This window comes from Rhodococcus sp. 05-2255-1e (assembly GCF_002259025.1).
Taxonomy (GTDB): Bacteria; Actinomycetota; Actinomycetes; order Mycobacteriales; family Mycobacteriaceae; genus Rhodococcoides; species Rhodococcoides fascians.
Genome location: NZ_NOZE01000009.1, coordinates 857,300 through 914,970, shown reverse-complemented (window position 1 = coordinate 914,970; position 57,671 = coordinate 857,300). Strand labels below are relative to the sequence as shown.

Genomic DNA, 57,671 nt, shown 5'->3' with positions numbered 1-57,671 from the left:
CCGTCGACGACCTTGCGGTACGGGGTCTCGATGAAGCCGAACGGGTTGACGCGTGCGTACACCGAGAGCGAACCGATCAGGCCGATGTTCGGGCCTTCCGGGGTCTCGATGGGGCACATGCGGCCATAGTGCGAGGGGTGCACGTCGCGGACCTCGAGGCCGGCGCGCTCACGAGAGAGACCGCCGGGTCCCAGTGCCGACAGGCGACGCTTGTGCGTCAGACCCGACAGCGGGTTGTTCTGGTCCATGAACTGCGAGAGCTGGGAGGTTCCGAAGAACTCCTTGATCGCAGCGACGACGGGACGGATGTTGATCAGGGTCTGCGGCGTGATCGCCTCGACGTCCTGAGTCGTCATACGTTCGCGCACGACGCGCTCCATGCGGGACAGGCCCACGCGGATCTGGTTCTGGATGAGCTCGCCCACGGTGCGCAGACGACGGTTGCCGAAGTGGTCGATGTCGTCGACCTCGACCGGAACCTCGACGCCGTCGGGTGCGGTCATCGAGGTCTCACCTGCGTGCAGACGCACCAGGTACTCGATGGTCGCGACGATGTCTTCCTCGGTGAGGGTCGACGCCACGATGGGCTGACCCGAGTTGAGGCCGAGCTTCTTGTTGATCTTGTAGCGACCCACGCGAGCGAGGTCGTAGCGCTTGTCCTTGAAGAACAGGTTCTCCAGCAGGGTCTGCGCCGACTCCTTGGTCGGCGGCTCGCCCGGACGCAGCTTGCGGTAGATGTCGAGGAGAGCCTCGTCGGTACCGGCGGTGTTGTCCTTCTCCAGCGTGGCCATGAGGATCTCGGAGAAGCCGAAGCGCTCCGTGATCTGCTCGGTGGACCAGCCGAGAGCCTTCAGCAGCACCGTGACGGGCTGACGACGCTTGCGGTCGATGCGGACACCGACGGTGTCGCGCTTGTCGACGTCGAACTCGAGCCAAGCACCGCGGCCGGGGATGACCTTGACGCTGTGCAGGTCCTTCTCGGTGGTCTTGTCGATCGAGTGATCGAAGTAGACGCCCGGAGAACGCACCAGCTGCGAGACGACGACGCGCTCGGTGCCGTTGATGATGAAGGTGCCCTTGTCGGTCATCATCGGGAAATCACCCATGAAGACCGTCTGGCTCTTGATCTCGCCGGTGTTGTTGTTGATGAACTCGGCGGTGACGAACAGCGGAGCCGCGTACGTCATGTCCTTGTCCTTGCACTCATCGGTCGAGGCCTTGACCTCGTCGAATCGTGGGTCGGAGAAGGAGAGCGACATCGAGCCCGAGAAGTCCTCGATCGGAGAGAGCTCGGTCAGGATGTCCTCGAGTCCGCCGGAGACACCACTGTCTCCGCGGGCGGCGGCACGGTCGCGCCAACTCTGCGCACCTACCAGCCACTCGAACGAGTCCGTCTGTACATCGAGGAGACCGGGTACCTCCAACGGCTCGCGAATGTTCGCGAACGAAACCCTCCTCGGGGCTCCCGGTGTTCCGACAACTGCCTTGGTCTGGCTAGAGACTGCCAAGATGCGTCCTTCCAGCACCTCACGCGGGTCGCGCCGTTCTGTCAACCGAAACGACATGGCGACCGCCGCTGTATCTGTTTGCTATATGTGGGGCGAATTTCGGCTGGTCGCAACCAGACCGAATCCCCATCACAGCGGCCCGAAAACGTGCTTTCGGGTAACAGCGATCGAGAGGTGGACAGGAGGCAGCCAGCGCAACGTCCAAAGATACCCCAAATGTGCGCAAGGCGCAACGGGGGCATCAAAAGTAACACCCGAGGTCCGTTCTCGCACCGAGTCGAGGAAAGCGTGTCGCCACGCCGCCTCGAACAGGTTTGCGCCCGATACCGCAAGGGGGTGCTCCTGACGACAAGAGTGAACCTTGCGCCTCCCTTCGTCAAGAGGTCCGCGAGAAACCGACGCATCGACCCGGCCCGAGGCGACCGTTGTGACGACTGGCACAGACGCGAGTCTGCCGGTCCTCCCGACCGACACGGAAGCTGATCACCCCTGCAGTTCACTCCAGCCGTTCGCTTCAGCCGTTCATCCCGCCGATCGCGGCGACCCGGACGAATCGCTACCGAGGGATCTGCCGATCGACATTCGTCGGATCGGGGCTCCGGCGACTGCGACCCGAGCCCAGTTGCGGACCGCGATTCCCGCGTGAGCTGTCAGATCCTTCGCGACAATCACGAAAGATATTGGTGGAACACGCATTTCATTTGCAACGACAACGGTCGAGTCGTGATCGACCATGCAGACCGACCCGATCGACGCAACCCCTCGGTTGCTATGGAAATCCGGCCCCCGGTCTGATTGTATTCACTTTGTCGCAACGGGGGTCGTCGACGAGGGGGTTCGATTCGTCGACGCGCGTCTTTTCTTTTGCGCAACAAACGCATTCGCACAACACAACTCTTTGTCTCTCGGGGGGACAGCATGGTCGCGGTGGCAGTGGTCGGAATCGGATGCAGATTCCCAGGCGGGGTACACGATGGCCCCAGCTTCTGGAAGTTCATGCTCGACAAGGGCGACGGCATCGTCGACATACCCGCGGATCGGTGGAACGCCGATCGCTTCTACGACCCGAATCCCGACGCGCCGGGACGCGCCTACACCCGACGCGGCGGATTCCTGACCCAGTCGCTGTGGGACTTCGACCCCGAATTCTTCGGAATGTCGCCTCGCGAGGCCTCGGTGACCGACCCTCAGCAACGTCTCCTACTCGAAGTCGCCTGGGAAGCGCTCGACGACGCCGGGCACGCAGGCCGGGTCAGCGGGCAACCGATCGGAGTGTTCGTCGGCGGATTCACCAACGATTCGGCCGGGCTGCGCGCATCCAGTTCCGCACGTGCCCAAATCAATTCGCACAGCGCCACCAGTTCCTCGCATACGTTGCTCTCCAATCGCATCTCGTTCGCGCTCGATCTCGTCGGACCGTCCATGACGATCGACACCGCATGCTCGTCGTCCCTCGTCGCCGTTCACCAGGCCGTCCGCGCACTCGAGCGCGGCGAATGCACCATGGCCCTGGTCGGCGGAGCCAATGCGATGTTCCGCCCCGAGACGTTCGTCTCGATGTGCAAGGGCAGGTTTCTCTCGTTCGACGGCCGATCGAAGTCCTTCGACGCCGCCGCCGACGGATACGGCCGCGGCGAAGGCGCGGGCATGGTGCTGCTCCGCCCCCTGGCGGATGCGATCGCGGACGGGGACCGGATCTATTCGGTGATTCGAGGTTCCGGCGTGAACCAGGACGGGCGCACCATCGCCATTCCCGTCCCCAATCCCGTCTCGCAACACGCACTCGCCACCCGAGTGTGCGCCGAAGCAGGTATCGAACCCGGACGGGTCGGCTACGTCGAAGCGCACGGCACGGGAACCGCGGTGGGAGACCCACTCGAACTCGAGGCGCTCGGCGGAGCCTACGGCGTGGTCGACGGACGCGAAAGCCCGCTGGTGGTCGGGTCCATCAAAGCCGCGATCGGGCATACGGAAGCGGCCGCGGGCATCGCCGGCCTCATCAAATCGGCATTGACGCTGCACCATCGGACCATCGTGCCGCAGGCGTGGCTGCACACGCTCAATCCGGCAATCCCGTTCGACGAGCTGAACATTCGCATTCCGGTGGCCGTGGAACCCTTCGCCGATGCAGACCCGTACGTGGCCATCAACGGCTTCGGATACGGCGGTACGAACGCGCACGTCGTGATGTCTGCGGCACCGGCCCAGCCCGACGCGCCGGCCACCGGACCTGCGAACGACACCGTCGAACTTCGGCTGTTCCCCGTCTCCGGACGGACCGACGCGGCCGCACGTGCGTCCGCCGCGGCATTCGGAACTACGGTGCAGGATCTGATCGATTCCGGCCGCGCGGACGAACTACCTGCGCTCACCTCGGCCGCGTGGTCGCGTCGAGCCCACCACCCTGTCCGGGCCGCACTCCCCTACACCGATGCAGATGACTTGCTCGGCGCCCTGGTCTCGTTCGCGGGCGGCAGTGGGTCGACCGCCCACACCGTCGTCGGCCACAGCGCGGTGCCGGTGTTCGTCTTCAGCGGCATGGGCCCGCAGTGGTGGGCCATGGCCCGCGAACTGCTGCTCGCGGACGGCGAATTCGCCCGTGTCGCACGGCTCGTCGATGCTGCGTTCGTCGACATCGCCGGTTGGTCGATCATCGAGGAACTGACCCGGGACGAGGACGTATCCCGGGTCACCGATACCTCGATCGCGCAACCGGCGAACTTCCTCGTCCAGGTCGCTCTCGTCGCCGAGCTCGGCTCCCTCGGGATAGCACCGACCACGGTCGTCGGACACAGCGTCGGCGAGGTCAGCGCCGCTTACATCAGCGGAGCACTGAGCCTGCACGACGCCCTGCTCGTCAGCTACCACCGCGCCCGATTGCAGGCCACCACCGCAGGCTCCGGCGGCATGCTGGCCGTCGGATTGTCCGAGAACGATGCCATGGCCCGGATCCAGGAGCACGGCGTGTCCGCGGAGATCTCGGTGGCCGCGATCAACAGCCCGACCGCGGTCACGTTGGCAGGCGACACAACCACATTGGCAGCATTCGCCGAGATACTCACCGGCAGCGGAGTTTTTGCCAAGATGCTGCACGTCGAGGTGCCGTACCACAGCCACCTCATGGATCCCATTCTGGCGCAGATCGATTCGGCCCTGCACACCATCGATGCACAGGTCCCTGGCCTCGCGCTGTACTCGACGGTCACGGCAGAGCGCGTCACCGGCGCAGAATGGAACTCGAGCTACTGGTGCGACAACGTTCGACGCCCGGTGCGTTTCGCCGACACGATGGCCGCTCTCATCGCCGACGGCCACCGCGTCTTCCTCGAAGTCGGCCCCCATCCGGTGCTCTCGGGCAATATCAGGGAAATCCTGATCCGAGCCGGCGAGACCGGAACGTCGATCGGAACGTTGGTACGTGGGGCGGACGACCGATCGAGCCTGACGGCCGCAATCCAGGGTCTGTACGCGAGCGGCTCCTTCGACGGCTCTGCAGCCGTATCGCCGCACAGGGAGCTGCCCACATACCCGTGGCAACGCACACGCTGCTGGTCCGAGCCCGAATCCTCGATTCTCGACAGGTTCGGCGCCCCCGACACCTACCCCCTGCTCGGCGAACGTTCCGACGCGGCCGGTTCCCACTGGAGCGTCGAACTGGCCGTTGCCCAACTTCCGTGGTTGCGCGATCACGTCGTCGACGGTCTCGTGCTGCTACCCGGTACCGCATACCTCGACGCCGCACTGAGCGCCGCGGCCGCGCGGACCGGACATCCCGAGGCCGCAGCCGAGAACGTGGAGTTCGTCGCCCCGCTGGTGATCGACGCCGACGACGTTCCCGTTCTGCAGATCTCGGTGGAGGACTCGACGAGAAGATTCGTGCTGCGCTCGCGGTCGGCGGCCGACACCCAATGGACCGTCAACGCCACGGGCCGCCTCGTGGAGGGGCGATTCGACGCCCCGTTCGTCGCCGCTGAGATCTCCGACGCCGCCGTCGAGATCACCGGAGACGCGCTGTATCCGCTGCTCGCCGCGGCCGGGTTGCACTACGGACCGGCCTTCCAGGGCATCGTCTCCGCCCGAATCGACACCGACACAGTCGTCGCCGTCATCGACGCCGGCCGTCACTCCGGCTCCCGTCACCTGGTGCATCCCGCGGTACTGGACACCGCGCTGCAATGCGTCGCTGCACTGGCCGGAACCGCTGCACTGGCTGGAACAGCGCTGGGTTCGTCGGCTGCCGCCGGGGACCGCAGCGGCGCAGTGGTTCCGGCCACCATCGCGTCCGTCCGCAGGTACGGACCGATTCCCGACCATGCCGTCGTCGTGGTGCGGCGGACGGGATCCGACCCGATGCGAGCCGACATCACCGTGACCGACGACGAGGGCCGGGCCGCGGTCGCGTTGGGCGGCGTCGAGTTCAAACCGATTGCGCCGCCGCAGTCGCTGCACACCGAACTGGACCGGTTGTTCTACGAACCGGTGTGGGAATTGCGGGACAACCGCGATGCTCCGATGCCCGCAGCAGACACCGATCGCGACTTCGCTCTGGTCGTAGTGCTGGGCGACGCCGCAGCCGACAGCCGAGCACACACGCGCGCCGAGGCCATCGCCCGCGCCCGCCGAACGTCGGTAGTGTTGGCGCAGAACACCTTCGACGCCACCGACCTGACCAGAATTCTACGTACCGGTCTCGAGGCCGACGGTGTCGACCGCGCCACCGTCGTCGCCGTCGCCGGCGAGTTCGCAGACCCGGCGTCGGCCGTGCACGCCCTGACCACCATCGCACGCACCGTGCAGAACGCGCTGTACGGCGACTCGAACGGGCCGGCCTCCGAGCCGGGGTCCGTCACCGCGGTGATCGTGACCGAGAAGGCCTTCTGCATGCCGGGCGATCCCGCCGGCGCGCAGCTGACCCACTCCGGCCTCGTCGGTGCCCGACGGTCACTGCGCAACGAACAATCCCCTGCGGCGTGGCGTCTGGTGGACACCGAAGCCGACACCGATGTCGAGCAGGTGGTGACCGAGACGATCGCGTTCGGGCCCTACGCAGGCGACGATGCCGACGAGGTGGCTCTGCGCCAGGGTTCTCGATGGGCGGTGAGGCTGCGCAGCAATTTGCGTGACCACCTGGCGCTACGCGATACACCCGCCCCGCTACTGGACCGGGAGGCGTCCTTCGCGATCGAGGCTCCGGCATCGAAGATGTTGTCCGATATCGCCTTTCGCGCGACAGCGCGCATGGAGCCCGGCCCCGGCCAGATCGAGGTTCAGGTCCGCGCAATCGACATCAACTACAAGGATCCGCTCAAGGTCATGGGAGTGCTGACCGAGCGCGAACTCGCGGGTACCTACTTCGGCACGACACTCGGGCTCGGCGGACTCGGTGTCGTGACGCGCGTCGGACCGGACGTGGACGGCATCGCACCGGGCGATCACATCGGTTTGTGCTCACGAAACATCATGGCGCGCTTCGTCACCCTCGACGCCGACGAAGGGGGCTCGGCGAAGGTACCGTCCGACTGGGAGTTCGGGTGGTGCTCGTCGATCCTGCCGCTGATGTGCGCGCGATTCGGCCTACTCGATCTCGCCCGAGTTCGACCCGGCGAGACCGTCCTGATCCACGGTGCCGCGGGCGGGTTGGGATTGGCCGCAATCCAGGTCGCCCGCGGACTCGGAGCAGTCGTGATCGCGACCGCAGGCACCGAGGAGCGGCGAGCAGTCGCAACCGAGGCCGGTGCTCACCACGTGCTCGCGTCCAGATCACTGAACTTCGCCGACGACATTCGTGTGCTGACCGACGGACGAGGCGTCGACGTCGTCTACAACTCCTCGCCGGGTGAGATCATGGCCCAGAACCTGCATGTGGCAGCGGAATTCGGCCGCATCGTCGAGCTGGGGAAAGCCGACATCTACTTCGGCGGCGTACTGGACCTCGCCCCGTTCGATCGCAATCTCACCTTCTTCGCCGTCGACATGGACCGAATGTTCGAGTTCAAGCCGGCTCTGGCGCGGCAGGTCACCGAGGCCGTCATCGCGGGGTTGGTGGACCGCACGTACACACCACTGCCGTACACGACGTACCCGCTCGCTCGCGTCGCCGACGCGTTCGACGCTGTCGTGCGCTCCACTCACACCGGCCGCGTCGTACTGTCCTTCGACGACGACATGCCCTCGGTCCGGCCCGAGGTCCCGACCGTACGCATTGATCCCACGGCCGCCTACATCGTCACCGGCGGATTCGGCGCGTTCGGAATGGCGATCGCACGCTGGCTCGTCGCAGAGGGCGCACGACACCTCGTACTCGTCGGGCGCAGCGGAGCAACCACCGAGACCGCCATCGCGGGAGTCGCCGCGTTCGAGGCAGCCGGAGTACGAGTGGTCGCCGAACGCGTGGACATCTCGCACTACGACGCAGTGGCCGAACTGATCGGACGCACCGTCGCCGACGCACCGCTCGGCGGGGTGTTCCACACCGCCGGGGTGGTGGACAACCTGCCGGTCGCGAACATCACCGAACAATCCGTTCGAGAAGTGTTCGCGCCCAAGGTAACCGGCGCACTGAACCTCGATCGCGCACTCGACGTCGCCGGTATCGATCCTGCGATCTTCGTCCTGTTCTCCTCGATGAGCAGCCTCAGCGGTGGCACTCCGCAGGTGTCCTATTCCGCCGCCAACTCCGTGCTCGATGCACTCGCCTGGTCCCGGCGTGCCCGCGGTAAGTCGGCATTGACGGTCAGTTGGGGCGCGATGAGCGGAGGGGGCATGGCGGAAACTGCGGAGGAGGTGGTGCGCTACCTCGACATGCTCGGCTTTCGCAATGTCGACATGGACGCCGCGGCCCGCTATCTGGGCGAATGCCTGACACTGGATCTCCCGCACGTGGCCGTCGTCGGAATCGACTGGGAACAATGGGGTATCGCCAACCCCGCGTCCGCGCACATCCCACGCTTCGCAGCGCACATCGCCGCAGCGAGCACCGGCGGGTCGGGCGTCACCGCACTGCACGCCGAAATACTCGCGCTGCCCGAGGACCAACGCGCGGACGTGCTGACGTTCGTTCTGGCCGAGCAGCTCGCTGCCGTCATGGGCATCGATCCGGATGCAGTCGACACCTCGACACCCTTACCGGAACTGGGCCTCGACTCACTGATGGCAGTCGAATTCGCCGCTCGGGTCGGCAAATCCGTGGGTCTCGAAATGTCGGTGCTCGAGTTCGGGCGTGGTCAAGGCCTTGCCGCGATCGGAGCGAAACTCGCTGCGAGCATCACCAGGAATGCCGCCGCGGGTAACACCGCATCTACCGTGCCCCCGTCCGCCCCTCTGGAAGCGGTCGCACCATGAGCGTCGATTCACGAGAGATCGCTCGCAGGCTGCTCGCCCGCGGCGGGTACTCCACGGTGAACGTGGACACCGGCCCCGAGTCGATCGGCCGTGGACCCACAGCCGCCGAACCTGCCGCTGCCGGGCACGGTAAGGGGCAGCGAAGCGGGTCTCTGGCCGATCATCCCGACGTCGCGGCGACCACCGCACAATTCGACGGAGTCGACCGGATGTTCGCGGAACTCGGTGTGCCCAACCCGCTGTACCTGCCGCACGACGGCACGGCCGGAGCAACCATCCGACAGCTCGACCGCGACATGATCAATTTCGGCAGCTTCAACTACCTGGGACTGAGCTCGGACCGGCGCGTGATGGACGCAGCCAAGGACGCGATCGATCGTTACGGAACATCGGTGTCCGGCAGCCGCATCGTGAGCGGCCAGATTCCGCTCTACGAGGAGTTCGAGTCGGCGCTCGCCCGCATCTACGACGTCGACGACACGGTGATCACCGCAAGCGGGTACCTCACCAACGCCGCCGCGGTCGGCTACCTGCTGGGCAAAGGTGACCTGGCAGTGTGCGACACCCTGGTCCACAGCAGCATCGTCTCGGGGACCGAATGGGCAGGGTGTCGACGAGTGTTGTTCCGTCACAACGACCCCGATGCACTCGAGGCGATACTGAAGATGTCGCGCGGCAGTTTCGCACGCGCGATGGTGATCCTCGAAAGCCACTACAGCATGGACGGCGACGTCGCCGTACTCCCCGAGTTGATCGCCGTGGCCCGGCGTTACGACTGCGCCGTGATGGTCGACGAAGCACACGCGTTCGGCGTACTGGGTCAGCGCGGCCTCGGCATCCGCGAACTCTACGGCCTGCCCGGCGACGCCGTCGACGTGTGGATGGGAACCATGTCCAAGGCCCTCGGCAGCGTCGGCGGGTTCCTGGCCGGCTCCCGCGAGCTGATCCGCGGATTCAAGTACTCCGCACCGGGATTGAGCATGTTCACCGCCGGACCCGCGCCGTCCGCAGTGGCAGCGGCGAATATGGCGCTGAACGTGCTCACCGCCGAACCGGACCGTGTCGAACGCCTGCGCGAGAACGGCCGCTATGCGTTCACCCGCGCACGCTCTCACGGGTTCGACACCGGGACCGCCGAGGGCACGTCCATTCTGCCGATCGTCATCGGCGACACCCAACGAACCGTACTGGCCTGCGTCGCACTGTTGCACCAGGGCATCAACGTCAACGCCATCACCTATCCCTCGGTACCGGTGGGCCAGGAACGGCTCCGGTTCTTCCTCTCGAGCGAACACACGCACGCACAGATCGACGCCGCGTTGACCGCACTGGCGTCCTTCGTCGACTGCGTCGACGCCCCGGGTGCGTCGTGACCACCGGCACCGGCCCGGTCGACTTCGTCGTCGAACGTGCGCGGTGGGTACTGGTCACCGTGGTCGCGCTCGTGCTGGCCGCGGGTGCGTGGGGCATCGGTGTCGTCGACGAACTGAGCCTGGGCGGGTACACCGACCCGGCCAGTGAATCGGCCGAAGTGGACGCGTTGGTCGAATCGCGTTTCGGCCGAAAGGTTCCCGACGTCGCGGTGGTCTTTACCCCGACGGACGGACGCTCGATCGACGACATCGGCGACACCGTTCTCGGTCGCCTCGACGACATCGACGACGGACTGCTCGCCCGCACTCCCATCACCTACTGGACCGTGCCGGACGCGTTCGCGTCGGGTCTGCGATCGTTCGACGGCCGGTCCGCACTCGCGGTCCTGACACTGACCGGCGACGAGGACCGACGCGTCAAGACCTACCGGGACCTGCGTGCGGAGTTGACGATCGACGGCGCGACCGTGCAGTTCGGCGGCTTCTCGGCCATCGCCGACGCCTACAACGAGCAGGCGCGAGCGGATCTGGTGCGGGCCGAGACAATCACGTTCCCGATTCTGCTCGTCCTGCTGCTGTTGATATTCGGCGGACTCGTCGCTGCTGCAACGCCGTTGGTCATCGGCGGCATGAGCGTCGTGGCGTCGCTCGCCGTACTGCGTGCACTGAACGAGGTCACCGAAGTATCGGTGTTCGCCACCAATATCGCCTCGCTCGTCGGACTCGGGATGGCCGTCGACTACAGCCTGTTCGTCATCACGCGTTTCCGCGAGGAACTACGTGACGGCCGAGACCCGGCAGATGCGGTGCGCCGCACGATGTTCACCGCAGGCCGCACCGTGGCGTTCTCGGCCCTGTTGCTCGTCTGTGGGTTCGTGGGCATGCTGATCTTCCCGCAGTCGATGATTCGATCTCTCGGCTTCGGCGGCATGGCCGCGGTGGCCGTTGCTGCCGTCATCTCACTGACCGCACTGCCCGCAGCGCTCGCGATCCTCGGACACCGTATCGACTCGTGGAGTTGGCGCACAGGCGCTATCGACCGAGGCGACGCACGCGCCCAACGGTTCTGGGGCACGGTCGCAGACCGCGTCATGCGCAGACCGGTGCTCGTCGTCGTAGCCATTGTCGCGATACTTGCACTGCTCAGTGCGCCGATTCTCGGTGCCCGGTTGGGCGATCTCGACCACACGGGCCTCCCCTCCGACGCGTCCGCGAAAATCGCCACCGAGAAGCTGTTCACCGAATTCCCGCTCGCGAACACCGGTGTCACCGTCCTCGTCGAATCCGACACCGACTCCCCACCGAGTCCCGCAGCGGTCGCCGAAGTGACCAGAGCGGTCGACGCGTCACTCGGTGTCGTTGCAGCAGTCCCCGGCGGAACCGTGGACAACCTGACCGTCGTCGACGCCATCATGAGCTCACCCGATCGCACGGCAGGTGCCCTGGAGACACTGGACTCCATCCGGTCGATCCCGGCCCCGATCGGGACGACATTGCGCGTGGGCGGCGGCACCGCGCAGAGCCAGGACGGCATGGACGCCATCTACGCGACGCTTCCGTGGATGCTGACCATCATGGTTCTCGCCACGTTCGTGATGACGACGGTGGCGTTCCGCTCGATCGTGCTCAGCGTCAAGGCAATTGCGATGGCATCGATCAGCCTCGGTGCCACCTTCGGAGTGCTCACCTGGATCTTCGTCGACGGCCACGGTGCCGAGTGGATCGGCGTCACCCCGGGGCCGTTGCAGTCGACGATGAGCATCCTCATCATGGCGGTGGTGTTCGGCCTGTCCACCGACTACGAGATCTTCCTGCTCTCCCGCATCGTCGAAGCACACGATTCAGGAGCCACCACCCGGGACGCCGTCCGCATCGGTGCCGCCCACACCGGACGCGTCGTCACGGCCGCCGCGCTACTGCTCATCACCGTCACCGCATTCTTCTCGCTGTCCGAACTCGCCATGATGCGGCTCGTGGGCATCGGCATCATCGTCGGTCTCGTCATCGACGCCACCATCGTGCGCATGATGCTGGTGCCCGCGCTCGTCGCGTCGATGGGCAACGCCAACTGGTGGCTGCGCCCCACCCCTAAGCGACCGCAGGCCACACCACGTCCGCACTCGCCCGCAGAGGAGACCAGCCGTGCCCATTGAGATCCGAACGGCCACCACAGCAGACATCGCCGAAATGTCCACGATGATGGCACGCGCCTTCCAGGACGACGACCCGGTCAGTGAATACTTCTTCCCGGACGCGTCCAGCCGCCCGAGCAAACAGCGGCGCATGATGGCCGCACTGATCCGCCACCGCTACATTCCCGCAGGTGGGGCCGACCTCGCCGTCGAGAACGGCCGCATCGTCGGAGTGTCACTGTGGCATCCACACGACGCCCCCGCGCCACCGTGGTGGCGGCAGCTGGTGTCCGGTCCACATCTGTTGTGGGCCATGGGTTCCGGCACCCGGGCCGGCATCGAGATGGATCGGCTCCTGACCGAGAACTCCCCCGCCCCCGACGCTGTGCTGTGGGTCTACCTCGGCGTCGAACCGTCCACACACCGATCCGGTGTCGGTGCTGCGCTGTCGGCCCACGTGCAGGCGCGCACCGATCGCGAGGGCCGACCTCTGTACGGAATCTGCAAGGAGGGCAACCTCGGATTCTGGACGGCGATGGGCTTTGTGCCATGGGGAACCGCCCGCATCGGCGCGGCGGGACCGGAGGTCCACCTGCTCTCGCGACCTCCGGCCCCGGTCACCTAGTGAGCGTCCTGACGCCACCGGGTGGCCTCGGCGAGCGTGAAGCCGTGAACGTCGGCCAGCGCACCCAACCGTTCGACATTCTCACCGTCCAGAGTGGTCCCGATGCTGCGGAGCGCGAATTCGCCCGACAATGCGATCAGCATCGTCTCGGCCATGCACGCGTACGTCAGCCCCGGAGCCAACCCGTACGTCAAACCGAAGTCCGAGCCCGACGGCACCCGCACGATTCCGCCGTCGAACACCGTCACGTCCGGCCGTTCACCGCGGACGTCCCGGCCGATGTTCGGCGGCTGCGCCACGTCGCAGACGATGGCCCCCTGCATCAGGTCCGTCGGATCGATCAACGACTGCGGAGCCGACGTCGCCGCGATGACGATCAACGAATCCCGCACAGCAGCAACAGGATCGGTGAAGAATTCGATGTGCCGCGAACGGATCAGATCGTCGAGGTCGCCGTCGACCTCGGCGGCAGCCACCGCCAGGTCACCCGAACCCGAACCGGCACTCGCCACCATCTCCTGCGCCGCAGCCCACAACTTCGGCGCGATCACCGAGTTCTCGCCGCGCCTGCCCACCAACGCGATACTGCCGACCTCACCCGCCAATTGCTTGCCGATGGTCCGTCCGATCGCCCCACCCGCACCGAGAATCGTCACCCGCGCGCGAGCGACATCGATACCCCGTTCCTGGCATACACGTCGGACGGCCCGCAGACTCGCGGCCGCGGTGAAGGTGTTGCCCGTCGTGATCGGCCGAGATGTCGCACCGAGACCCAGCCCGTTTCCGGTGATCACCGACGAGTACCCGCCGAGTCCGACCACGGTTGCCCCGCGCGAGATCGCGAGTTCGACGGCTCCGCCCACCACTGCCAGCGCACGCTCGGTCGGCAGCTGCAGCAACTGCTGGGAGGTGTACGGCAGCCCGATCAGGTCGCCGTGCGCAGTTGCGTCTCCGAATCCGGACACCCGCCCGCTGCCGATGACGAACGAGGCCGGATCGAGCTCGGACGTCGACGCAGCGAATCGCTCCAACAAGTCCTGTCTCTCGGCATTGTCGAACACCTCGAGCGCAGGATCGAACGCAGCGAAGAAGCCGAGATCGAGAGGATGGGCGATGAAGGCGAAGCGTCGATCGCCCGGCCGTACCGCGATGTCGGGAGTACGGCCCGGACGCAATGCCGTGAGCGCCGCGGGAGTGGCGACAGTCGGACGCCCGAGCAGATGCCCGAACAATCCGTCCATGTCCCCTTCGGCCGCGTAGCCGAGCGCGCGATCGAGGGCAGCGACCAGACGCGAGCATGCCGACGAGGAAACCGTCAACGGTGGTTCGATACGAATCACCCTGTTGCCGAACAGAGTCGGAGCCACGCGAATGCCCTCGACGTTGAGCAGATACGAGCAGATCACCGCGGACAGGTTGTGCTGATCCGCGATCGAACCGAGCAGAGACTGCCGTCCGACGAAGTTCACATCCGCGGTGAGTTCGATTCCCAGCAGTAATCCGCGACCACGTACCTCGGTGACCACCGAGGGATACTTCTCGGCCAGGCCGGCCAGATCGTTCTTCAACTGTCGTCCGAGCGCGGCAGCTCCGGTGACCACCGCGCAGTCGTCTCGGGTCAACTCCTCGAGGACGGCCAGGCCGACCCGTGCGGCCAAGGCATTGCCCGCGAACGTCGACGTGTGGCGAAGCGCGAAACTCTCCCCCACCAACTCCGGGCGGCACAGCACCGCGCCCACCGGCACGATCCCGCCGCCGAGCGCTTTCGCGAGAGTCAGAATGTCGGGAACCACGCCCTCGTGCTCGGCTGCGAACATCCGGCCGGTCCGGCCGAGTCCCGTCTGCACCTCGTCGAGCGCGAGCAACACACCGTGGCGGTTGCAGATCTCCTGGACCTGCCGCAAGTAGCCGTCGGGCGGGCACACCACGCCGCCCTCACCCTGAATCGGCTCGACGAGGAACACCGCATAGTGATCCGGCGCAGCCGCCAGAGCCGCGTCGAGTGCCTCTGCATCGCCGAACGCGATGTGGTCGAATCCCAATACCGGAGCCCCGAATCCACTCTGGTACTTGATATTTCCCGTCGCCGACAGCGCCCCCAGCGTCTTGCCGTGAAAACTGTTCCCGGTCGTCAACACCCCGAGGCGGCCGGTATGGGCCCGCGCGATCTTCAGCGCCACCTCGGTCGCTTCGGTGCCACTGTTGACGAACGTCGTACGCGTCAATCCCTCGGGTGCGATTCTCCCCAGACGATCGGCCAGTTCACCTGCGGCGGTGAGCACCGAGGGCTGCACGAAGATGGGCTCGCCGCTGCAACGAACATCGTTGATCGCCTGCCAGATGGGCGTCGGCCCGTGCCCGAACGGCAGCGCCCCGTAGGCACCCGCGAAGTCCAGAGACCGACGGCCCGCAGAATCGAACAGCACGGTGCCGTCGCCGCGGACGTACTCGCGATCGAGATTCAGCGCAGTGAGCAGTCGGTACAACTCGGGATTGACGCTGCCCGCAAATCCCGAGCGACCCGACCGCTCGGGTACTACAGATACATCGATTGTCGTGTCAGTCATGACCAGCATGCTCCGTTTTCATCGGATCCATCCCTGGCCGTCGAGCATCGAATGGTTGTCCCGAACAACCAGGGCTCGCCCCAAGCCAGGACGCAAACGCGATGGTAGACCTGGCCAGGGACACCGACGGTGACCGTGAAAACAACGAAAAGCCCCGTCCGAGCAGCGCTGACGCTGCATCGGACGGGGCCGAAGTATCGACCGGCCGGGGTCTACTGGTCGTCGATCGCCGACAACTTCCAGGTGCCGTCGATCTTCTCCATGTTGACCGTCAGAGGGCCTTCCGCACTGCCGGAGGCAACGCCGTTCTGAGTAGCGCTGATGTTGACGTTTGCGATCAGTTCGGCCTTGTCGTCCTCGAGTCGCGAGACGCCGATATCGGTGACCATTGCCTCGGTGCCGGTATCGGTTTGCACCACAGCAGATTTGGTGGTTTCGGCGGTGGAGTTGAACTCGTCGAGCATCGACTGATTGAGCACCGCCCGCGCCGCATCGAAATCTGCATCGATTGTCTCGGCCTTGTACGTGTACAGGGTCTGCAGAGCGTCGGTAGCTGCCGACGTCACCTCTTGCGTCCCCGAAGAATCCACCCATGCCTTGTTGTCGATCGTCGCGAACGGCTTGAATGCAGCGACGGCTGCGAAAGCACCGAGAACCACGGCGATGACCGCGACCACGATCACGTGCTTGAACCCGATACCCGACGCCGACCTCGGCGATTCGGTCGTCTCGGTCGTCTCGGTCGAGGTGGGCGCGACCGGTTTCTTCAGCCCGGCCCTGGACGGACGCGACTTGTCCTGCTGCGTGTCGACGGGCTGCGTCTCGGCTGGCTGTGTCGTGGCCGTATCCGTCTCGACCGGATCTGTCTTGTCCAGTCTGGGCTTCTCCGACGCGGGTGTGGTGCCGACGGCTGTCTCGGTAGCCGTGGCGTCGGGTGCCGCTGTCTCGGGTGCCGCTGTCTCGGGTGCCGGTGCGTCGGTCTCGGCCGACGTCGGCTTGGCGGTGCCGGCTACCTTTCGACGTACCTTGCTGGTGGTCGTGGGGGGAACGATCTTGCGACGCTGGGGAGGCACTGCAGAACTCCTTCGAGGCTTACTTCGGTACAGATGGACGACGGCGCTGCCGGCAAACTCAGTTGCCGCCGGTGTTCGGCTGGGGGGCCGGCGTCGCTTCCGTACTGGGGTCGACCGCGTTGGGGTCGGTGGGACCACCCGGTTCCGTCGGAATGACGGGGTTGGTGTTCGGGTTGTCGAGAGAGATCCGCGAACCGATGGGATCGACCTTGTTGGTCTTCCACACCCCGTCTACGTCTTCCATGGCCATCCGCATGGTCAGCTTGCTGCGCTCCACCCGGTCGGGCCAGGTGGTGGTCGTGGCGATGACGACGAGCGCCGTTGCGGTGTTCTCGTCGGTGCTCAGCTCGGTGAGGGTGCCGTGCAGCACCTCGGCTTCGCTCTTGGCACCGGACTGACGAACCTGATCGGTGATTCCCGAACGGGTCTGCTCCAGATCGTTGAGCATCAGATCACCGGTGATCGAGGACTTCATGTTGTCGAACGACTGGTCGATGTTGGCTGCATCCACAGTGTTCAGGTTGACCGCAGCCTGCTGAGCGCCGGTGAGCGCCGCATCGCGGGTGTCGGCGGTGGGCTTCTCACTCAACAGCGCCGTGCCCCAGCCGTATCCGAAGAACACGGCCGCTGCGAGCGCCGCCACGGCAATCACCGTGACGACGGCCAACAGAATCTTTGCTGTCTTGCTTGACCCTGGAGTCGCGGGCGACTCCAGGGTTTCGGTGCTCGAGTTCACACTGCCACCCTACTACTCGGTAATATCCGGCCGAACCGCTCTCGGCCCGATAGTAGTGCTGAGCAGCAGTTCCTTCGGTCCCGCTACTTCGGCGTGACGCCGAGGAGCGGTGCCAACTGGGTGGCGATGGGGTTGAGGTTGAGCTTCTCGGGATCGACCTTGGGCTTGAGGTCCCACGGCTGCGGCACGTCCGGATCGGCGAACACGATTCGGTTCGCGCTACGGACACCGGTGACGCTGCCCTGCGGCGTCGCGCAGTTCGCGTCGAGGTTCAGTGGGTAGTTCTCCCGAGTCTCGTCGAAGTTCGGATTCTTCCGCTTCTCCTCGTCCAGGATGGCCTGGCTGCCCTCGTAGCCGACGGTGCACGGCGGCGGGTTGTTGGTTTCGAGCAACAGACCCTGATGGATAGTGCCGTCGTTCGGGACGATGGTCGAGATACCGGCACCGAGTGCAGGCAGGAACGTCAGGAACGGACGGAGCGCGACCGTACGCGGCTCGGCCTGAGCCGCGACCAGGGCCAGATTGTTGATATCGGTCGTCAACGCCGGGCCTGCATCGGTGATGAGACCACCGACCTGGTCTCCGGCAGCAGTTCCGGTATCGATGAGACGACGGATATCGGGATCACTCGACTTCAGCTGAGCCGTCACCTGATCCAGGCTCGTGCTGAATTCGCGGATGAGATCCGACTGCTCGGACTGTGTGTCGAGCACCGGCACCGCGTCACGAACCAGCGACAGAGTCTGCGGCAGAGCCTCGTTGGCCGACTCGGAGATGTTCCCGAGCGAATCGACCAGAGACTGCAGGTCGTTGCCCTTGCCGTCGAACGCGACACCGAGCTCGTTGACCACATTGGTCAACGTGTCCAGCGGCACCGACCTGACCAACGTGTTCGTGTTCGCGAGCACGTCCTCCACCGGAACCGGCGTAGCGGTGTCGGCCTGTGCGATCTCCGAACCGTCCACCAGGAACGGACCCTGATCGGACTGCGGCTGCAGGTCGACGAACTGCTCGCCGATCGCGGAACGGTTCGCAACGACGGCCTTGGTGTCGGCCGGGATGTCGGGTCCACCGTTGTCGAGTTTGAGTGCCACCCGGACACCGTCCGACGTCAACTGCAGATCGCCGACGGTTCCGACCGGCACACCGCGGTACGTCACCTCGGCATTGGAGAAGATGCCGCCGGAGTCGGCCAGGTTGAGTGCGACCTCGTACTGCCCGAACCCGAGCATGTTGTCCAGGCGGACGTACTTGCCACCGACGTAGATCAGCCCGAGCAGGGCGACCACGACGAACGCGACCAACTGAAAGCGAACGAGCTTCGATCTCACTGTCCAACTCCGAATCGTTCGAGCAGATCGGTCACGGGAGCCAACGGGTCGAACGGTGCAGGCTCGGCAGCACCGGCGGCCTCACCCGCAGGCGCACCCGGTCCGGGAACCGGCGACGGAATGATGGGCGGCAACGGCAGCAGCGAGATCGTCGGCCAGCCCGGACGCGGGCCGTTTCCGTTGTAGTACGGATTCGACGGATCCACGACCGGCAGCGTGTTGCCGTACTTCGGCTGGATGTAGACCGGATCGCCCTCTCCCACACCGAAGTTCCGCAGCGCCGTACCGATCGAGAGATCCAGCGAGAGGAACAGGTTGGCCGAGTTGCCCTCGATGATCTTCTCGGTGCCGTCCGCGAACGGCAGTGTCGGGATCACCGCGAGGGAGGTGACGACGTCGTCCGCGGAATCGGCCAGGGCCTGCAGCGTCGGACGCAGTGCACGCAGATCTGCGATCAGGTCGTCCTTGGAGCGATCGATGACATCGGTGCCGACGGCCCCGAGTCGATCGAGTGCCCCGAGCATCTCGGTGAGCTGCGGGCGTTGCTTCTCGAGAACTTCCGTCGCGATCGGCAGGTCTTTGAGAACTGCGTCGATCTTGTCGGTCTGCGAGTTGACGCGACCACTGAGAGTGTCGAGACCGTCGATGGCGCGGGTGATGTCGTCGCGCTGCTGATTGAGACCGTCGATCAACGTATTGGCCTGCTGCAGAAGCTCTTTGGTCTTGCCTTCGCGACCGTCGAACGCCGTGCTCAGCTCTTTGACGATCGGCGAGAGCTGCCCGACGCCGCCGCCGTTGAGCAGCAGCGACAGGGCACCGAGTACCTGCTCGATGTCGGTTGCGTGGCGGGTGCGATCGAGCGGGATCGTGGCACCGTCCTGCAGACGTGCAGCCTCTTCGTCACCGGGAGGTGCGGAGAGCTGCACGAACTTCTCACCGAGCAGGTTGGTCTGCTGCACCGACGCGATCGCGTTGGCCGGCAGATCCACGTCGGAGTTCAGGATGACGTTGACATCGGCGGTCCACCCGTCGTTCGGCACCGAGATGGAGTCGACGCGACCGACGGGGACACCGTCGACCTTGACGGTCGACTGCGGCACCAGGTCCAGCACATCGTCGAACTGCACCGTCAGATTGAACGGGTTGTCGCCGACGTCGGCACCACCGGGTAGCGGAATGGCATAGATGCCGGCCGACGAGCACGCGCCGGCAGACAGCGCCACCACGCACAACCCGGCTCCGAGGGTCAACGAACGTTTCACGCGAGCTCGATTCCGATTCCGATTCACAGAGGTCATCACTGTCCTCCCCCGATGAGCGACTGCTCGAGACCTGGCATGGTGGTGGACCCCAGTCTCGGCGAGACGTTGCCCGGCACGGTGCCCGGCACGGACACGTTCTGCTCGATGTCGTTGGTGAGAACCCCGAACGGCAACACAAGCCGATTCTGGTCGGCAAGAGGAGCCTGGATCATGGTGGTGATGTTGGCGCACTGATCGATGATCGGCTGAATCTGCGCACCGAGCGCCTCGAAACGCGGGTCACCGGGTACCAGCTTGCCGAGGTCGAGCAATCGGCAGACGGTTCCGAGCGGATCCTGGGTCTCGTTCTGCAGATTGGCACGCGAGGCCAGCGTGCCGGATTCTGCGTCGTAGGCGTTGACCAGGTTGCTGATGGCCAACGGCAGCAGCGTCAGAGTTTGCACGAGCTGCTCACGGTTGTCGGCAAGGGTCTGAGTGGGGACCACCAGACCGTTCGCTGCGGTGGTCAGCTCGGTCCGGTTGTCCGCCACGAACGTCGCCACGTCACCGAGGGACACCGAGAGCTGCTGCAGGGCGGCTCCCAGGTCCTCGCGCTGGCCCGACAGGAAGCCCGTCAGATCGGCGAGCTGACTGTTGAAGTTACGAACCTGCTGATCGTTGACGGCCAGCGCACTGACGAAGGTCTGCAGATTCTTGATCGTGTCGAAGACATCGGAGCGCGAGTCGCTCAACGTACGGCCGGCGGCCGAGAGCTGAGTGATGCTGTTGCCCAACGCTTCCCCGTTGCCGTCGAGGTTCGCCGCACCGGTGTTCACGAGGTCGGTGAGAGCGCCGTCCTTGTTCGCGCCGTCCGGACCGAGAGCAGTGGACAGATCGTTGATCGACTTGTACAGCTCGTCGACCTCGACGGGAGTGGCAGTGCGATCACGGCCGATCGTGGTGCCGCTGGCCATGGTGTCGCCGCCGGTGTAGACGGGCGAGAGCTGGACGTAACGGTCGGCGACGAGCGACGGGGTGACCTGGACGGCCTTCGCGTCGGCCGGTATGTCGATGCCGCGATCGACTCGCATGACGACCTCGACGTCTTCACCCAACGGCGTGACCGATTCGACGGTACCCACCTTGACGCCGAGAACTCTGACCTCGGATCCCGAGTAGATGCCGATCGACTTGTCGAAGTAGGCGGTGATCTTGGTCGAACCGGCCCTGGTGAACAGCCACCAGCCGGCGACGGCCAGAACCAGCGCCACGATCACGACGACCGCGATCAGTGCGAGCTTGTTCTTGTTCCTCGGTGCTGCCTGAGTCTCTGTCATCAGTTCCCCGCCAACGTATCGAGCGCGGGCTGGCGGTAACCAGGTATCAACGGAACTCCGGGTGGGGTGAGGTTGGCCAGAACGATGTCGAGCCATCGTCCGTTACCGGTCACGTTGGTGTAGAGCCGGATGAACGGCTCGTACAGCTTCAGCGCCCGGTCGAGATTGTCGTTGTTGCGTTGCAGGATGTCGATGACGCCGTTGAGCTGTTGCAACATCGGGTTGATGGCCGCCTCGTTGTCACGGACCAGACCGGTCAGCTCCTGCGACACACGTTGTGTGCCGGTGAGCAGCTGGGAGATGGCCTGCTGCCGATTGTTGAGCTCCTCGAGCAGTGGACCCGCATCGGTGATCAGTTTGTTGAACTGCTCGTTGCGGTCGGCCAGCACCTTGGAGGTCTCGCCGGTGGCTGCGAACAACTTCTTGAGTTCCTCGTCGCGGCTGGCCACCGTCTGCGACAACCGAGTCACGCCGTCGAGCGAGGCTCTGATGTTTGCCGGGGTCTCGGAGAACGCGTCGGACAACGTCCGCATGCTGGTGGCGAGCTGATCCGTGTCGATGTCGTTGATCGTCGACGCCGCCGCCGAGAACGCGTCGATGACGTCGTACGGAGAGGTGGTGCGCGCCAACGGAATCGGATCTTTCGGGCTCAGGGTGTCCGAGCCACTCGGATCGAGTGCCAGGTACTTCTGCCCCAGCAGGGTCTTGATGGCGATGGCCGCTCGCGACTCGTTGCCGACCCAGGCGTCCTGCACCGTGAAGTCCACGAGAACCCGGTCGCCGTCGAGCCGCACGTCGGTGACCTTGCCGACCTTGACCCCCGCGATACGGACTTCGTTGGACGGCTTCAGACCTGCGGCTTCACTGAACTCCGCGGTGTACACCGAACCCGCACCGATGATCGGGAGACGGTCGAGGAAGAAGACCGACATCGTGGCGAGCAGGATGATCGCGATTCCCAGTGCCCCGATGGTGGCCGGACTACGTCGAGATGTCATTGCTTGATCCCCCCAGCTTTGCAGCGCTCTGCCGAGTTCGTGTACAGGGGCTGATTGACGGTCGGAAGCCCGGTCGGCAAATTCAGGTTCGGCGAATACCCCGGTCCGGCGACGATGTCGATACCGCAGAGGTAGAACGTGAACCAGGATCCCTGCTGAGCCGTACGAATCAGCTTGTCGAGCTTGACCGGCAGATTTCCGAGGACCGCGTCCACGTCGGCGCTGCGTCGATTGATGGTCTCCGACAACGTGTTCAGCGCTGTGACCGAACCCTGGATCGACGGCCGCGTCGGCTCGAGCAGGTCCGCGGTGGCGTTGGTCAGTCCGGCCAGCGAGGTCACGGCCGAGCCGACGACATCACGGTCGGCCGACAGGCCCGACACGAGCTGCTGCGTGTTGACGATGAGGCTGTCGAGTTGCCCGTCGTTCTGGTTGACCGTGGCGAGCACGTTGTTGAGGTTGGTGATGACCTGACCGATGACCTGATCCTTGTCGGCCACGGTGTTGGTCAGACTCGCAGTGTTCTTGACCAGTTCGTTGATGGTGCCCGATTCCCCCTGGAACACCTGGATGATCTGGTACGAGAGCTTGTTGACGTCATCTGCGCTGAGCGTGGTGAACAGCGGGCGGAATCCGTCGAACAGAGTCGTCAAGTTCACCGCGGGCTTGGTGCGCTCGAGCGGAATGGTCGCTCCCCCGGTGATCTTCTTGCCCTGATCGCCCGAACCCTGCTCGATGGCGATGTAGCGCTGACCGACCAGGTTGCGGAAGCGAATGGTGGCAGTCGAACTCGCCGGCAGCCAGTCGCGACTGCTCAGCGTGAAGTCGACCTTCGCCTCTCGTTCGTTGGCGATCTCGATCTTGTCGACCTGCCCGACGCGAACGCCGGCGATTCGGATCTCGTCACCCTCGTTGAGCGAGGTGACATCGGTGAACATGGCCGAGAACTTGGTACCACCACCACCGCTCGAGTTCGCGATGGTGAAGGCCAGGGTGGCCGTGGCGATGATCGTGATCACGGCGAACACGACCAACTTGATGATCGGCGCGAGAAGGCCTCTCATGGCACGGTCACCTCCACTCCTCTCAATGCCGGTGCGCCGAGTGCGGCGGCCCACGACGGAACAGTCTCTGGTGCAACACCACTCGCTTGTCCGTAGATGACGGCAAGAGTGTCACGCTCGAAGTCCGAGCCCTCGTAGCTCGCGGGCTGCGCAGACGCGGAGACAGCGGGAACGATGGAACTCTGAGCCGACTTCGGTGGGCCCTGCCCGGGGATCTCCTGCGGGCCGGGATTACGGGTCGGTACCTGGTAGGACCCGTCGTTGACCGAACCTCCCGGGTACTGCGGGAAGAACTCTCCCGGTGCCGCCGGCTCGAAGCAGGTAGCTCCGCGGTCGTCGAACAGCCGTGGCTCGTCCTGGTTCGGCAAGTAACGGCCCTTCGGGTTGACGAACGATGCGGACACGTTGATTCCGGGGTACTCGTCGCCCTCACCGAGGACGATCTTGCCGCGCCTTGCACCCTCGGCGAACTGACTGAAGGTACAGCCGAACGTCGGCGAGAACTCGGCCAGCAAATCGAGGGCCTCTCGCGAGTTCGAGGCGAGACCGATCAGATTCTCGGAGTTGACCTGCAGGAAATCGGCGGTCGTGTTCGATGCCGACGTCAGCGAGCCGTAGAGCGTCTCGAGGCTGGACTGCCGCTCGACGACCGTATTACCCGTCGTACGCAGGTTGTCCAGCGCCGAGATCAGCTCCGGTGCCGCGTCTGCATAGGTCTGGGAGAAGTCGGCGAGACCCACCAGCGTCTGCTGGATGTTCGGCAGTTCGGTGTTGAGACCGGAAACGACATCGGTGAGGTCGTCGATGGTCTGTCCGAGCTGCTCGCCGCGTCCGCTCAGGCCCTGCGCCAGTGACCCGAGGGTATTGGCGAGGTCCTGCGGCGGGATGGCTTGCAGCAACGGCAGCAACCCGTCGAGCAGCTGCCCGACCTCGATCGCGTTGCCGCTGGTGTCCTGTCGAAGAACGGTGCCGTCGGAGATCGGCGACGCCGAATCGTTCTCGGGCACGATCAGCGAGACGTAGCGCTCGCCGAACAAGGTCTTCGGCAGCAGCCGCGCAGTGGCATTCGACGGGATCAGCGGAGCCTTGTCCGGATCGATGGCGAGCTGCGAGGTGACGACGCCGTCGACGGTCGACGCCGAGCGCACCTCGCCGACGATCATGCCGCGCACCTTCACATCTGCGTTCATCGGCAGAGCGTTGCCGACCGAGTCGGTTTCGAGGCTGACGTTGACGACCGATTTGAACGTCTTGTTGTAGGAGGTGATGCTCCATCCGAGAAACAGGATGAGTACCAAGAAGAACGCAAGTCCGAGCAGTACTCGCTTCAGTCGCGACGGCGAGTCGATCATCCGGCAACCCTCACTGTGGTGGTCGTGCCCCAGATGGCGAGGCTCAGGAAGAAGTCCAGTACCGCGATCGTGACGATCGCCGTACGTACTGCGCGACCCACCGCGACGCCGACGCCTGCCGGTCCGCCGGAGGCGTGGTAGCCGTAGTAGCAGTGGATCATGATCAGCACGAACGCGAAGATGAGCACCTTGAGGAAGGAATACAGCACATCTTCTGGAGGTAGGAACAAGTTGAAGTAGTGGTCGTACGAGCCGGACGACTGCCCGTTGAAGATCGTGCTGATTCCGCGGGAAGCGACGTACGAGGCAAGCAGACCGACGATGTAGAGCGGGATCACCGCGACGAATCCGGCGATCATGCGGGTGGTGACGAGGAACGGCACGCTGGGCACTGCCATGACTTCGAGTGCGTCGATCTCCTCCGAGATACGCATCGCCCCGAGCTGGGCGGTGAAACCACAACCGACGGTGGCGGACAGTGCAAGCCCGGCCACGATCGGTGCAATTTCACGGGTATTGACGTAGGCGGACAGGAAGCCGGTCAACACCGAGCTGCCGAGCTGTTCCAGGGCGGCGTAACCCTGCAGACCGACGACGATGCCGGTGAAGCCGGACATCATCACGATGACACCGATGGTGCCGCCGATGACGGCGAGCGCGCCGCTGCCGAAGGTGACCTCCGCCAGCAGGCGGAGAACCTCCTTCTTGTAATGGACTGCGGTCTTGGGTATCCACCCGATGGCCCGCAGGTAGAACGACATCTGCTCGCCTGCGCGATCGAGCACGTTGAGCGGGGCATTGCCGACGCGCTTGACGCGCATCAGCGTGCGGTCACCGCGACCTCTGGCGATCGTCATCGCGGTTACGCTCCCTTCGCTGGTACGACCTGGAGGTAGACCAGGGTGAGAATGAGGTTGGCGAAGAACAGCAACAGGAACGTGATGACAACCGTCTGGTTCACAGCTTCACCGACACCCTTGGGGCCGGGGTTGGGATTTAGGCCCTTGTACGACGCGATGATGCCGGCGATGAGACCGAAGATCGCCGCTTTCGCTTCTGCGACATACAGATCGGGTAGCTGAGCCAACGCGGAGAACGACGCCAGGTAGGCACCGGGGGTACCACCCTGCAGGATCACGTTGAAGAAGTAGCCACCGACGATGCCGACGACCGAGACGAGTCCGTTGAGCAGCAGCGCCACGAGGATCATGGCCAGCACTCGCGGAACGACGAGGCGGTGAACCGGATCGATTCCCAGTACACGCATCGCGTCGATCTCCTCGCGAATGGTGCGAGAACCGAGGTCGGCCGTGACGGCAGAACCGGCCGCACCGGCCACCAAGAGGGCGGTCACGATCGGACTGCCCTGCTGGATGACGGCGAGCACGCTGGCAGCACCGGTGAACGATTCGGCACCGAGCTGCTTGATCAGCGAACCGGTCTGCAGCGACACGACCGCGCCGAACGGAATGGCGACCAGAGCCGTCGGCAGAATCGTCACGCTGGCGATGAACCAGGCCTGCTCGATGAACTCGCGGAACTGGAACGGCCTACGAAAGGTGTTTCGGACCACCTCGACGAACAGTTCGACGATATTGCCCGCTTGTGTCAGAGCGGCGTTCGCGGGCGCGAACGCGGACTTCTTCGATCCCCCCATGTCTGCTATTGACCCCGACCTTGTGTTGGAGCTTGGTAGCCCTGCTGATCATGTCCTTGGTCGTAGCCTTGTTGGCTGTACCCCTGTTGGTCGTAGCCCTGCTGGCCGTACCCCTGTTGGTCATAGCCCTGCTGGTCGTAACCCTGCTGGTCGTAGCCCTGCTGGTCTGCGTACGCCGGGTAACGCTGCCCCGAGTCGGTGCTGTCGAGGCTCTCCTGGATCGCGACCTGAGCACTGTGCGGCAGGGTGTGCATGATCTGGCGCACCCGCTCCTGCCTGCGTCCGACGGCTTGGCGCACCGGCGTACCCGGGGTGGCCTTCATCTGCGGCACGATGCCTTCGACGTCGTCGACGCCACCGGCGTGGTGACCGGCGTCGACCATGGCCTGCTCCTGCGCCATCTGCGCCTCGTCCTTCTCTTCCGACATTCCGATCGGCCCGATCATCGTGCCGTTCAGGAATTGCTTGACCACCGGCTCGTCACTGGTGAGCAGCACCTCACGGGGGCCGAACATGACCAGCTGACGACGGAACAGCATGCCGATGTTGTCGGGGACCGTTCGAGCCAGGTTGATGTTGTGCGAGACGATGAGGATCGTGGCATCGATGTTGGCGTTGATGTCGATCAATGTCTGCGAAATGTACGTCGTACGAACAGGATCGAGGCCGGAGTCCGGCTCGTCGACGAGAATGATCTCCGGGTCCAGCACCAGTGCGCGGGCGAGGCCGGCACGCTTGCGCATACCACCGGAGATCTCACCGGGCAGCTTGTCCTCGGCACCGAGCAGACCCGTCAGTTCGAGCTTCTCCATGACGATCTTGCGGATGTCGGATTCGGACTTCTTGGTGTGCTCACGAAGCGGGAAGGCGACGTTGTCGTAGAGGTTCATCGAGCCGAAGAGGGCACCGTCCTGGAAGAGCACTCCGAACAGCTTGCGGATCTCGTAGAGCTCACGCGAGGAGCACTGCAGGATGTCGGTTCCGTCGATGAAAATCTTGCCCTGCTCGGGGCGAAGGAGACCGATCAGCGACTTGAGAAAGACCGACTTACCGGTACCGGAAGGACCGAGCAATGCACTGACTTCACCCTTCGGCAGAGTCAACGTCACGTCCTGCCAAATCTTCTGTACACCGAAAGACTTGGTCAATCCTTCGACCGAAACCTCGACTCCCACGCTGACCTCCACAATTCATACACATCGACCCGGATGTGGGTTGCGTCACTGTATCCCATGCACGTGTCCGCTCCGACACAGGAGCTTACCGCCCAGTAAGAACTTCCCCGAGTCAGGCTGTAGAGCTTGCATCAGTGTGGCTCATCTCACGCGAGCCGGTCGGGAAGTCGCCCGAACTGTGACAAGTCCCTGCCGTCGGATTCTGTGACAAGACACAACTGCACCCGGCCGAGACCGTTCGGAAAGCTTCGGACTTCGGCGTTCACGAGTAAACAGTGACGCGTTGCCGATGTCCCGGGATCGAGAAGACTCCGTGATCGGTCACAATGCAGCGCGATGCGATCCGCATCGAACACAGGAGCAGGCTCCGTCGAACGCACGAGAAGGCTCCCCCGAACACAGAAAAGGGCCGCCCTCACCGAAGTGAGGACGGCCCTTTCTGTGCGCTCGATATTGAAAGCGCGAAGTACGACTGCAGTGAAGCGGTCTTACTTGACGGAGATCTTTGCGCCGGCAGCTTCCAGCTTCTCCTTGGCAGCCTCGGCTGCATCCTTGGCGACCTTCTCCAGGATTGCCTTCGGAGCGCTCTCGACGAGGTCCTTGGCTTCCTTCAGGCCGAGGCCGGAGACGACCTCACGGACGACCTTGATGACCTGGATCTTCTTGTCGCCGGCCGACTCGAGAACGACGTCGAACTCGTCCTGCTCTTCGGCTGCCTCAGCCGGAGCGCCTGCTCCGCCTGCTGCTGCAACTGCGACGGGAGCAGCTGCGGTGACCTCGAAGGTCTCCTCGAATGCCTTCACGAACTCGCTGAGCTCGAGGAGGGTGAGCTCCTTGAACTGGTCGAGCAATTCTTCGGTGCTGAGCTTCGCCATGGTGGCGGTCCTTCCTGTAAGTACCTGGCCGCTGATCCGCGACATGGTGTTGGTGTGGAGCTGTTCGCTAATGCCAGCGGATCAGCTTTCGGCGGGAGCTTCCGCCGGTGCTTCTGCTTCTGCAGGGGCCTCGGCTGCGGCAGGTTCGCCGGCAGCCTTCTTCTCCTGCAACGCGAACGCCAAGCGGGCGAACTGCGATGCGGGAGCGTTGAACAGGCCTGCAGCCTTCGACAAGTTGCCCTTCATGGCGCCGGCGAGCTTGGCCAACAGGATCTCGCGAGACTCGAGGTCTGCGATCTTGTTGATCTCGTCCACGGACAGCGTTGCGCCGTCCATGTAGCCGCCCTTGATGATCAAGGCCTTGTTGTCCTTCGCGAAGGCCTTGATGGCCTTCGCAGCGTCGACCGGCTCGCCCTTGATGAATGCAATGGCGGTCGGTCCGACGAACAAGTCGTCGAGGCCGGTGATGCCGGCATCGGCAGCTGCGCGCTTGACCAGGGTGTTCTTGGCGACGGAGTACGTGGCACCTTCGCCGAGCGCACGCCGGAGCTGAGTCAGACCGGAAACCGACAGGCCACGGTATTCCGTGACGACGGCAGCCGTCGAACCCTTGAACTGGTCGGTGATCTCCGAAACTGCGGAGACCTTTTCGGGCTTTGCCATACTTCGCCTCCTCTCGTGGGAAGTTGTGTCGATCGCGAGAGGGCCGGAAAACGACGAACGCCCCGGTGCAGGAAGCACACGGGGCGTGAACGAGCAGGCAGCCGAAGCTGCACGACAGGTTCCCTACCGCGTTCTCCTGCGTGGGCCGTCCGAAGCGATCTCGGACCTTCAACCGCACACCTGTCAGGAAATTTCCCTCGAGAAGGCGGTGACCAACGGTCTTGGGTAGAACTTGATTGGGCGGAACGAAAGGAATGCACGCACTGCGAGCACATTCCTTCTGGACCGTCGACCAGGCTACAACACCTCGGGGGTCAACTCCAAAACGATCGGCTACTGCCGCACCCCGTAGACGACCAGGTTGCGTTCGTAACTGCCCACGGTCGCATCGAAATCGCCCGAACAGGTGATCAACCGGATCTCGTCGCCGGGCACCGCGCCGAACACCGACGCCGTCGGGAAGTCCGCCTTGCCGTGGTCGCCGATGCGCTCGATCCGATAGTCCGCGCTGCCCCCTGCTTCGTCGCCGACCGTGACGATATTGCCCGGGTTCAGATCCGACAGCCGATCGAACACCGCAGGTCCGGTAGTCGAGTCGACATGCCCGGCGAACACCGTCGGACTGCCGATCCCACCGGGTCGGCCACCGCCGGTGAACCACCCGACGTCGTCGTAGTCGGTGGGTACCTCCATCTCGCCGCTGTCGGCGATACCCAGGCCGACGAGTCCCTCGTCGAGCGCGATGGCAGGAATGCTCAGGCGCATCGGGATCGGCCGATCCCCTACTACGCCGGACAGTTCGGGCGAGGGCACGGGCACGGGTACGGGTACGGGTACGGGCGAAGAAGAGGACACCGGCGGGGCCGGCTCCGCCGGTGGCGACGGTGTCTGCGCACCACATCCCGTCACCACCGCCGTCAGAACCACCGTCGTCAGAACCGCGGCCGCGAGTGCAGCCCGCGTGGGGAGCTTCAGCTCTGCACCCCGCGGGTGCGCCGTGCCACCAACGTCACGCCCGCGACAGCCATCGCGCCGAGGGCTACCGCGCCGACGACGGGAGCTGCGGAACCGGTCGCCGAATCGGATGCCGCGGCGAGCGCCGCGCCGCCACCTCCGGTTGCTACCGATCCGACCGGAATCCGGGTCAGCTGTCCTCGGACCGCTCCGGCCGAGAAGTCGACGGTGTGGGTGTCGGCCGCGAAGCCTGCTGGGTCGGCTTCGATCCGGTCCAACGTGAATCCGGTACCGCTGTCTGCATCGGCACCGGCCGGGGTCAGACCGGTGGTGAACGGACCCTGCATGCAGCCGCTGCTGTTGCGCGGGCCGTCCCCGACGGGGGTCGGGTTCGGGAACGCGAGGCGCGGCGGCCCCGCTGCACCTGCTGCGGCCTGGTGGATATGAGTAGCCGTCTTGGCCGGGCTCATGTAGTCACCTGTCACACCGTTCAGCGAGATGTCGTAGCAGATGATGTCGAGGTCGGAATTGATCCGCAGCGTGAAGGTGCCCATCGCGCCCGGCTGACCCGGAGTGGCCACGCCGTCACCGTTCAGAACCTGATCGGGCGTGGCCATCGCGGTGAACGCGCTGGTGAAACTGTCCGGTTCGGCGACCGGGGTGTCGGCAGCGGCCGGGCCCGCCGAGAACAGCAGCAGCGCCGCCGCGGTGGCCGTACCGCCGACGAGTGCCGTGGCGGATCTACGAACGGACGCCGCCGGGCGTGTAGTGGAACGTGTGATCATCTCGTGTGCCTTCCGTGAAAGTATCGGGCAGGCGAGCCCGTACACGGTGTACGACGGTTGGCGCGTAGATGTTCAAATATCGGTAAAGAAATATTCCAGTCTTGGATATGAACGCCTGCGGGGCCGCAGACGTAATCACTGTCATGAGCATCGGGAGCGTGATCGAGCTGGACTTCGATGTCGCGGCCGCATACGACCAGCACGCGTCGGAGATGGTCGGTTACGCCGTCAATGCCCTCCGCGATCGAGCCCTCGCCGAGGATTGTGTGCAGGAGACGTTCCTGCGGGCCTGGCGGGCCAGAGCGCGTTTCGACCCGAGCCGAGGTTCACTTCGCACGTGGCTCTTCGCGATCGAGCGAAACGTCATCGTCGATCTCGTTCGGTCCCAGGCGAGAGTGCCTGCGACGACATCGGACCGGCCCGACGAGCACGAACGCGGACCGAACACAGTCACTCGCGACACCACCGCCGACACCGACGAGCGGCTCCGCATCATCGCGGCACTGGCACAGCTCTCGCCCGACCACCGCGAGGTCGTCGTGGCCGTGCACGTATCCGGAAGCAGCTACGCCGAACTGTCGGAATCGACCGGAGTGCCGGTACGCACGCTCCGCACCCGCGCCTTCTACGCCCTGAAGGCACTACGCAGAAACCTCGACAGAAAGGAGGACCGATGACAGCCTCACCCGATCGGCGGGCAGAGTTGATCGCTGCAGCAGTCGGCGACGATCTCGACAATGCCGAAGCCGACGAACTTCGCGCACTGGCCGCGTCGGACCCCACGGTCGACATCGAGATCGCTGAACTACGCGCGACGACGGAGCAGCTCGAACGCCGGGGCCCGGACCTGCCGTGGCTGGACTCGACTCCGCCGCCCGGACTCCGCGAGCGAATCCTGGCCGCCACCCAGAACGCCGACAACGCCGTTGCCCCTGGGCGTTCGGGCAGCTCCGGAGTGCAGCCGGTCGCCAGGCCGCGGTTCGGTGTCAGGAACGGGTCGGCCGGGTTGGCCGCTGCCGCGGCCCTCGTCGGCGTTGTCGTCGGCAGCGCAGCAGTACTGGGCATCGACGCATACCGCTCCGAGCCCGGTGAACCCCAGGTCGTGGTCACCGGACCACCGGGAACTCTCGGGGCCTACGAGGAAATAGCGTTCACCACCAGCGGACCGACGGTCGACGTCGAAGGCGGTCTCGTCGCCCACACGTGGGGAACGGAGACCGTCCTCGAAATGGACGGCATCTCCGACGGCGGTCCATACGACGTCGTTCTCGTCGACCGATCGGGCGTCGACCGGCCGTCCGGCACGTTCCTCGGCAGCACCGTCACCATCGAGTGCCGCATGAATGCCGCCGTCCTGCGCGGCGACGTCGCCGAGATCGAGATCAGGGGTTCGGACGGAGTCGTACTCGCGTCGGCTCAGGTACCGTCTGCCTGAACGCTTGTCTCGGAACGCAATCCGGGCCACCAGTTTCGCTCGCCGAACAACTTCATCATCGCCGGCACCATCATCATGCGCACCAGAACCGCGTCGAACAAAACGGCGACAGCGAGCGCGAACCCGAACTGTTGGAGTTCGAGAACATCGGCAGTGAGGAAGCTGGCGAACACGGCGATCATGATCGCGGCCGCAGCAGTGATCGGCCTGGCGGTGTGCTCGAGGCCGTCGACGATCGCGGTGTCGTTGGCGCTGCGTCGGTTGCGATGCGAGACGAACACCTCGCGCATCCGGCCGATGAGAAACACCTCGTAATCCATCGACAGACCGAAGACCACGGCGAACACGGTGACGGGCAGATACACCTGGATGTAGCCCGGACTGTCGAATCCGAGTAGCGACGATCCCCATCCCCACTGGAACACCGCCACCGTCGCACCCAACGCCGCGCCGGTGACGAGCACATTCATGGCGACCGCCTTGATCGGAATCACCACGCTCCGAAAGACGATGCCCAGGTACACCAGCGAGAATGCCAGCACCGCGAACACGACCCACAGGAATTTGCTCGAAATCTCCTGGGAGGCATCGACGACGAGGGCGGTGGTTCCGCCGACGGACACGGTGGTGCCGTCGCGCTCTGCGGCAACAACTGCCTGCGACCGGATCGACGCGACCAGGTCGGAGGCCTCGGTCGAGTCGATCGGCACCGCGGGCACCACGATCAGCAACGTGCGGCCGGAGTCCTGTTGCGCCAGGGCGTAGTCGACGCGACCGTCGGCTCGGATGTCGTCGGCGAAGGCCGCGACCGTGGCCGCCTGCATCGGTTCGAGGGGACGGTCACCACTGCCGGTGAACACGACGGTGATCGGCGAAATCGTCCCAGGAGCGAACTTCTCGGTGAGGACCGTGTTGGCCCGGCCGCTCGGCTCCGCGGCAAGGGCGTCGGCTCCGAGGTCCACCCCGTACTGGATGGTCCCGATCGGCACCAGGCAGGCCAGCAGCACGGCTGCGGTGACGGCCGTGTAGCGCCACGGGCGTTCGATGACGTGTCGCGCCCACCGTGACCACCACGTGGGTATCGCGGCATCGTGCTCACCGACCGCCGGAGGCTGAAACCTCTGCGGTAGCGACAGTGTCGAGATTCGCGGGCCGAGGACCGCGAGAATTGCCGGTAGCAGCGTCCAGGCCACCACGACGACGCACGCCACCGTCAGCGCTACGACGAACGAAATACTCTGCACGGCAGGAACATCGACGATCGCCAGAGCACCGAGCGAAATGAGTACGACCAGACCGGAGATGACGATCGTGTGGCCCGCCGTTCCCATCGCGGCCCCGACGGCCGCATTCGTACGCCCCTGACCCGTGGCGTCCCCCGGCAGCGTGGTGCGGTCCATTTCCTCTCGAAATCGGCTGACGATGAAGAGCGCGTAATCGATGCCCAGACCGAGACCGAACATCGACGCCACCGTCGTCACGAGGACGTCGAAGGTCATGACGTGCGAGAGCAGCGAGAACACTCCGAACGCCGCCAACACTCCGATGCCCGTGGTGACGAGCGGCACGATGCCGGCGACCACGGATCCGAGAGCCAGGATCAACAGCACGAATGCCAGTGGTAGGCCGATACTTTCGGCCCGGACGGCGTCGTCGGACTCGACTTTCGTCAGATCGACGGTCATCGGCGAGTAACCGGTGACCGCCACGTCGATACCGCCGGCGGACGCCCCGTCGATGAGCTTCTGCATCCGTTCTGCTGTCGCGATCCGGTCGCGAGGGTCGCCGCCGACACCGACGAAAGCCAGTGCCGACGTTCCGTCCTCGGAGATCTGGGGCACGAATCCGGCCGTCTCGTAGGGATCGACGACCCGCAGCACATCCGGGGATTGCCGCAGCGCAGAGACGGTCTCGCCGACGCGTTCGCGGAAAGCGGGATCTGCGACGCGGACCCGATCCGACGTGAACGTGACGACGAGCTGCTCGGACCCGAACGAGGAGAAGTGCTGTTCGACGAGCGCGTCGGCGCGACTCGATTCGGTACCGGGGACGGAGAAGTTGGCACCCACCAACGAGTTCTGCAGTGCCGGATAGAGCGCAGCAGAACCCACCGCAAGCAACAGCCAGACGGCCAGCACGAGCCACCTGTGACGGCCGACCGTTTGCCCCCAGCGGTCACCGATGTCGAGCCTGGTCTGCGCACGGTCGAGCACCACCGTCCGATCGATCATGGCCGAGGCAGCTCGAGATCGCGGTTGTAGATGCGGTACGTCCGGTGCGGAGTCTGCTCCATGCGGGTCAGCACCGATCCCTTCATCCAGGGGCTGTCGTCGAGCACCGGCGCTGCCTCCACCCGGGTGTAGCCGAGATCGCGCATCCGCACCGACAACTCCATGATCAGCAACGACGACACCGCGCGATCGGGGCAGTCCGGATCGACGAACAGCATGTCCACCCGCACCCCGTCGATGACGTCCGCCCGGCGCGGCTTCTTGACGTGCCACAGCGTCACCAGGTCTCGCAGCCACCGCGACTTCAGGTGCGCGGCCTTGGCCGCGGCCTGATTGACGTCCGGGATGCCCATCAGAAATCCGACGGGCTTGCCGTCCAACTCGGCCAGCAGGGTGAGCCGTCGATCGAGGACCGGAAGCATCATCTTCAGCAACTCGAAGAGTTCGACGAACGACAGTGGTGAGAAGCCCCAGAAGTTCACGAACGTCTTGTTGTAGAGATCGCGCACGATGCGCGCGTCGCGGCGAACCGTTCGGTACTTCATGGAGCGGAACGTCACTTCCGAACGCGCCTTGATCTTTTCGAAGATCTGCATGTGCCGCGCATATTCGGGGCGGTTGTAGATCACGCACGGATCGTCGAACAGGTAGCTGTAGAAGTCCTTGATTCCCACGAGCCCCCACTTCTCGAAATGGGCTGCGTAGTAGAGAGGGTTGTGCGGCATGCCCACCAACGGAAGGGCAGGCTCGTCGTCGACGACGATGCCCGCGCTGTAGAACATCGACGGGCCGAAAGGCCCGGACATCGCGCCGAGCCCGCGCGCGGCAAGCCACGCCGCCGCGGCGTCGAGCAGGCCGGTGGCGACCTCGTGATCGTCGACGGCCTCGTAGAACCCGAAGAAGCCGATGGATTCACCGGTGTACTGGGTGAAGCTCGTGTCGTGGATGGCCACGACTCGTCCGACGACGACCCCGTTCTCGCGTGCGAGGAAGGCCGCGATATCGCGGGTCGACGCGATGGCGACCGGCGGCGAAATCAGGATCCGATCGAGATCCATGGGTTCGTCGGGCAATCGGTACGGATCACCCTGGTAGACGAGATCGGTGACAGCCTTGAATTCGTTCCAGTCCTGGGTGGACTCGACCCGGTCGACAGTGATCATCGTTCCTTCTCACATGAAGTGTTGTCTGCCACCGGGATCGGTGAGCGGGCGACGACGCTCTCCCCCGCGAACACGTACTGACCCGGTCGGACGGTGATGGTTTCGGCGAGAGCGTCGGGGACGAACACGTCGCATTGAGACCCGAAGCGGATCATCCCGTACTGCTCGCCGCGTTCGACGGTGTCGCCGACGGCGACGTGCGCGACGATCCGGTCGACCCACAGATCCGCTATCTGTGTCACCGTCACCACCGACCCCGACGAATGTTCGATGGAGATGGTGAGCCGCTCGTTGCTCAGTATGTAGTCGCACCCCTCGTCGTACGGGGTGCGCCGCGTCAACAGGTTCGCTCCCACTCGCGCCATCGACTTGTTGAACGGTGCCGCGGAGCGATGACGCCGCATGCCGATGGTGCCCGAGATCGGAATCCTGTTGCGGTGCACCGAGTATTCGGACATGTAGATCCCGATGAGGTATCCGCTCTCGGTCGCTGCCACACCCGCGATCTCGTCCAGCGGAATGGTTCTGCCCTTCTTGACGGCGAATGCCGTCGAACCCGCGTCGACGCGTTTGACGTACGTGACGAACCCGTCGGCTGGTGCCACCACCGACAGCGGATCGGCCGGCGGAACGCGATGCGGGTCTCGGAAGAAGAACCGGGTGCGCCAGTACAGGAACACCCCGAACGGTGCCGCCACGGCGACACCCACACCGACGAGTGCTCGTCCGAGCGACATCAGAGATGTCGCTGTTCGTCGATGCTCTCCGACCACGTCACGAACGCGTCGGCTGCCCGGTGACGTAGCGCACCGGGCAGCAGCCCGATAGCTGCACACACGACGTAGAAGCCAACGGAGAGAACGGCATTGGTGACCTCGTGGCCGAGGGAGAGTTCCCGCAACCGCACCGAGGTCGGCTCGAATCCGTCTGCCACGTCAGTTGACGACAGGGGTGAGCGTCTTGAGCTGGGCCTTCTCGAAGTACAGCTCGAAGAGCCTGCGGTGATCGCACCAGGAGGTGTCGTGGTCGACGGGCAGGATGGCCTCGGGCTTGTGCACCAGCCGCATGAGCTTGTCGATGTTGTCGGCGAGCATGGTCTCGGCGAACCGTGGCGAGATACGGACGCTGACGCGTTCGACGAACTCGTCCCAGCTCACCAGGTCGAGGCCGAGGAGCTCGGCATACAGATCGTGTCCGTAACCGGTCGGGTTACTGGGCAACAATCGAGTGAGCGGGTGACTCCGCAGTGCGTTGCCCGCCATGACGTCGCACATCACGTCCACCGGAACGTAGTTCATTCCCGGCCCGTCCCAGATCGCGCCCGCGGCGATCGCCAACTCCACGATGCGCCAGAAGCTGTAGACGCGGCCCGGATCGAGGCCCAGGTCGGTACTGCCGAGGATGTAGGGGGCCTCGGCCAGCGTGACCGAATACGTGTCCGACATCGACAACCACCCGAGCAAGGTGGCGTTGACCCACTTCATCTGGGCGTACCCGGAGTACCACCACGAGTCGGGACGACGGAAGTCCTCGGGCTTCTGATAGAGATGCGCGCCGATGCTGCCGACGTATGTCAGATGCTTACGGGCCGAGGTGATGCTGAATTCGAGGATGCGCAGCACGCTGACGAACCAGTCGTCCCGCAGCTCGGCGTAGCTCTCGGTGTAGTCGGTCGAGCTGGCGCAGTTGAAGATCTGGCCCACATCGGCGGCGAGTTCGAAGTACCCGGCCTTGTCCAGACCGAAGCGGAACGAGGTCGGCGTGCCTTCGACGATCCGAATCTTGTCTGCATCGACCGTGATCTCGTACTGATCGAACGTGCGCTGGAGTCGCCCTCGAGCCGACTCCTCCTCGGTGGAACGAACCACGGCGTACACGACGTCGACGGCGGGGTCCCGGGTGAGACGACCGATCAGATGCGCGCCGAGAAACCCGTTCGCTCCGAACACGAGCGCAGTGTCGGTACGCGGTGGTGCCATGCTCGCGACGCGGCGACGAGTCTCCTCGTCGATGAACGGCCGCAGCGCGGTGGGATCGCCGTTGCTGAGGGCAACGACATCGGCGTACTTGCCGGCAAAGCGAAGCCCCGGGCATTCGCTGGTGATCAGTGCGTCCGCGTGCGGCCAGATAGGCCGTTGCGATCCGTCTCCGAACAGTGCTTCTACGTGCATTCGTACTCCCCTGCAACGGTCGGTGTCCGACATCACTCGGACGGGCAGACGTTAACAACGCAGCGCTCTCCATACTCGCTGGTTTCGAAAGTCTGGTACGCCCCACAGCGTGGCTCAACCGGCGTTGAGAATGTTCCCAACAAAACACAGAATGCAGGCCGTCTCGTTGGAGCACACCACGACCGATTCGCGTTCCACAGGACAAAGAGGGTCGTTCGAAGGTCTAATCGTTCTTCATGACCGCCGTCGAGCCCCACCCCCTCCTGAGACCCCAGCGCGACCCCAGCGGCGGCGAGGCCGCGCAGGCCTGGGCAGCGATCACGGCTCAGGCTCCGCAGTACCCACGAGTGTCCGTCTCGGCCGACGTGCGCATTCCGATGAGCGACGGAGCGGCCCTGCGCGCATACGTCTTCCGCCCCGCCGATGCGTCCGGGGCGCCGGTACCGGGGACGTTCCCGACGGTCCTGAACCTGACGCCTTACAACAAGCTGCTGATCAAAGGTATCGATACGATCCTCGAAACACCGATACTCGGCCGAGCCATCAGGAAGTTCTCGTCGGCGTTCGACCTGACCGGTACCGCGTTCGACGGCATCACCGAAATCACTCGTGTGGTCGCGGGCGGAGCCGCGGATCTGTTGTCGGTCAACCGCCACCTCGTTCGTAGCGGGTACGTCCAGATGATCGTCGACGTTCGAGGAACCGGAAGCTCCACCGGAACCTGGGACGTACTGGGCACCCGAGAACAACTGGACTCGATCGAAGTGATCGAGTGGGCGCGCCGGCAATACTGGTGCAACGGCAGAATCGGCATGGCGGGCATCTCGTACTCAGCGATCAACGCACTGCAGGCGGCAGCCAAGAGACCCGACGGGCTCGACGCGATATTCGCCGTCGAAGGTTCGGTGGACATCGTTCGCGAGATCTTCGCAACCGGAGGCGCGACCTCGGCGTTCATTCCCCTGTGGCTCGCTGCTGTCAACGGACTCAAATGGGCACCTGCGGTGAGAGGAATCGATACCGTCGCCTGGCTTCGCGATCGCGTCCGATCACCTGCGACCGACCTGTTCGATCTGGCCAAAGGCTTTGTCACGGGGAATGATCCACGAATCTACGACGACCCGTACTACGACACCATCGACGCCGTCATCGAGGACATCACCGCACCGACCTTCCTCTACGGCTGCTGGCACGACATCTTCGGCAGCTCGGCACCGGACATCTACAACCGACTCGCTCTCGAACGCGGCTCCAAACAACTACTCGTCGGCGACGGCTACCACGTCAATCCCGGAATCGGTTTCGGTGAACCGGGATTCCCACCACGACTGGATGTACTCGAGCGAGCGTGGTTCGACAGGTGGCTGTGCGACATCGACAACGGAATCGAGAACTACGGGCCGGTCACCCTCCGACAACAGGGCGGCAATTGGACTGCGCACGGCCGCTTTCCGGCTCCCCAGGCACAGTCGCGCAGGCTGTATCTGTCGGCCGAAGCGTCGAACACCGCCGCCCACGCCGCCGGCGACGGCAGCCTCGCCTACGAGCCGTCCACGTCGTCCGGCGTGCTGACCGTGCGTCCGTCCCTGCGTGCCGTCGTATCCCGGGACACCACACAGGTTCTCGCCGGTGTCACGGCTCTACTGGGCGGCGGCTTCACCTACGACAACCGATTCGCCGAAGGCGCCGCCGCTACGTTCACCACCGAACCCGCCCGCGCGGACGCCGTGCTGTCGGGGCCGATGAACCTGCATCTGCGCGTGATCTGCCGTGCCCGAGAAGCATTGTGGGCGATCATGATCTGCGACGTCGCCCCCGACGGTAAGTCGACCGTATTGAGCAACGGGGCGTTGCTCGCGTCTCGCCGAGCCGTGGACGACGAGCGATCACTGTTCGCACCGAACGGCGACTACACCCGGCCGTACCACCCGCTCACCAAGGCCGCTGTGCTGCCGGTACCCGTCGGGCAGCCCATCACACTCGACATCGACATTCTCGGCACCGAAGCTGTGATCGCGACGGGTCATCGCCTCCGGGTGGCCGTATTCGCCACCGACGCACCACGGTTCATCCCCATCCTGCCGGACATCGTTCGCACTCGACTGAAACCGCAGGACATCGCGATCGACCCACACGATCCCAGCTACCTGGTGGTTCCGGTGCTGGGCGACCCCGACTGGTAGGAACGAGAACATGAGAATCGAACAAGGCATCGCGCCGTCGAACTCCATCGACATCGCGTACGAGGACATGGGATCGGTCGACGACCCCGCTGTACTGCTCATCATGGGTCTGTCCGCGCAGCTGACGCTGTGGCCCATGGACTTCTGCACGCGTCTCGTCGACGCCGGATATCGGGTGATCCGCATTGACAACCGCGACATCGGGCTCTCGACGAAGATGACGGGCAGAAAGGTGCACGGCTGGCAGATTCTTCGGCTCCTCCGGCACGAACTGGGGATGTCGTCGGACGTCCCGTACACGATCGTCGACATGGCCGCCGATGCGGTCGGCGTACTCGACCACCTCGACATCGACTCCGCGCACGTCGTCGGCGCGTCGATGGGCGGCATGATCACGCAGGTGTTCGCCGGTAGCTACCCGCAGCGAACCAAGTCCGTGTCCATTCTGTTCTCGAGCACCAACGAGGCATTCCTGCCACCGCCGGATCCCCGGGCACTACTGCCGTTGATCGGTGGCGTCGGCAAGGACGCCACGAAGGACGAGATCATCGCGCATTCGGCGAAGACGCTGTCCACGATCGGCTCCCCCGGGTTCCGGACCCCGCTCGAGGAACAGCTCGAGATCGCCCAGGTGATGTACGAACGCAACTACAACCCGTCCGGAGTCATTCGGCAGATGGCGGCCATCACCGGTACCGGCAGCCTCAAGCCCTACGCACAGAAGATCGACGCACCGACGACCGTCATCCACGGGACCGCGGACCGACTGGTGCGGCCGGCCTGTGGCAAGGCCATCGCCCGGGCGGTTCCCGGCGCGGAGCTGACCCTCATCGAGGGCATGGCACACGACCTGCCGGCCGCGTTGCTCGACCGGATCAGCGGCCTCGTGCTGGCCAACTTCGCTCGCGCGAACGCAGCCTAGATCTCGGCAGGACAGAACGACGAAGGCCGGCCTCCCACAGGGAGACCGGCCTTCGTTCGGAGCTGAAGAAATTACGCGTTCGCGTCATCCTCGAGGAGGTTGCGAGTGCGGTTGGGATCGACCTGGACGCCGGGTCCGGTGGTGGTCGAAACGGTGACCTTCTTGACGTAGCGACCCTTCGCCGACGACGGCTTCGCACGCAGGATCTCGTCCAGTGCGGCACCGTAGTTCTCGACCAGCTTGGTCTCGTCGAACGAGGCCTTGCCGATGACGAAGTGCAGGTTGGCCTGCTTGTCGACGCGGAAGTTGATCTTTCCGCCCTTGATGTCGTTGACGGCCTTGGTCACATCGTTGGTGACCGTGCCCGTCTTCGGGTTCGGCATCAGGCCACGCGGTCCGAGGACACGGGCGATGCGGCCGACCTTGGCCATCTGATCGGGGGTCGCGATAGCGGCGTCGAAGTCCAGGAATCCGCCCTGGATGCGCTCGATCAGATCTTCTGCACCGACGACGTCGGCTCCTGCTGCCTCTGCTTCAGCAGCCTTCTCACCAGCGGCGAAAACAATAACCCGAGCGGTCTTGCCGGTGCCGTGGGGAAGGTTGACGGTGCCGCGCACCATCTGGTCTGCCTTGCGGGGGTCGACGCCGAGTCGCACTGCGACCTCGACGGTGGGGTCGAACTTGCTCGACGCGGTCTCCTTGGCCAGCTTGGCGGCTTCCAGAGGCGAGTAGAGGTTGTCCTGGTCGATCTTGGCGGCCTGCTCGAGGTAGGCCTTACTGCGCTTTGCCATGTCTTACTGTCCTTCGTTCGAGTTCAGAGTGGTTGACGAGCCTGGCCGGCTCTCCCACGTGTGATGCTTGGAGAGGCTGAAAATCAGCCTTCGACCGTGATGCCCATCGAGCGAGCAGTGCCGGCGATGATCTTCGCGGCCTGATCGATGTCGTTGGCGTTGAGGTCTTCCTGCTTGGTCTTGGCGATCTCGCGCACCTGATCCATGGTCACCTTGGCGACCTTGGTCTTGTGCGGCTCGCCGGAGCCCTTCGCCACGCCTGCAGCCTTGAGCAGCAGCTTGGCAGCGGGAGGAGTCTTCAGCTTGAAATCGAACGTACGGTCCTCGTAGACCGAGATCTCGACGGGCACGACATTGCCGCGCTGCGACTCGGTCGCGGCGTTGTACGCCTTGCAGAACTCCATGATGTTGACGCCGTGCTGGCCCAATGCGGGGCCGACGGGCGGTGCCGGGTTGGCGGCGCCGGCCTGGATCTGAAGCTTGATGATCCCGGCTAGCTTCTTCTTCTTCGGGGGCATGTCTTGTTTCCTTGTATTCGCTCGGGTTTCTTGCGGTTGCTACTGCAAGTCTGTGCGGTCGGCTTCTAGATCTTGGAGACCTGGGTGAAGCCGAGCTCGACCGGGGTTTCACGGCCGAAGATCGATACCAGCACCTTGAGCTTCTGCTGCTCTGCGTTGACCTCGCTGATGCTGGCCGGGAGGGTCGCGAACGGGCCGTCCATGACGGTGACCGACTCGCCGACCTCGAAGTCGACCTCGATAGTGGGCTTCGACGTGGTCTCGCTGCCCTGCTCGGCAGTGCCTGCGGCCGCTTTCGCGTCCTTCTTGGCACCTTCCTGAGGCATGAGGAACTTGACGACCTCGTTGATGGTCAGCGGCGACGGACGTGACGTCGCGCCGACGAAACCGGTGACGCCGGGAGTGTTACGAACCGCACCCCAGGATTCGTCGTTCAGTTCCATGCGGACCAGGATGTAGCCGGGCAGAACCTTGCGGTTGACCTGCTTGCGCTGGCCGTTCTTGATCTCGGTGACCTCTTCGGTGGGAACCTCCACCTGGAAGATGTAGTCACCGACGTCGAGGTTCTGCACACGGGTCTCGAGGTTGGCCTTGACCTTGTTCTCGTATCCGGCGTAGCTGTGAATGACGTACCAGTCACCGGGAGCGCGGCGCAGAGCCGCCTTCATCTCGGCAACGGGGTCTTCGGGCTCTGCAGTGACGTCGACGTCAGCGGTGACCTCGGATGTCTCGTCGCCTTCGGCGGGAACGTCGTCCCCGGCGGCAGCGGCGACGTCGGCCTTGATTGCTTCGTCCGTCTCGCGGTCCTGAGCGGCCTGCTCCGCTTCGAGGCCCTGCTTGGTCGCCTCGACATCGGCGTCGAATGCGGCCACTTCGGTGGCGTCGTTGTGCGGCGTGCTCACGTCAGCACCCTTTCTCTAGTTCCTGCTCGGTTCGATCGTCGAAAAGTCACGGCAACTGCGTTCGGTCAACCGAACAGCCAGCCGACGCCCTTGATGAACAGCAGATCGAGGCCACTGATGAACGCGACCATGAACGCCAGGAAGACGAGCACGACGGTGGTGTAGGTGACCATCTGCTTCTTGTTCGGCCAGATGACCTTCCGAAGCTCGGCGACGACCTCGCGGAAGAACTGCAGCAGACGCAGAAACACATTCGGCCGCTTGTCGAGCTTGGCCTTGCCGGATCGAGCCTTGCCCGGAGTGGCCTTCGCGGGCGCGGCCTTCGTCATCGACACGCCGGCGGCGCTGCCACGGGACCTGCCGGACGCACGCTTGCCGGTGGGAGCCACTGCGCCTGCAGCGGCATCATCTGCGGTTGTGTCAGCATCGGAGAGACGGCCCTCGGAGCCAGGTGCGACGTCGTCTGGAGCCGAGGAGTTCTCGAACTCCTCCGATCGACCGTCGCGCTTACCGCGCTCCTCGCTCACGTCGTTCCTCTCAGTTGCTGACACCTTGGGCAGGGGCGACAGGACTTGAACCTGCAACCTACGGTTTTGGAGACCGTTGCTCTACCAATTGAGCTACGCCCCTTCGGCCGAAAACTTCTCGGCCGCTCTGGTGTCCACCCGACGCATTCACGCGAACCCACACAACCTCCGAGGAGGACGCGGGCAGCGCACAGCGCTGGATTACCCCAGAAATCTCAGTGTACTGCACACCCTTCGGAACAGATAAATCCCGTCGTTCCGGCAGCTCGGTGGCCGTCCGGATCGACCCATCATCAGGCCAAGCGAACCGTAGCGGTCGCTCGCCCGAAAATCTTCTTGCCCTCGAACTTCGCCACGATAGCGATGACGGCAGTTCTCTCGTCCGCATCCACCGACTTGATCTTGCCGGAGAACTCGACCGCAGCCGCGGAGTCCTCGGACACGTAGACCGAGCTGGTGAAGCGAACGTTGTATTCGGTGACCGCACCGGGATCACCCAGCCACGACGTGACGAACCCGGCACCGAGGCCCATCGTCAGCATGCCGTGCGCGATCACATTGTCCAGGCCGGCCAGGCGGACGACCTCGTCGCTCCAGTGAATCGGGTTCGGATCTCCCGAGACACCCGCGTAGTTCACCAGATCGCCGCGCGTGAGCATGACGACTCGCTCCGGCAACTCGTATCCGACGGAGACGTCGTCGAAGCTACGAAGCGCCATGCATGATCACTTCCTTGACCGCGTGCGCGATGTTCTCGTCGACCTCGCCGCCGGTACGCGCGACGATGGTCGTCCACGTCGTCTGCACGACCTCGCCGTTCTGGTCGGTGACGATGTTCTTGGTGGTCATGATGTCGCTGCCACTCATCTGACGGAACGACTCGAGGTGCACATCGCACACCAGTCGATCGCCGACCTGAATCGGGCGGTGAAATTGAAGCCGCTGATCGGTCTGCAGAATCTGGCTCGGGTCGTACCCGGTGATGACCTCTTTGAACATCCGCGTCTGCGCGATGATGCCGACCAGCGAAATGAAGGTCAAGGGCGCGAGGAGACCGTCGTAACCGAGGCCCTTCGCTGCGTCCTCGTCGTGATGCGCGGGATGGAAGTCCTGGACCGCACGCGCGTACTCACGGACCTTTTCGCGGCCGACCTCGTAGAAGTCGTCGACGCGGTAATGAAAACCGACCATGGACGCCGCGTGAGCGGATACATCCATGGCCGGAATTTCAGATGATGCCGCAGCATCGTGTGGTGCTTGTGACACGGTGGAAACGACCTTTTCTACCCTCACAGAAGGGCAGTTGGACCTAGCGAGACTCGCGGTGCGCCCGGTGCGTGCCGCAGTTGGAGCAGAACTTCTTCAGCTCGATGCGGTCGGGATCGTTCCGACGGTTCTTCTTGGTGATGTAGTTGCGGTGCTTGCAAACCTCGCAGGCCAAGGTGATCTTGGGCCGCACATCGGTGGAGGAGGCCACTGGACGCCTACTTTCGGGTAAATCTGATCTGGGTCAATCAGGACTGTTCATGCGTGCTACTTGCCGTGCTTGCCTACTGTGTAGCGGTGACCGGACTTGAACCGGCGACGCAACGATTATGAGTCGTTTGCTCTACCAACTGAGCTACACCGCCTCAGGTGCTCATCGCCCACCATCCCACGAACGGGAGCGCGACGTCGAGCCATCCAATCCAGCGAGCCCCCTAACGGAATCGAACCGTTGACCTTTTCCTTACCATGGAAACGCTCTACCGACTGAGCTAAGGGGGCGGGTGACTACGGGAACTCTCGTTCCGCAGGCTCCACCTCAGAACACGAACAAGCCGTGCGCTGAAGCCTTCAAGAGGTTACACATTCCGAGCACCGACTGCCAAATTGCGAGGTCAGCGGCCCTGATATGTCCTCTTCACATGGAAACCCCAGCGAGAAAATTTCTCGCCGGGGTTCCAGGTGTGGCAGATGTAGGATTCGAACCTACGTAGGCATAAGCCGACGGATTTACAGTCCGCTCCCATTGGCCGCTCGGGCAATCTGCCGTGCTGCGATCGAAGTCCGTGCTGGTCTTCGGCGCGGTGAGAAGAATACAACGAACGTCCCCCCGGAACGCAAACCGGGTGGATACGGTCGGTAGCGGGCCGATAAAGTCCCAGCGGGATGTGGACCGACACCACCGCAGAAACAAATTTTCGATTCGACTGGAGAGTGTGAGAAGTGGCTGATTCGTCCTTCGACGTAGTGAGCAAAGTCGACCGACAGGAAGTGGACAACGCTCTCGGACAGGCCGCGAAGGAGCTGGCGACCCGCTTCGACTTCCGAGGATCGGACACCAGCATCGAGTGGTCCGGCAGTGGCGAGTCCGAGACCATCGTCATCACGTCCGAATCCGAGGAGAAGGTCAAGGCAGCTCTGGACGTCTTCAAGGAGAAACTGATCCGACGCGACGTATCGCTCAAGGCTTTCGAGACCAACGACCCGGCCGCGTCCGGCAAGGTCTACAAGGTCACCGGCAAACTCGTGCAAGGCATCAGCACCGAGAACGCCAAGAAGATCTCCAAGAAGATCCGCGACGACGGCCCCAAGGGCGTCAAAGCGCAGATCCAGGGCGACGAGCTGCGCGTGAGCAGCAAGAAGCGCGACGACCTGCAGGCAATCCAACAGTTGCTCAAGAACGAGGACTTCGGCATCGCCCTGCAGTTCGTCAACTACCGGTAGAGCGCCGCATGTGAGTGGAACCTCGTAGCAGGCTACGAGGTTCCACTCACATGCCGCAGGCTCCGGTCAGTAGGGCCGATGGCCGGCCATCCGCTCGAGCCGTTCGATTCGGTCGGCCATCGGCGGGTGGGTGGCGAAGAGCGCGCCCGCCTTGTCGCCGATGCGGAACGGATTGGCGATCATCAGATGCGACTCCGCGGCCAGCCGCGGCTCGGGCGGCAGCGGTGCCAGCTGCACCCCCTGCTCGAGTTTGCGCAGTGCCGACGCCAGCGCCAGCGGATCACCGGTCAGCTCGGCACCGGACTGATCGGCCTGATACTCCCGAGAACGAGAGACCGCGAGCCGCACCAACGTGGCCGCAATGGGTCCCAGCATCGACACCAACAGCAGCGCGAGCGGGTTCGGTCCCCCGTTGCCGCGTCCGCCGAAGACGTTGGCGAAGAAGGCCAGGTTCGCCAGACCCGAGATGACCGACGCCATGGCACCGGCCACCGACGAGATCAGGATGTCGCGGTTGTAGACGTGCGAGAGTTCGTGTCCGAGCACCGCTCGAAGTTCCCGCTCGTCGAGGATCCGAAGAATGCCCTCGGTGCAGCACACGGCTGCGTTGCGCGGGTTCCGCCCGGTGGCGAACGCGTTGGGATTGTTGGTCGGGCTCACGTACAGCGCGGGCATCGGCTGATGCGCCGTTGTCGCCAGTTCCCGCACGATCCGGTACATCGCCGGCTGTTCGAGCTCACTCACCGGCACCGCGTGCATCGACTTCAGAGCCATCTTCGCGCTGTTGAAGTACGCGTAGCCGTTGACGCCGACGGCCAGCACGATCGACCCGATCAGAATCATCGAGTTACCGAACAACGACCCGATGAAGACGATCAGCGCAGACATCCCGACCAGCAGGCCGAATGTCTTCGCACCGTTGGCGTAACTGTTCATCGTGACGGGTGCCTCCTCGTACCGGGTGTTCCTACCCGATTCAACGACGGCACCCCGACGTGCAGTTCCCGACCACTGCGTGGGCGACTACCCCACGCGTTCGACGGTGTAGTTCACCAGTCGGCCCAGGGCGTCGTTGGCCGGTCCCTGCGGCAGCAGTGCGAGTTCGGAGTGGGCGCGGTCGGCGTACTCGCCGAGGGTCTTCTTGGCCGCGACCATGCCGGGTGATCGCTGCAACAGCTCCAGGGCCTCGGTGACCAGCGCATCTTCGGTGACCGGGCCGGCCAGGAGCTCGCGGAGGCGGTCGCCGTCGGCACCTTCCTCGCGGAGCGCGAACAGCACCGGGAGGGTGTGCACTCCTTCCCGCAGGTCGGTGCCGGGAGTCTTGCCCGACTGCTCGGTGGCCGAGGAGATGTCGATGATGTCGTCGGAGATCTGGAACGCGGTGCCGACAGCGTCACCGAGGCGCTCGAGGCGTCCCACGTGCTCGGCATCGCCGCCGCTGAACGTGCCGCCGAAGCGCCCACAGGAGGCGATGAGCGACCCGGTCTTCTCCCACACGACCTTCAGGTAGTGCGCGATGGGATCGTCGGTGCTCTTGGCCCCGATCGTTTCGCGCATCTGCCCGGTGACCAACTCGGCGAAGGTCTCGGCGATGATGCGGACGGCGTCGGGTCCGAGGGTGGACACCAGACGCGACGCATGTGCAAAGAGGTAGTCACCCGCGAGAATGGCCACACTGTTGCCCCAGCGTGAGTTCGCACTCTCGGCTCCGCGGCGCATCGACGCCTCGTCCATGACGTCGTCGTGATAGAGCGTCGCCAAGTGCACCAACTCGACCACGGTGGCGGCGGTGACGATCGCCGGATCTGTCGGCGACGGCCCCAGCTGGCCGGTCAGCACGGTGAACAGGGGTCGGAATCGCTTGCCGCCGGCCTTCGCCAGATGCAGAGCAGCCTCGGTGAGGAACTCTTCGCCGTCGGACAGTTCGCTGATCATCAGCTCTTCGACGCGCGCGAGACCGTCGGCGACGGATCGAGCGAGCTCCGGGTCACCCAGGTCGACTCCGGCAACGACCGTTACTGCGGTCGCGTCGTCTGTACTCACGATGTTGATCCCTGTCCTGTCGTCGGCGTCGAGCGGCGATGGATGACGGAAACTGCTGCTCGGGTACTACCGTAGTGAACCTAGTGTGCACACTCGCACGACGGTGCCGCCCACCACAGGTGACTATTCCCTCACCGAACCGAGCCCGAGTAGCTTCCCGACGCGCCCCCCAGGGCCAATGAGTGAACGACGTCACCGCTCGAACGGTGAACACGCCCGATGAGCAGGGCCTCGACAACGGTCGACCGAAGGCCCTGACGGCGCAGCACCGCGGCAATCGGGATACTGGGGTCTGTGACCTCATCCAACCCGGCCCTGCCCTCCTCGACCGATGTGTTGGTCGTGGGCGCGGGCCCCGCAGGATCGTCCGCGGCAGCGTGGGCAGCGCGTTCCGGCCGCGACGTCGTACTCGCCGACGCGGCCGTCTTTCCCCGGGACAAGACGTGCGGCGACGGGCTGACTCCGCGCGCGGTCGCCGAACTCGATCGGTTGGGCCTGGGTGAATGGGTTCGCGGTACCGCGCGCAATCGCGGGTTGCGCCTGAGTGGGTTCGGCCAGGAACTCGAGCTCGAATGGCCGAGCAGATCTTTCCCGGCGGTGGGCAGTGCCGTCCCGCGAACCGAATTGGACGACCGCATTCGCCGCGCTGCCGTCGAGGCCGGGGCTGTGATGGCCGAGGGCGCCAAAGCGGTGTCCGTCACCCGCGACGGAAATGCGGTCCGATCGGCGACGCTGCAGACCGGCGAAGGCAGCCACGACATCGCGTGCCGCACTTTGATCGTCGCCGACGGCGTCCGGTCCACGCTGGGCAAGCAACTCGGACGCCAGTGGCACCGCGACACCGCGTTCGGCGTCGCCGCCCGCGCGTACATCACGTCTGCTCGTAGCGACGACGAATGGATCAGCTCACACCTCGAACTGCGCGACGGCGCAGGCACTCTGCAGCCCGGCTACGGATGGGTCTTCCCCCTGAACGACGGCAACATCAACATCGGCGTCGGCACGCTGGCCACCGCCACCCGGCCCGCACCGGGAGCCCTGCGTCCCCTGCTGGACCTCTACACCCAGCAGCGGCGGTCGGAATGGGAACTGACCGGCGAGCTACGGTCGGTCGCGTCGGCGCTGCTGCCGATGGGCGGGGCGGTCTCCGGCGTCGCGGGGGTGAACTGGGCGATCATCGGCGACGCCGCAGCGTGCGTGAACCCACTCAACGGTGAGGGCATCGACTACGGACTCGAAGGCGGCCGCATGGTCGTCGACCTTCTCGATCACGCCGACCTGACCGACGCCTGGCCGACTGTGCTGCGTGAGCACTACGGTCAAGCCTTCTCCATTGCTCGACGCCTCGCCGGACTGCTGACCGTGCCGAGGTTCCTGCCCGCAGCGGGTCCGGTGGGCATGCGCTCGCGGGCACTGATGAAAGTCGCGGTCCGGTGCATGGGCAACCTGGTCACCGAGGCCGACAGCGACCTCGTCGCTCGTACGTGGCGAACCGCGGGAACCACGTCACTGAAAATCGATTCGCGGCCGCCGTTTTCGTAGCCGCGTGCAGACTCAGGGCCGAATTGCCTTGTGCAGAGCCACGATTCCGCCGGTGAGGTTGCGCCACTGCACGTCGGTCCAGCCGGCGTCGGCGATGCGCTGAGCCAACTGCTCCTGCGTGGGCCACGCGCGAATGGACTCGGCGAGATAGACGTAGGCGTCGGGGTTGCTGCTCACCGCGCGAGCGACTTTGGGGAGCGCCTTCATCAGGTACTCCATATATGCCGTGCGGAACGGGCCGAAGACCGGGGTGGAGAATTCCGAGACCACAAGACGTCCACCGGGTTTGGTGACTCGGGCGATTTCGCGCAGACCGGCATCGAAGTCGGAGACGTTGCGAAGGCCGAACGAGATGGTGGCGGCTTCGAAACTGGCGTCGGCGTACGGAAGCGCCATCGCGTCACCGGCGACCATCGGCACTCCGCGGGAGAGTCCGGCTCGGAGCATGCCCTTGGAGAAGTCGGTGGCGACGCACCAGGCCCCGCTGCGTCCGAGTTCGACCGTGGAGACGCCGGTGCCGGCGGCGAGATCCAGGACCCGCTCGCCGGGCTTCAGATCGAGGGCTCGGCGGGTCAGCTTGCGCCAGCTGCGGTCCTGGCCGAACGACAGAACGGTGTTGGTGATGTCGTAGCGGCGGGCGACGCCGTCGAACATCGACGCCACCTCGTGGGGCTCTTTTTCCAGGGTTGCGCGCGATGTCGTGGCCACGAACTCCAGCTTACTCAGGCTGCTTCGGTCACCCGTGGCGCTGTGATGCCTTGCACGTCGTAGTAGTGGGAGATCAGCTCGTCGCAGATGGCAGGCCAGGTGCGGTGCAGAACAGATCGGCGGGCGGCGTTGCCGAAGCGGGCACGGGTGGTGGGTTCGGCGAGGGCGGCGACTGCACTGGGCAGCAGCTCGGTGAACTTGTCGACCGGCAGTAGGTAGCCGTTGCGGCAGTGCGAGACCAGATCGCGGGGTCCGCCGGCGTCGGGCCCGATGACGGGGACTCCGCTGGCGAGGGCTTCTTGGACTGCCTGACAGAAGGTTTCGTGTTCGCCGGGGTGGACGAAGATGTCGAAGCTGGCGTAGGCCTGCGCGAGTTCGTCGCCGCCGAGTTGCCCGGTGAAGATCGCATTCGGCATCAGTTCGCGCAGGGCCGCCGTATCGGGACCGCCGCCGACGATCACCAGCTGGATCGACGGATCCGTGGCCAGCACGGCGAGCCGCTCGACGTGCTTCTCCGGCGCGAGCCTGCCGACGAACCCGACGATCAGCTTTTCGCCGGCTCCCCATCGGCCGCGAAGGGTGGCCGACGCGGCCGAGGGCGCGAACCGAACCGCGTCCACTCCCCTGGCCCACCGGTGTACGCGCGGGATGCCGTGCTGCTCGAGAGCGTCGACGGCCGAGGTGGACGGTGCCAGAGTGCGGGCCGCTCCGCGGTGCAGTCTCCTGGTCCAACGCCACGCGGCCTTCGAGGTCAAGCCGAGGCCGTAACTCGCGGCGAATCCTGCGACATCGGTCTGGTAAACGGCGACGGCAGGCACGTCGAGGCGGTTCGCGGCGGCCAGGCCGCCCGCTCCGAGCAGGAACGGGGACGCCAGATGCACGACGTCGGGCGCGAAGGTCCGTAGCGCCGAGACCATCCCGAGGCCAGGAACACCGACGGGCAGGGAGCTGACCTTCGGCACCATCACGGACGGCACTCGGTGGACCGGGACGCCGTTGTGCCAGGTCGCCGCTCGCGGTCCCGACGGGTTGTCGGGAGCGACGACGATGGCGTCGTGCCCGGTCTTCTCGAGATGTTCGAGGACACGGATCACCGAGTGGGTGACGCCGTTCATGTTGGGCAAGAACGATTCCGCAACGATGGCTACTCGCACGGTCCTCAGTGTGGGTGGCCACGCAGTCGCCCAGGCATGGACGACGTTACGTGTGGGCCAACGTCACACGAATTGCTGGGCGACCCACGACGGACTCGGGTTGGTGCGGTGTCCGGTACCCACGAACACCGTCGGAACCGTCTCGTTCCCGTCGTTCACCGACCGAACCCGCGCTGCGGCAGCAGCATCTGCGCGGATGTTCGTCCACACGGCCTTCTTTCCGCGGAGCAACAGCGCAACCCGCAGCCGAAGGCAGAAGATGCAGCCCGGCCGCCAGTAGATCTGCGGAACGGTCCGATCTGCCGCGAGTACTTGCGACGCGTCGTCGGACAGAGCACGGGGATACAACACCGGAGTCGTCAGAACGAGCAGAAACGCCACCACGAGCACCATGATCACGATCGAGGACGCGATGTTGCCGAAGTTCACCAACGCGAACCCGGCCCCTGCGGCGACAGCAGCGATGACCCACTGCCTGGCATTACGCATCCTGTAGCTCCATGCGCTTGGCCTTCATGCGCTGGGCCTCCTTGCGACGTAACCAGAACAGGGCAGGCCCGGCGATGAGCCACGTGACGACGATGACCGATCCGGCAGGAACGATCGCTACCGCGGCGTCACGGCCGGCGACACGCACCAGCAGGTCGCTGTCGCTGTCGTTGTCGTCGGAGTCCGCCTTGTAGTACTCGACCTCGATGCGCTGCCCCACGACGAGATTGGTGGGGTACAGCACGCCGAGTCTGGGATTGTGGGTCACGCCGTCGGGGGTGATGAAACTGACCGCCGAACGCAATTTGCCCGCCGACAGCACCTCGGCCGTCGCGACGCCCTTGTCGGAGTCGATGGTGACGTCGTTTCGCCAGGCACCGACCACCAAAAGGACCGACAGAACCGAGATGGCGACCGCGACCACGAGCACGACCAGCCGGATTCTGTGCAGAGTTCGGCTGCCCCTCTCGGTGTCGGTCACAGCATTCAGGTTACTTCGCGGCCGGTTCGCCTCCGCTCCGGTAGCCTCTGTGCTCATGTCGCGCAGCTTCGAGTTCACCGTCGAATCGTCCAATCCGCCCGCTGACGTGCACGCCGCACTCACCAGTGAAGACCAGTGGGCCGCCCGCTTCGCCAAGGCGAAGAAGACGGACGGGTACGAGATGACCAAGCACGACGACGGCGGCTTGACCGTGGACATCACCGAGGAAGTCGGCACGTCCGAACTGCCCGGGTTCGTCACGAAAGTCATCAAGGGCAAGCTGATCGTCTCGCGTACCGACCACTGGGGTCCGCTCGAGGGCGACCACGCCGAGGGCACGCTGGTCGGCGGCACCACGGGTCTACCCGCGAAGGTGAACGGCACCCTCTCGCTTCGCCCCGACGGCACCGGAGCGAAACTGATCGTCAAGGGTGAGTCGACCGTCAAGATTCCGCTCGTCGGCGGCAAGATCGAAGACCTGATCAACAAGATGATCAAGGACATGATCGATCAGGAAACCGGCGAAACACTCGAATGGGTTGCTGCGCAACAGAATTAGAGACGGGCCCGGATCGCTGCGTGTAGGTCGCGCAGCCCGGACCGTTCCGTCGTCACTTCCAACACTCTAATTCCGTCGGCGTGGCCGGTGAGTTCGGTTACCAGATCGGCCAAGTCGACCAAGTGGTGCTCCACGCGGTAGGCCCCGCACAACGCTCCCAGGTCCATGCCGTGCGGTGTTCCGAACACCCGCTCGAACACACCCGCGTACTGCGGGTCGCCCTGTTCGAGAAGCTCGAAGATGCCGCCGCCGTCGTCGTTGGCGACGACGATCGTCAGGTCGTCCGGACTCGGCTCGCCGGTGCCGATGAGCAGACCGGCCGCGTCGTGCAGAAACGTCAGATCGCCGAGAAGCGCGATGGTGCGCCGCTTTCCGGCCATCGCGGCACCGATGGCCGTCGAGACGGTGCCGTCGATCCCGGCCACGCCACGGTTCGACAGAACCTTCACGCCCGGGATCGGAGTGGAGACCAGGGCCGCGTCGCGCACGGGGTTGGAGGCTCCGAGCACCAGCTGATCTCCGGGCTGCAATGCCGACATCACCGCGTCGGCAACGTGCAGACCCGTCGGCTTGGGGTGCTCTCGAAGTTGTTGGTGCACAGCCTTTTCCGCTCTCTCGGACAGCGCGGCGCAACGGGCGATCCACGCGGGGTCGGGTGCGCCGGTGGTCACGGCACGCGTGCCGGTGGCCAGTACGTTGCCCGAGACGTCGGGCCAGCGCGGGCCGGTGGTGAGCGCGATGACGTCCACCGCCGGATCCGCGAGCAGCGCCGACACCTGCCGGTGCAGGGTCGGGCGGCCGGTGATGACGGCTTGACGCGGCTTCAACTGCGCAAGAGCCAAGGGATGCAACGCAATTCCGTGCAGTGGCGCGGTCGGCTCGGCAACGGTCGGCAAGCCGGCGAGCTCAGGACGAACGGCTCCGCCGTGCCCGGACACGACAACGGTGTCGACCGACAGATCGAGTTCGACCGGCACGTCGAGGGTCGCCTGGGTGGTCGAGGTCCACGGCATCCCGTCGGGACGTCCTTCGGGCCGGGCCCCCGGATCGCCGAGGGCGGGAACCAACGGTTCACGCAGTGGAATGTCGAAGTGCACCGGTCCGGCGTTGCCCGAGCGCGCACCCCGCGCAGCAGCGATGACCCGCGAGACCGCGCTGCGCCACTGACTGTTCTGCTTGGGTCCTTCCTCGGCGAGCCCGAGGCTGATCGTCGCGCGGACCTGCGACCCGAACAGGCCCAACTGCTCGATGGTCTGGTTGGCACCGGTGCCGAGCATCTCGTACGGCCGGTTGGCACTGATGACGATCAGCGGGATCCGGGCATAGTTCGCTTCGAGCACCGCGGGCCCGAGGTTCGCCACCGCTGTTCCCGACGTCATCACCACCGGGACCGGTTGCCCGCTGCCCAGGCTCAGTCCGATGGCCAGGAATCCGGCGGTCCGCTCGTCGATCCGCATGTGCAGTCGGAGCCGGCCGGCCGCGTCGGCTTCCTGCAGAGCGAAGGCCAACGGGGCGTTGCGCGAGCCGGGGCAGAGCACGACGTCTTCGATCCCGCTGCGCGCCAGTTCGTCGACGACTGCAGTGGCCTGAGCGGTGGACGGATTCACAGTTTCCAGAGTGTCAGATGCTCCGGTCGGCCGCCGCAACCGGGCTTTGACAGTATTGAGGCGTGCGTACAGTCTTCCGGCCCGACGAGGTCTCCTCCCGCCGCTTCTACCAGCTACTGACCGCGTCGGTGGTCCCCAGGCCCATCGCCTGGATCTCCACGGTCTCGGCCGACGGTGTGGCGAACCTCGCGCCCTACAGCTTCTTCACCGTCTCGTCCGTGGAACCGCCGGTCGTCCAGTTCACGTCCGTGACCCGCAAGGACAGTCTGCGCAACATCGAGGCCACCGGCGAATTCGTCGTCAACCTGGCCACGGCACCGTTGGTCGATCAGGTCAACGGCAGCTCGGCGAGCTTCGAGCACGGCGTCAGCGAGTTCGACGCCGTCGGCATCGAGAGCGAACCCAGTGCGATCGTCACGCCGCCGCGGGTAGCCGCGGCCCCGATCGCCATCGAAGCCACCCTGCACCGCGTCGTCGAGGTGGGAAACTGCTTCGTCGTCATGGGCAGCGTCGTCGCGGTGTCGGTTCGACCAGAATTTCTCGCCGAGGACGGCCTGCCCGAGTTCGAGACCATCGCACCGCTCAGTCGACTCGGCCGTACCGAGTGGGGACTGCCGCCCGAGGTTCGCGAGATCGAGCGACCTTCTTGATTCGCTGGCTGCTGCTGGTTCTCGTCACGGTCACACTGACCGTCGGGGCCGATGCACTCGGTGTGCCGTCGGCTGCATTGTTCGTTGCACTTCTGGTGGCGATCGTGTTCGCGCTCGCCGGATGGGCTCCGACGACCGGAACCGAGCGAGCGCCGCTCCCCCGCAGACTCGGCATGGCGGCGCAGGCAATCCTCGGCGTCGAGATCGGCACGCTCGTGCAGAGCGACACTCTGAGCTCGCTGGGCGATACCTGGCTGCCGGTACTGCTGGCATGCATCGGCACCCTGTTGCTGTCGATCGCGGCCGGCGCGCTGCTGGGGCTTCGTAAAGACATCGATTCACTGACCGGCTCCTTGGCGCTGGTCGCAGGCGGAGCCTCGGGATTGGTGGCGATCACCCAGGAGTTGGGCGGGGACGAACGCGTGGTCGCGGTGGTGCAATACCTGCGCGTCGTGCTGGTGACCACAACGCTGCCGCTGGTCGCAACCCTGGTGTTCGACGCCCAACCCGGACAATCGTCGGTCACCGCCGACGTGCACGAGGCGCTCTGGATCGACCTCGCCTTCGTCGTGATCTGCGGCGTCATCGGCGTGATGCTGGCCAAGATGATCCGGCTGCCCGCCCCCGCCCTGCTCGGCCCGCTGATGATCGCCACGCTCGCCGACGTGCTCGGCGTCTCGTTCGACGCGTCCGTCCCGACGCTGTTGCTGTGGGCGGCGTACATCGTCATCGGCTGGCAGGCCGGACTGCGGTTCACCGTCGCCAGCTTGAAGTCGATCTCGCGGGTCTTGCCCGCATCGTTGATGTTGATCATCGCCGTCACCGTCTGCTGCGCGATGCTCGGCCTGTGGCTGGCGTCCGCGACGGGGACGAGCGGCTACGAGGGCTACCTCGCGACCACTCCCGGCGGGGTGTACGCGGTGCTGGCCATCGCCGCGTCGACCGGGGCGAACGTCACCTTCGTCGTGGCCGCCCAGGTGATCCGCGTGTTCATGATGCTGTTCGCAGTACCCGTCGGAGCCAAGGTGGTCCAGCGCTACCGGCGCGGTCGGCCCGAGTGAGAGATCGACGGAACCCCATCGCAGCTTAGGGTCGGCTAACCTGTGCGGCATGGGTAAGTACCTCAAACCGGAGAACCCCGCGTTCTACCGCCTGACCGTGCTCGGGAGCGAGCGAATCAGCCCCAGCTTCATCCGGGTGACCCTCGGCGGCGATTCGTTGTCGAACTTCCGCTACATGGGCTACGACCACTGGTTTCGCCTGTTCCTGCCGCAGCCGGGCCAAGACGAGCCGCGCATCCCCAGCGCCACCTCGATGCTCTGGTACGCCCAGTATCTGACGTTCTCCAAGGACACCAAGCCGGCGGTCCGCAACTACACGGTCAGCCGGTACCGCGCTGCGGGAGAGGGCACGTACGGCGACGGCCCGGAGCTGGATGTGGACTTCGTGGTGCACGGCGAAGTAGATGGTGGCGGCGGAACCGGTGGTCACAGTGGTCCGGCATCGTCGTGGGCTGCTCGGGCGGTCCCAGGCGATCGTGTCGCGATCTTCGACGAAGGGCGCATCTACACGTTCGAGGGACAATCGAGCTGGCAGTTGCTCGTCGGCGACGAGAGTGCTGCCCCGGCGATTCTCGGCATTCTGCGGTCGTTGCCGGCCGACGTTCGGGTCAAGGCCTTCGTCGAAGTGCCCACCGAGGCCGACATCCAGAAGCAGGACGTGCACGCAGGCGTCGAGATCGAGTGGATCGTGCGCCCCAACCCGCTGGCCAAGCCGGGCGAGGCCGCGTTGGCCGCGGTGCAGAAAGCCGAGCTTCCGGACGGCGATCCGTTCGTCTACGTGGCCGGGGAACAGGGGTTGGCGACGGGCCTGCGTAGATACCTGGTGAACGAGCGTTCCGTACCCAAGTCTCGGATCTGCTTCACCGGATACTGGAAGTTCGGCAAAGCCGCCCCGTAGCCCTCGATTAGTGTGACTTCACATGCCCAGCTCCGGAAAAGGTCATACCGTCGTCACCGACTCGGCAGCAGTCGACAGCGCACCGTACGCATCGTTGCGTGCGCGGCCACTCCCCCGAGCCGAACGATACGAGCTGGGTC

51 protein-coding genes and 4 tRNA genes (2 of these 55 running past the window's edge) are annotated in these 57,671 nt (G+C 64.9%); 15 read left to right on the top strand and 40 right to left on the bottom strand.

Annotated features, from left to right (window positions below; translation table 11 throughout):
• Positions 1-1,526 carry the beginning of a DNA-directed RNA polymerase subunit beta gene (gene rpoB, locus CH262_RS07815; RefSeq protein WP_032365281.1) on the bottom strand. The gene continues 1,981 nt to the left of window position 1, outside the view, so 1,526 of the gene's 3,507 nt are visible here — the first part of the coding sequence; its start codon is at positions 1,524-1,526; its stop codon lies off the left edge, out of view.
• Between the two features lie 900 nt (positions 1,527-2,426).
• On the opposite strand from rpoB, the gene CH262_RS07805 reads away from it, so the two are divergent.
• The 4 genes from CH262_RS07805 to CH262_RS07790 are packed head-to-tail and all read left to right on the top strand — an operon-like array spanning position 2,427 to position 12,979.
• Positions 2,427-8,849: a type I polyketide synthase gene (locus tag CH262_RS07805; RefSeq protein WP_094717326.1), complete on the top strand. Its 6,423-nt coding sequence runs from the start codon at positions 2,427-2,429 to the stop codon at positions 8,847-8,849.
• Complete coding sequence (locus CH262_RS07800; protein WP_094717325.1) at positions 8,846-10,222, top strand: aminotransferase class I/II-fold pyridoxal phosphate-dependent enzyme; 1,377 nt, start codon at positions 8,846-8,848, stop codon at positions 10,220-10,222. The genes CH262_RS07805 and CH262_RS07800 overlap by 4 nt, the downstream gene beginning before the upstream one ends.
• Positions 10,219-12,375, top strand: coding sequence for an MMPL family transporter (locus CH262_RS07795; protein WP_094717324.1), 2,157 nt, complete (start codon positions 10,219-10,221; stop codon positions 12,373-12,375). Before CH262_RS07800 ends, CH262_RS07795 begins: the two co-directional genes overlap by 4 nt.
• Entirely contained in the window at positions 12,365-12,979 is a 615-nt protein-coding gene (locus tag CH262_RS07790; RefSeq protein ID WP_256988729.1) for an N-acetyltransferase, read from the top strand. Before CH262_RS07795 ends, CH262_RS07790 begins: the two co-directional genes overlap by 11 nt.
• On the opposite strand, the gene CH262_RS07785 is transcribed toward CH262_RS07790, so the two are convergent.
• From CH262_RS07785 to CH262_RS07710, 16 genes are all read right to left on the bottom strand, one after another.
• The gene (locus tag CH262_RS07785) at positions 12,976-15,546 is read right to left on the bottom strand and encodes an aminotransferase class III-fold pyridoxal phosphate-dependent enzyme (protein ID WP_094717398.1); all 2,571 of its coding nucleotides are present in this window, start codon (positions 15,544-15,546) and stop codon (positions 12,976-12,978) included. The two genes, CH262_RS07790 and CH262_RS07785, sit on opposite strands and share 4 nt — an antisense overlap.
• Before the next feature lie 212 nt (positions 15,547-15,758).
• Positions 15,759-16,619 carry a hypothetical protein gene (locus CH262_RS07780; RefSeq protein ID WP_094717323.1) on the bottom strand — a complete coding sequence of 287 codons (861 nt, stop codon included), beginning with the start codon at positions 16,617-16,619 and terminating at the stop codon, positions 15,759-15,761.
• 58 nt (positions 16,620-16,677) lie between these two features.
• The gene (locus CH262_RS07775; protein WP_032365277.1) at positions 16,678-17,355 is read right to left on the bottom strand and encodes a hypothetical protein; all 678 of its coding nucleotides are present in this window, start codon (positions 17,353-17,355) and stop codon (positions 16,678-16,680) included.
• Positions 17,356-17,438: 83 nt separating this feature from the next.
• Entirely contained in the window at positions 17,439-18,686 is a 1,248-nt protein-coding gene (locus tag CH262_RS07770) for an MCE family protein (RefSeq protein WP_032365276.1), read from the bottom strand.
• Positions 18,683-19,948, bottom strand: a complete 1,266-nt coding sequence (locus CH262_RS07765; RefSeq protein WP_094622919.1) for an MCE family protein — start codon at positions 19,946-19,948, stop codon at positions 18,683-18,685. Before CH262_RS07765 ends, CH262_RS07770 begins: the two co-directional genes overlap by 4 nt.
• A 35-nt stretch (positions 19,949-19,983) precedes the next feature.
• The gene (locus CH262_RS07760; protein ID WP_032381287.1) at positions 19,984-21,264 is read right to left on the bottom strand and encodes an MCE family protein; all 1,281 of its coding nucleotides are present in this window, start codon (positions 21,262-21,264) and stop codon (positions 19,984-19,986) included.
• Entirely contained in the window at positions 21,264-22,262 is a 999-nt protein-coding gene (locus CH262_RS07755; protein ID WP_094717322.1) for an MCE family protein, read from the bottom strand. Before CH262_RS07755 ends, CH262_RS07760 begins: the two co-directional genes overlap by 1 nt.
• Positions 22,259-23,326, bottom strand: a complete 1,068-nt coding sequence (locus tag CH262_RS07750; RefSeq protein WP_032365272.1) for an MCE family protein — start codon at positions 23,324-23,326, stop codon at positions 22,259-22,261. Before CH262_RS07750 ends, CH262_RS07755 begins: the two co-directional genes overlap by 4 nt.
• Entirely contained in the window at positions 23,323-24,678 is a 1,356-nt protein-coding gene (locus CH262_RS07745) for an MCE family protein (RefSeq protein ID WP_032369724.1), read from the bottom strand. Before CH262_RS07745 ends, CH262_RS07750 begins: the two co-directional genes overlap by 4 nt.
• Positions 24,675-25,535 (bottom strand): MlaE family ABC transporter permease, encoded by an 861-nt coding sequence (locus tag CH262_RS07740; protein WP_032365270.1) that lies wholly within the window; start codon positions 25,533-25,535, stop codon positions 24,675-24,677. The genes CH262_RS07745 and CH262_RS07740 overlap by 4 nt, the downstream gene beginning before the upstream one ends.
• Positions 25,536-25,540: 5 nt before the next feature.
• A complete protein-coding gene (locus CH262_RS07735) occupies positions 25,541-26,335 on the bottom strand; it encodes an MlaE family ABC transporter permease (protein WP_032365269.1) in 795 nt (264 codons plus the stop codon).
• 5 nt (positions 26,336-26,340) lie between these two features.
• Positions 26,341-27,510 carry an ATP-binding cassette domain-containing protein gene (locus CH262_RS07730; protein WP_094622920.1) on the bottom strand — a complete coding sequence of 390 codons (1,170 nt, stop codon included), beginning with the start codon at positions 27,508-27,510 and terminating at the stop codon, positions 26,341-26,343.
• Between the two features lie 488 nt (positions 27,511-27,998).
• A complete protein-coding gene (gene rplL / locus CH262_RS07725) occupies positions 27,999-28,385 on the bottom strand; it encodes a 50S ribosomal protein L7/L12 (protein WP_032365267.1) in 387 nt (128 codons plus the stop codon).
• Between the two features lie 81 nt (positions 28,386-28,466).
• Positions 28,467-29,048, bottom strand: a complete 582-nt coding sequence (gene rplJ, locus CH262_RS07720) for a 50S ribosomal protein L10 (RefSeq protein WP_032365266.1) — start codon at positions 29,046-29,048, stop codon at positions 28,467-28,469.
• 333 nt (positions 29,049-29,381) lie between these two features.
• Positions 29,382-29,813 (bottom strand): class F sortase, encoded by a 432-nt coding sequence (locus CH262_RS07715; RefSeq protein ID WP_094717321.1) that lies wholly within the window; start codon positions 29,811-29,813, stop codon positions 29,382-29,384.
• A gap of 206 nt (positions 29,814-30,019) precedes the next feature.
• Positions 30,020-30,787: a CHRD domain-containing protein gene (locus CH262_RS07710; RefSeq protein WP_094717320.1), complete on the bottom strand. Its 768-nt coding sequence runs from the start codon at positions 30,785-30,787 to the stop codon at positions 30,020-30,022.
• Positions 30,788-30,930: 143 nt separating this feature from the next.
• On the opposite strand from CH262_RS07710, the gene CH262_RS07705 reads away from it, so the two are divergent.
• On the top strand, positions 30,931-31,464 hold the full coding sequence (locus tag CH262_RS07705) for an RNA polymerase sigma factor (RefSeq protein ID WP_256988728.1): 534 nt from the start codon (positions 30,931-30,933) through the stop codon (positions 31,462-31,464).
• The gene (locus CH262_RS07700) at positions 31,461-32,222 is read left to right on the top strand and encodes an anti-sigma factor domain-containing protein (protein ID WP_094717318.1); all 762 of its coding nucleotides are present in this window, start codon (positions 31,461-31,463) and stop codon (positions 32,220-32,222) included. Before CH262_RS07705 ends, CH262_RS07700 begins: the two co-directional genes overlap by 4 nt.
• Here CH262_RS07700 and CH262_RS07695 read toward each other — a convergent pair.
• Genes CH262_RS07695 through CH262_RS07675 form a run of 5 tightly spaced genes read right to left on the bottom strand, consistent with a single transcriptional unit; the run spans position 32,204 to position 37,787 of the window.
• Positions 32,204-34,453, bottom strand: a complete 2,250-nt coding sequence (locus CH262_RS07695; protein ID WP_094717317.1) for an MMPL family transporter — start codon at positions 34,451-34,453, stop codon at positions 32,204-32,206. The two genes, CH262_RS07700 and CH262_RS07695, sit on opposite strands and share 19 nt — an antisense overlap.
• Positions 34,450-35,616, bottom strand: coding sequence for a hypothetical protein (locus CH262_RS07690; RefSeq protein WP_094717316.1), 1,167 nt, complete (start codon positions 35,614-35,616; stop codon positions 34,450-34,452). Before CH262_RS07690 ends, CH262_RS07695 begins: the two co-directional genes overlap by 4 nt.
• Positions 35,613-36,353 (bottom strand): phosphatidylserine decarboxylase, encoded by a 741-nt coding sequence (locus CH262_RS07685; RefSeq protein ID WP_094643950.1) that lies wholly within the window; start codon positions 36,351-36,353, stop codon positions 35,613-35,615. Before CH262_RS07685 ends, CH262_RS07690 begins: the two co-directional genes overlap by 4 nt.
• Positions 36,353-36,550, bottom strand: coding sequence for a hypothetical protein (locus CH262_RS07680; RefSeq protein ID WP_032369733.1), 198 nt, complete (start codon positions 36,548-36,550; stop codon positions 36,353-36,355). Before CH262_RS07680 ends, CH262_RS07685 begins: the two co-directional genes overlap by 1 nt.
• Position 36,551: 1 nt before the next feature.
• Positions 36,552-37,787: an SDR family oxidoreductase gene (locus CH262_RS07675; RefSeq protein WP_094717315.1), complete on the bottom strand. Its 1,236-nt coding sequence runs from the start codon at positions 37,785-37,787 to the stop codon at positions 36,552-36,554.
• Between the two features lie 236 nt (positions 37,788-38,023).
• On the opposite strand from CH262_RS07675, the gene CH262_RS07670 reads away from it, so the two are divergent.
• Together CH262_RS07670 and CH262_RS07665 are read left to right on the top strand one after the other, a co-directional pair.
• Positions 38,024-39,970, top strand: a complete 1,947-nt coding sequence (locus CH262_RS07670) for a CocE/NonD family hydrolase (RefSeq protein ID WP_094717314.1) — start codon at positions 38,024-38,026, stop codon at positions 39,968-39,970.
• Positions 39,971-39,980: 10 nt separating this feature from the next.
• The gene (locus CH262_RS07665) at positions 39,981-40,892 is read left to right on the top strand and encodes an alpha/beta fold hydrolase (protein ID WP_032365255.1); all 912 of its coding nucleotides are present in this window, start codon (positions 39,981-39,983) and stop codon (positions 40,890-40,892) included.
• Positions 40,893-40,963: 71 nt separating this feature from the next.
• Here the strand turns inward: CH262_RS07665 and rplA are convergent, their stop codons facing one another.
• The 11 genes from rplA to CH262_RS07610 all read right to left on the bottom strand — a co-directional run bounded on the left by rplA (position 40,964) and on the right by CH262_RS07610 (position 45,663).
• Complete coding sequence (rplA, locus tag CH262_RS07660; RefSeq protein ID WP_027498276.1) at positions 40,964-41,683, bottom strand: 50S ribosomal protein L1; 720 nt, start codon at positions 41,681-41,683, stop codon at positions 40,964-40,966.
• An 83-nt stretch (positions 41,684-41,766) separates the two neighbouring features.
• Entirely contained in the window at positions 41,767-42,201 is a 435-nt protein-coding gene (gene rplK / locus CH262_RS07655) for a 50S ribosomal protein L11 (RefSeq protein WP_008713829.1), read from the bottom strand.
• Positions 42,202-42,266: 65 nt separating this feature from the next.
• Positions 42,267-43,103 (bottom strand): transcription termination/antitermination protein NusG, encoded by an 837-nt coding sequence (gene nusG, locus CH262_RS07650; RefSeq protein ID WP_032365254.1) that lies wholly within the window; start codon positions 43,101-43,103, stop codon positions 42,267-42,269.
• Positions 43,104-43,168: 65 nt separating this feature from the next.
• Positions 43,169-43,630, bottom strand: coding sequence for a preprotein translocase subunit SecE (secE, locus tag CH262_RS07645; protein ID WP_057472931.1), 462 nt, complete (start codon positions 43,628-43,630; stop codon positions 43,169-43,171).
• Between the two features lie 30 nt (positions 43,631-43,660).
• Positions 43,661-43,733: transfer RNA gene (locus CH262_RS07640), tRNA-Trp, on the bottom strand.
• Positions 43,734-43,923: 190 nt separating this feature from the next.
• The gene (hadB, locus tag CH262_RS07635; RefSeq protein WP_032365253.1) at positions 43,924-44,349 is read right to left on the bottom strand and encodes a (3R)-hydroxyacyl-ACP dehydratase subunit HadB; all 426 of its coding nucleotides are present in this window, start codon (positions 44,347-44,349) and stop codon (positions 43,924-43,926) included.
• The gene (gene hadA, locus CH262_RS07630; protein ID WP_048316186.1) at positions 44,336-44,848 is read right to left on the bottom strand and encodes a (3R)-hydroxyacyl-ACP dehydratase subunit HadA; all 513 of its coding nucleotides are present in this window, start codon (positions 44,846-44,848) and stop codon (positions 44,336-44,338) included. Before hadA ends, hadB begins: the two co-directional genes overlap by 14 nt.
• A 91-nt stretch (positions 44,849-44,939) precedes the next feature.
• Positions 44,940-45,107, bottom strand: coding sequence for a 50S ribosomal protein L33 (gene rpmG / locus CH262_RS07625; protein WP_027498281.1), 168 nt, complete (start codon positions 45,105-45,107; stop codon positions 44,940-44,942).
• Between the two features lie 81 nt (positions 45,108-45,188).
• Positions 45,189-45,261, bottom strand: a tRNA-Met gene (locus CH262_RS07620).
• Between the two features lie 63 nt (positions 45,262-45,324).
• Positions 45,325-45,397: transfer RNA gene (locus CH262_RS07615), tRNA-Thr, on the bottom strand.
• Between the two features lie 183 nt (positions 45,398-45,580).
• Positions 45,581-45,663, bottom strand: a tRNA-Tyr gene (locus CH262_RS07610).
• A gap of 175 nt (positions 45,664-45,838) precedes the next feature.
• Here CH262_RS07610 and CH262_RS07605 point away from each other — a divergent pair.
• Entirely contained in the window at positions 45,839-46,339 is a 501-nt protein-coding gene (locus tag CH262_RS07605) for a YajQ family cyclic di-GMP-binding protein (RefSeq protein WP_027498282.1), read from the top strand.
• A 66-nt stretch (positions 46,340-46,405) separates the two neighbouring features.
• Here the strand turns inward: CH262_RS07605 and htpX are convergent, their stop codons facing one another.
• Together htpX and CH262_RS07595 are read right to left on the bottom strand one after the other, a co-directional pair.
• Positions 46,406-47,275 (bottom strand): zinc metalloprotease HtpX, encoded by an 870-nt coding sequence (gene htpX, locus CH262_RS07600; RefSeq protein ID WP_094717313.1) that lies wholly within the window; start codon positions 47,273-47,275, stop codon positions 46,406-46,408.
• 87 nt (positions 47,276-47,362) lie between these two features.
• A complete protein-coding gene (locus CH262_RS07595) occupies positions 47,363-48,382 on the bottom strand; it encodes a polyprenyl synthetase family protein (RefSeq protein WP_094717312.1) in 1,020 nt (339 codons plus the stop codon).
• Positions 48,383-48,676: 294 nt separating this feature from the next.
• Between CH262_RS07595 and CH262_RS07590 the strand changes: the two genes are divergently transcribed.
• Positions 48,677-49,924 carry a geranylgeranyl reductase family protein gene (locus CH262_RS07590; protein WP_094717311.1) on the top strand — a complete coding sequence of 416 codons (1,248 nt, stop codon included), beginning with the start codon at positions 48,677-48,679 and terminating at the stop codon, positions 49,922-49,924.
• Between the two features lie 12 nt (positions 49,925-49,936).
• On the opposite strand, the gene CH262_RS07585 is transcribed toward CH262_RS07590, so the two are convergent.
• The 4 genes from CH262_RS07585 to CH262_RS07570 all read right to left on the bottom strand — a co-directional run bounded on the left by CH262_RS07585 (position 49,937) and on the right by CH262_RS07570 (position 52,756).
• Positions 49,937-50,632 (bottom strand): demethylmenaquinone methyltransferase, encoded by a 696-nt coding sequence (locus CH262_RS07585; RefSeq protein WP_094717310.1) that lies wholly within the window; start codon positions 50,630-50,632, stop codon positions 49,937-49,939.
• 14 nt (positions 50,633-50,646) lie between these two features.
• Positions 50,647-51,786 carry a glycosyltransferase family 4 protein gene (locus CH262_RS07580; protein WP_179274927.1) on the bottom strand — a complete coding sequence of 380 codons (1,140 nt, stop codon included), beginning with the start codon at positions 51,784-51,786 and terminating at the stop codon, positions 50,647-50,649.
• Between the two features lie 63 nt (positions 51,787-51,849).
• Positions 51,850-52,275 (bottom strand): glutaredoxin domain-containing protein, encoded by a 426-nt coding sequence (locus CH262_RS07575; RefSeq protein ID WP_094717308.1) that lies wholly within the window; start codon positions 52,273-52,275, stop codon positions 51,850-51,852.
• Positions 52,268-52,756, bottom strand: a complete 489-nt coding sequence (locus CH262_RS07570; protein WP_179274926.1) for a DUF3592 domain-containing protein — start codon at positions 52,754-52,756, stop codon at positions 52,268-52,270. The genes CH262_RS07575 and CH262_RS07570 overlap by 8 nt, the downstream gene beginning before the upstream one ends.
• Before the next feature lie 55 nt (positions 52,757-52,811).
• On the opposite strand from CH262_RS07570, the gene CH262_RS07565 reads away from it, so the two are divergent.
• Positions 52,812-53,315, top strand: a complete 504-nt coding sequence (locus tag CH262_RS07565) for a DUF2505 domain-containing protein (protein WP_094665472.1) — start codon at positions 52,812-52,814, stop codon at positions 53,313-53,315.
• Here CH262_RS07565 and menD read toward each other — a convergent pair.
• Positions 53,312-54,922, bottom strand: coding sequence for a 2-succinyl-5-enolpyruvyl-6-hydroxy-3-cyclohexene-1-carboxylic-acid synthase (gene menD, locus CH262_RS07560; RefSeq protein WP_094717307.1), 1,611 nt, complete (start codon positions 54,920-54,922; stop codon positions 53,312-53,314). The genes CH262_RS07565 and menD overlap by 4 nt on opposite strands.
• Before the next feature lie 62 nt (positions 54,923-54,984).
• Between menD and CH262_RS07555 the strand changes: the two genes are divergently transcribed.
• The 4 genes in view from CH262_RS07555 to CH262_RS07540 are tightly spaced (at most 49 nt apart) and all read left to right on the top strand, a layout consistent with a single transcriptional unit that may run on beyond the window.
• Positions 54,985-55,572 (top strand): flavin reductase family protein, encoded by a 588-nt coding sequence (locus tag CH262_RS07555; protein WP_094717306.1) that lies wholly within the window; start codon positions 54,985-54,987, stop codon positions 55,570-55,572.
• Positions 55,569-56,633 (top strand): AbrB family transcriptional regulator, encoded by a 1,065-nt coding sequence (locus tag CH262_RS07550; RefSeq protein WP_094717396.1) that lies wholly within the window; start codon positions 55,569-55,571, stop codon positions 56,631-56,633. The genes CH262_RS07555 and CH262_RS07550 overlap by 4 nt, the downstream gene beginning before the upstream one ends.
• Before the next feature lie 49 nt (positions 56,634-56,682).
• Positions 56,683-57,531 (top strand): siderophore-interacting protein, encoded by an 849-nt coding sequence (locus CH262_RS07545; RefSeq protein ID WP_094717305.1) that lies wholly within the window; start codon positions 56,683-56,685, stop codon positions 57,529-57,531.
• Between the two features lie 22 nt (positions 57,532-57,553).
• A protein-coding gene (locus CH262_RS07540; protein WP_179274925.1) for a DUF2252 domain-containing protein crosses the window boundary here: on the top strand, positions 57,554-57,671 show its 5' end (the start). 1,280 nt of this gene lie beyond the right edge of the window; the window shows 118 of its 1,398 coding nt (coding positions 1-118); it begins with the start codon at positions 57,554-57,556; its stop codon lies off the right edge, out of view.

What these genes read in the sequence shown, in the direction of transcription:
- CH262_RS07805 (WP_094717326.1), top strand. Translation starts at nt 2,427, where the DNA reads ATGGTCGCGGTGGCAGTGGTCGGAATCGGATGCAGATTCCCAGGCGGG.
- CH262_RS07800 (WP_094717325.1), top strand. Translation starts at nt 8,846, where the DNA reads ATGAGCGTCGATTCACGAGAGATCGCTCGCAGGCTGCTCGCCCGCGGC.
- CH262_RS07785 (WP_094717398.1), bottom strand. Translation starts at nt 15,546, where the DNA reads ATGACTGACACGACAATCGATGTATCTGTAGTACCCGAGCGGTCGGGT.
- CH262_RS07760 (WP_032381287.1), bottom strand. Translation starts at nt 21,264, where the DNA reads ATGACAGAGACTCAGGCAGCACCGAGGAACAAGAACAAGCTCGCACTG.
- CH262_RS07755 (WP_094717322.1), bottom strand. Translation starts at nt 22,262, where the DNA reads ATGACATCTCGACGTAGTCCGGCCACCATCGGGGCACTGGGAATCGCG.
- CH262_RS07750 (WP_032365272.1), bottom strand. Translation starts at nt 23,326, where the DNA reads ATGAGAGGCCTTCTCGCGCCGATCATCAAGTTGGTCGTGTTCGCCGTG.
- CH262_RS07745 (WP_032369724.1), bottom strand. Translation starts at nt 24,678, where the DNA reads ATGATCGACTCGCCGTCGCGACTGAAGCGAGTACTGCTCGGACTTGCG.
- CH262_RS07740 (WP_032365270.1), bottom strand. Translation starts at nt 25,535, where the DNA reads ATGACGATCGCCAGAGGTCGCGGTGACCGCACGCTGATGCGCGTCAAG.
- CH262_RS07735 (WP_032365269.1), bottom strand. Translation starts at nt 26,335, where the DNA reads ATGGGGGGATCGAAGAAGTCCGCGTTCGCGCCCGCGAACGCCGCTCTG.
- rplL (WP_032365267.1), bottom strand. Translation starts at nt 28,385, where the DNA reads ATGGCGAAGCTCAGCACCGAAGAATTGCTCGACCAGTTCAAGGAGCTC.
- rplJ (WP_032365266.1), bottom strand. Translation starts at nt 29,048, where the DNA reads ATGGCAAAGCCCGAAAAGGTCTCCGCAGTTTCGGAGATCACCGACCAG.
- CH262_RS07715 (WP_094717321.1), bottom strand. Translation starts at nt 29,813, where the DNA reads ATGCGCCTGAGCATTCCTGCCATCGCGCTCGACGAGGGACTCGTCGGC.
- CH262_RS07710 (WP_094717320.1), bottom strand. Translation starts at nt 30,787, where the DNA reads ATGATCACACGTTCCACTACACGCCCGGCGGCGTCCGTTCGTAGATCC.
- CH262_RS07705 (WP_256988728.1), top strand. Translation starts at nt 30,931, where the DNA reads ATGAGCATCGGGAGCGTGATCGAGCTGGACTTCGATGTCGCGGCCGCA.
- CH262_RS07700 (WP_094717318.1), top strand. Translation starts at nt 31,461, where the DNA reads ATGACAGCCTCACCCGATCGGCGGGCAGAGTTGATCGCTGCAGCAGTC.
- CH262_RS07695 (WP_094717317.1), bottom strand. Translation starts at nt 34,453, where the DNA reads ATGATCGATCGGACGGTGGTGCTCGACCGTGCGCAGACCAGGCTCGAC.
- CH262_RS07690 (WP_094717316.1), bottom strand. Translation starts at nt 35,616, where the DNA reads ATGATCACTGTCGACCGGGTCGAGTCCACCCAGGACTGGAACGAATTC.
- CH262_RS07685 (WP_094643950.1), bottom strand. Translation starts at nt 36,353, where the DNA reads ATGTCGCTCGGACGAGCACTCGTCGGTGTGGGTGTCGCCGTGGCGGCA.
- CH262_RS07675 (WP_094717315.1), bottom strand. Translation starts at nt 37,787, where the DNA reads ATGCACGTAGAAGCACTGTTCGGAGACGGATCGCAACGGCCTATCTGG.
- CH262_RS07670 (WP_094717314.1), top strand. Translation starts at nt 38,024, where the DNA reads ATGACCGCCGTCGAGCCCCACCCCCTCCTGAGACCCCAGCGCGACCCC.
- CH262_RS07665 (WP_032365255.1), top strand. Translation starts at nt 39,981, where the DNA reads ATGAGAATCGAACAAGGCATCGCGCCGTCGAACTCCATCGACATCGCG.
- rplA (WP_027498276.1), bottom strand. Translation starts at nt 41,683, where the DNA reads ATGGCAAAGCGCAGTAAGGCCTACCTCGAGCAGGCCGCCAAGATCGAC.
- rplK (WP_008713829.1), bottom strand. Translation starts at nt 42,201, where the DNA reads ATGCCCCCGAAGAAGAAGAAGCTAGCCGGGATCATCAAGCTTCAGATC.
- hadB (WP_032365253.1), bottom strand. Translation starts at nt 44,349, where the DNA reads ATGGCGCTTCGTAGCTTCGACGACGTCTCCGTCGGATACGAGTTGCCG.
- hadA (WP_048316186.1), bottom strand. Translation starts at nt 44,848, where the DNA reads ATGGATGTATCCGCTCACGCGGCGTCCATGGTCGGTTTTCATTACCGC.
- htpX (WP_094717313.1), bottom strand. Translation starts at nt 47,275, where the DNA reads ATGAACAGTTACGCCAACGGTGCGAAGACATTCGGCCTGCTGGTCGGG.
- CH262_RS07575 (WP_094717308.1), bottom strand. Translation starts at nt 52,275, where the DNA reads ATGCGTAATGCCAGGCAGTGGGTCATCGCTGCTGTCGCCGCAGGGGCC.
- CH262_RS07565 (WP_094665472.1), top strand. Translation starts at nt 52,812, where the DNA reads ATGTCGCGCAGCTTCGAGTTCACCGTCGAATCGTCCAATCCGCCCGCT.
- CH262_RS07545 (WP_094717305.1), top strand. Translation starts at nt 56,683, where the DNA reads ATGGGTAAGTACCTCAAACCGGAGAACCCCGCGTTCTACCGCCTGACC.